The 56095-nt window shown below is 66.8% G+C and carries 52 protein-coding genes and 3 tRNA genes (2 of these 55 cut by a window edge); 39 read left to right on the top strand and 16 right to left on the bottom strand.

Translation table 11 applies throughout. The features are described 5' to 3' along the window. The 3 genes in view from AC07YS_RS01310 to mfd are tightly spaced (each overlapping or abutting the next) and all read right to left on the bottom strand, a layout consistent with a single transcriptional unit that may run on beyond the window. Window positions 1–577 carry the 5' portion of an Ldh family oxidoreductase gene (locus AC07YS_RS01310; protein ID WP_495267257.1) on the bottom strand. 488 nt of this gene lie to the left of the window's left edge, so only the first 577 of its 1065 coding nucleotides appear in the window; it begins with the start codon at window positions 575–577; its stop codon lies off the left edge, out of view. Next, complete coding sequence (serB, locus tag AC07YS_RS01305; protein ID WP_495267256.1) at window positions 574–1287, bottom strand: phosphoserine phosphatase SerB; 714 nt, start codon at window positions 1285–1287, stop codon at window positions 574–576. The genes AC07YS_RS01310 and serB overlap by 4 nt, the downstream gene beginning before the upstream one ends. After that, window positions 1284–4766, bottom strand: a complete 3483-nt coding sequence (gene mfd / locus AC07YS_RS01300) for a transcription-repair coupling factor (protein ID WP_369647194.1) — start codon at window positions 4764–4766, stop codon at window positions 1284–1286. Before mfd ends, serB begins: the two co-directional genes overlap by 4 nt. A 118-nt stretch (window positions 4767–4884) precedes the next feature. Here mfd and ispD point away from each other — a divergent pair, with 118 nt between their 5' ends. Both ispD and ispF read left to right on the top strand, forming a co-directional pair. Then, entirely contained in the window at window positions 4885–5598 is a 714-nt protein-coding gene (gene ispD / locus AC07YS_RS01295; RefSeq protein ID WP_354343578.1) for a 2-C-methyl-D-erythritol 4-phosphate cytidylyltransferase, read from the top strand. Beyond that, window positions 5595–6086: a 2-C-methyl-D-erythritol 2,4-cyclodiphosphate synthase gene (gene ispF, locus AC07YS_RS01290; protein ID WP_095745128.1), complete on the top strand. Its 492-nt coding sequence runs from the start codon at window positions 5595–5597 to the stop codon at window positions 6084–6086. The genes ispD and ispF overlap by 4 nt, the downstream gene beginning before the upstream one ends. 9 nt (window positions 6087–6095) lie before the next feature. Here ispF and AC07YS_RS01285 read toward each other — a convergent pair whose 3' ends face one another. Together AC07YS_RS01285 and ompR are read right to left on the bottom strand one after the other, a co-directional pair. Next, entirely contained in the window at window positions 6096–7517 is a 1422-nt protein-coding gene (locus AC07YS_RS01285) for a sensor histidine kinase family protein (protein ID WP_062480711.1), read from the bottom strand. Window positions 7518–7594: 77 nt separating this feature from the next. Continuing rightward, window positions 7595–8326 (bottom strand): osmolarity response regulator transcription factor OmpR, encoded by a 732-nt coding sequence (gene ompR, locus AC07YS_RS01280; protein WP_007837017.1) that lies wholly within the window; start codon window positions 8324–8326, stop codon window positions 7595–7597. Between the two features lie 95 nt (window positions 8327–8421). Between ompR and AC07YS_RS01275 the strand changes: the two genes are divergently transcribed. After that, window positions 8422–8859 carry a hypothetical protein gene (locus AC07YS_RS01275; RefSeq protein ID WP_223301309.1) on the top strand — a complete coding sequence of 146 codons (438 nt, stop codon included), beginning with the start codon at window positions 8422–8424 and terminating at the stop codon, window positions 8857–8859. Between the two features lie 54 nt (window positions 8860–8913). After that, window positions 8914–9621, top strand: a complete 708-nt coding sequence (locus tag AC07YS_RS01270) for an SIMPL domain-containing protein (RefSeq protein WP_062480709.1) — start codon at window positions 8914–8916, stop codon at window positions 9619–9621. A 64-nt stretch (window positions 9622–9685) separates the two neighbouring features. Here AC07YS_RS01270 and AC07YS_RS01265 read toward each other — a convergent pair whose 3' ends face one another. Beyond that, window positions 9686–10456: a 3-hydroxybutyrate dehydrogenase gene (locus AC07YS_RS01265; RefSeq protein ID WP_095947875.1), complete on the bottom strand. Its 771-nt coding sequence runs from the start codon at window positions 10454–10456 to the stop codon at window positions 9686–9688. A gap of 68 nt (window positions 10457–10524) precedes the next feature. On the opposite strand from AC07YS_RS01265, the gene AC07YS_RS01260 reads away from it, so the two are divergent. The 6 genes from AC07YS_RS01260 (at window position 10525) to rimO (ending at window position 16551) form a co-directional block, all read left to right on the top strand. Continuing rightward, on the top strand, window positions 10525–11478 hold the full coding sequence (locus AC07YS_RS01260; RefSeq protein ID WP_495263712.1) for an alpha/beta fold hydrolase: 954 nt from the start codon (window positions 10525–10527) through the stop codon (window positions 11476–11478). Between the two features lie 58 nt (window positions 11479–11536). Continuing rightward, complete coding sequence (locus AC07YS_RS01255) at window positions 11537–13726, top strand: RelA/SpoT family protein (protein ID WP_062480706.1); 2190 nt, start codon at window positions 11537–11539, stop codon at window positions 13724–13726. 38 nt (window positions 13727–13764) lie between these two features. After that, window positions 13765–13841, top strand: a tRNA-Val gene (locus AC07YS_RS01250). A gap of 267 nt (window positions 13842–14108) precedes the next feature. Continuing rightward, window positions 14109–14432: a hypothetical protein gene (locus AC07YS_RS01245; RefSeq protein ID WP_223301311.1), complete on the top strand. Its 324-nt coding sequence runs from the start codon at window positions 14109–14111 to the stop codon at window positions 14430–14432. Window positions 14433–14501: 69 nt separating this feature from the next. Then, the gene (gene phaR / locus AC07YS_RS01240) at window positions 14502–15062 is read left to right on the top strand and encodes a polyhydroxyalkanoate synthesis repressor PhaR (protein WP_495267255.1); all 561 of its coding nucleotides are present in this window, start codon (window positions 14502–14504) and stop codon (window positions 15060–15062) included. A gap of 82 nt (window positions 15063–15144) precedes the next feature. Then, the gene (gene rimO, locus AC07YS_RS01235; protein WP_139704634.1) at window positions 15145–16551 is read left to right on the top strand and encodes a 30S ribosomal protein S12 methylthiotransferase RimO; all 1407 of its coding nucleotides are present in this window, start codon (window positions 15145–15147) and stop codon (window positions 16549–16551) included. 84 nt (window positions 16552–16635) lie between these two features. On the opposite strand, the gene AC07YS_RS01230 is transcribed toward rimO, so the two are convergent. Both AC07YS_RS01230 and AC07YS_RS01225 read right to left on the bottom strand, forming a co-directional pair. After that, window positions 16636–16720, bottom strand: a tRNA-Leu gene (locus AC07YS_RS01230). A gap of 271 nt (window positions 16721–16991) precedes the next feature. Next, a tRNA-Leu gene (locus AC07YS_RS01225) sits at window positions 16992–17076 on the bottom strand. A gap of 81 nt (window positions 17077–17157) precedes the next feature. Here AC07YS_RS01225 and rnr point away from each other — a divergent pair. Together rnr and AC07YS_RS01215 are read left to right on the top strand one after the other, a co-directional pair. Next, complete coding sequence (gene rnr / locus AC07YS_RS01220; protein WP_495267254.1) at window positions 17158–19425, top strand: ribonuclease R; 2268 nt, start codon at window positions 17158–17160, stop codon at window positions 19423–19425. A 67-nt stretch (window positions 19426–19492) separates the two neighbouring features. Then, a complete protein-coding gene (locus tag AC07YS_RS01215; protein ID WP_062471631.1) occupies window positions 19493–20257 on the top strand; it encodes an SDR family oxidoreductase in 765 nt (254 codons plus the stop codon). Between the two features lie 9 nt (window positions 20258–20266). On the opposite strand, the gene AC07YS_RS01210 is transcribed toward AC07YS_RS01215, so the two are convergent. Further along, window positions 20267–21730, bottom strand: coding sequence for an NAD(P)H-hydrate dehydratase (locus AC07YS_RS01210; RefSeq protein WP_495267253.1), 1464 nt, complete (start codon window positions 21728–21730; stop codon window positions 20267–20269). 43 nt (window positions 21731–21773) lie between these two features. Between AC07YS_RS01210 and AC07YS_RS01205 the strand changes: the two genes are divergently transcribed. Beyond that, entirely contained in the window at window positions 21774–22193 is a 420-nt protein-coding gene (locus AC07YS_RS01205) for a hypothetical protein (protein WP_495267252.1), read from the top strand. Here AC07YS_RS01205 and AC07YS_RS01200 read toward each other — a convergent pair. Then, window positions 22183–23436: a D-amino acid dehydrogenase gene (locus AC07YS_RS01200; RefSeq protein ID WP_159277101.1), complete on the bottom strand. Its 1254-nt coding sequence runs from the start codon at window positions 23434–23436 to the stop codon at window positions 22183–22185. The two genes, AC07YS_RS01205 and AC07YS_RS01200, sit on opposite strands and share 11 nt — an antisense overlap. Window positions 23437–23493: 57 nt before the next feature. Continuing rightward, entirely contained in the window at window positions 23494–24816 is a 1323-nt protein-coding gene (locus AC07YS_RS01195; protein WP_495267251.1) for an amidase, read from the bottom strand. A gap of 205 nt (window positions 24817–25021) precedes the next feature. Between AC07YS_RS01195 and rpsB the strand changes: the two genes are divergently transcribed. From rpsB to AC07YS_RS01090, 21 genes are all read left to right on the top strand, one after another. Next, window positions 25022–25777 (top strand): 30S ribosomal protein S2, encoded by a 756-nt coding sequence (gene rpsB / locus AC07YS_RS01190; RefSeq protein WP_062471618.1) that lies wholly within the window; start codon window positions 25022–25024, stop codon window positions 25775–25777. 81 nt (window positions 25778–25858) lie between these two features. Then, window positions 25859–26782, top strand: a complete 924-nt coding sequence (gene tsf / locus AC07YS_RS01185) for a translation elongation factor Ts (RefSeq protein ID WP_139704625.1) — start codon at window positions 25859–25861, stop codon at window positions 26780–26782. A gap of 98 nt (window positions 26783–26880) precedes the next feature. Further along, window positions 26881–27603 (top strand): UMP kinase, encoded by a 723-nt coding sequence (gene pyrH / locus AC07YS_RS01180; RefSeq protein ID WP_062471612.1) that lies wholly within the window; start codon window positions 26881–26883, stop codon window positions 27601–27603. Window positions 27604–27614: 11 nt separating this feature from the next. Further along, a complete protein-coding gene (frr, locus tag AC07YS_RS01175) occupies window positions 27615–28175 on the top strand; it encodes a ribosome recycling factor (RefSeq protein WP_062471609.1) in 561 nt (186 codons plus the stop codon). Window positions 28176–28183: 8 nt separating this feature from the next. Continuing rightward, window positions 28184–28909 (top strand): polyprenyl diphosphate synthase, encoded by a 726-nt coding sequence (uppS, locus tag AC07YS_RS01170; RefSeq protein ID WP_159271921.1) that lies wholly within the window; start codon window positions 28184–28186, stop codon window positions 28907–28909. A 24-nt stretch (window positions 28910–28933) separates the two neighbouring features. Further along, on the top strand, window positions 28934–29779 hold the full coding sequence (locus AC07YS_RS01165; RefSeq protein ID WP_070060528.1) for a phosphatidate cytidylyltransferase: 846 nt from the start codon (window positions 28934–28936) through the stop codon (window positions 29777–29779). Beyond that, window positions 29776–30963: a 1-deoxy-D-xylulose-5-phosphate reductoisomerase gene (ispC, locus tag AC07YS_RS01160; protein WP_492696032.1), complete on the top strand. Its 1188-nt coding sequence runs from the start codon at window positions 29776–29778 to the stop codon at window positions 30961–30963. Before AC07YS_RS01165 ends, ispC begins: the two co-directional genes overlap by 4 nt. A gap of 21 nt (window positions 30964–30984) precedes the next feature. Next, the gene (rseP, locus tag AC07YS_RS01155; protein WP_495273694.1) at window positions 30985–32361 is read left to right on the top strand and encodes an RIP metalloprotease RseP; all 1377 of its coding nucleotides are present in this window, start codon (window positions 30985–30987) and stop codon (window positions 32359–32361) included. A gap of 38 nt (window positions 32362–32399) precedes the next feature. Beyond that, window positions 32400–34832 (top strand): outer membrane protein assembly factor BamA, encoded by a 2433-nt coding sequence (gene bamA / locus AC07YS_RS01150; RefSeq protein ID WP_062471595.1) that lies wholly within the window; start codon window positions 32400–32402, stop codon window positions 34830–34832. Then, the gene (locus tag AC07YS_RS01145; protein WP_070060531.1) at window positions 34833–35378 is read left to right on the top strand and encodes an OmpH/Skp family outer membrane protein; all 546 of its coding nucleotides are present in this window, start codon (window positions 34833–34835) and stop codon (window positions 35376–35378) included. It begins immediately after the preceding gene. Window positions 35379–35392: 14 nt separating this feature from the next. Next, window positions 35393–36370, top strand: coding sequence for a UDP-3-O-(3-hydroxymyristoyl)glucosamine N-acyltransferase (gene lpxD / locus AC07YS_RS01140; protein WP_495267249.1), 978 nt, complete (start codon window positions 35393–35395; stop codon window positions 36368–36370). A gap of 23 nt (window positions 36371–36393) precedes the next feature. Then, window positions 36394–36849, top strand: a complete 456-nt coding sequence (fabZ, locus tag AC07YS_RS01135; protein WP_056582588.1) for a 3-hydroxyacyl-ACP dehydratase FabZ — start codon at window positions 36394–36396, stop codon at window positions 36847–36849. 25 nt (window positions 36850–36874) lie between these two features. Next, window positions 36875–37663: an acyl-ACP--UDP-N-acetylglucosamine O-acyltransferase gene (gene lpxA, locus AC07YS_RS01130; RefSeq protein WP_095745191.1), complete on the top strand. Its 789-nt coding sequence runs from the start codon at window positions 36875–36877 to the stop codon at window positions 37661–37663. A gap of 10 nt (window positions 37664–37673) precedes the next feature. After that, window positions 37674–38822 (top strand): lipid-A-disaccharide synthase, encoded by a 1149-nt coding sequence (gene lpxB, locus AC07YS_RS01125; RefSeq protein WP_495267248.1) that lies wholly within the window; start codon window positions 37674–37676, stop codon window positions 38820–38822. Beyond that, window positions 38794–39525, top strand: a complete 732-nt coding sequence (gene rnhB / locus AC07YS_RS01120; RefSeq protein WP_495267247.1) for a ribonuclease HII — start codon at window positions 38794–38796, stop codon at window positions 39523–39525. The genes lpxB and rnhB overlap by 29 nt, the downstream gene beginning before the upstream one ends. A 7-nt stretch (window positions 39526–39532) precedes the next feature. Further along, window positions 39533–40318 carry a TrmH family RNA methyltransferase gene (locus tag AC07YS_RS01115; RefSeq protein WP_062471581.1) on the top strand — a complete coding sequence of 262 codons (786 nt, stop codon included), beginning with the start codon at window positions 39533–39535 and terminating at the stop codon, window positions 40316–40318. Window positions 40319–40460: 142 nt separating this feature from the next. After that, window positions 40461–41645 (top strand): glutamine-hydrolyzing carbamoyl-phosphate synthase small subunit, encoded by a 1185-nt coding sequence (gene carA / locus AC07YS_RS01110; protein WP_062471578.1) that lies wholly within the window; start codon window positions 40461–40463, stop codon window positions 41643–41645. Further along, window positions 41638–44886: a carbamoyl-phosphate synthase large subunit gene (gene carB / locus AC07YS_RS01105; protein WP_062471576.1), complete on the top strand. Its 3249-nt coding sequence runs from the start codon at window positions 41638–41640 to the stop codon at window positions 44884–44886. The genes carA and carB overlap by 8 nt, the downstream gene beginning before the upstream one ends. Before the next feature lie 12 nt (window positions 44887–44898). Continuing rightward, window positions 44899–45768 (top strand): Kdo hydroxylase KdoO, encoded by an 870-nt coding sequence (gene kdoO / locus AC07YS_RS01100; protein WP_495267246.1) that lies wholly within the window; start codon window positions 44899–44901, stop codon window positions 45766–45768. A gap of 66 nt (window positions 45769–45834) precedes the next feature. Beyond that, the gene (gene greA, locus AC07YS_RS01095) at window positions 45835–46311 is read left to right on the top strand and encodes a transcription elongation factor GreA (protein WP_056518766.1); all 477 of its coding nucleotides are present in this window, start codon (window positions 45835–45837) and stop codon (window positions 46309–46311) included. A 5-nt stretch (window positions 46312–46316) separates the two neighbouring features. Continuing rightward, on the top strand, window positions 46317–46739 hold the full coding sequence (locus tag AC07YS_RS01090; RefSeq protein WP_139704608.1) for a DUF4149 domain-containing protein: 423 nt from the start codon (window positions 46317–46319) through the stop codon (window positions 46737–46739). A 37-nt stretch (window positions 46740–46776) separates the two neighbouring features. On the opposite strand, the gene AC07YS_RS01085 is transcribed toward AC07YS_RS01090, so the two are convergent. After that, complete coding sequence (locus tag AC07YS_RS01085) at window positions 46777–47535, bottom strand: glycosyltransferase (protein WP_070060536.1); 759 nt, start codon at window positions 47533–47535, stop codon at window positions 46777–46779. A gap of 2 nt (window positions 47536–47537) precedes the next feature. Further along, window positions 47538–48017 (bottom strand): YhbY family RNA-binding protein, encoded by a 480-nt coding sequence (locus AC07YS_RS01080; RefSeq protein ID WP_062471564.1) that lies wholly within the window; start codon window positions 48015–48017, stop codon window positions 47538–47540. 33 nt (window positions 48018–48050) lie between these two features. Between AC07YS_RS01080 and AC07YS_RS01075 the strand changes: the two genes are divergently transcribed. The 5 genes from AC07YS_RS01075 (at window position 48051) to AC07YS_RS01055 (ending at window position 53555) form a co-directional block, all read left to right on the top strand. After that, complete coding sequence (locus AC07YS_RS01075; RefSeq protein WP_495267245.1) at window positions 48051–48719, top strand: RlmE family RNA methyltransferase; 669 nt, start codon at window positions 48051–48053, stop codon at window positions 48717–48719. A gap of 166 nt (window positions 48720–48885) precedes the next feature. Next, a complete protein-coding gene (ftsH, locus tag AC07YS_RS01070; protein ID WP_062471558.1) occupies window positions 48886–50802 on the top strand; it encodes an ATP-dependent zinc metalloprotease FtsH in 1917 nt (638 codons plus the stop codon). 115 nt (window positions 50803–50917) lie between these two features. Next, complete coding sequence (folP, locus tag AC07YS_RS01065) at window positions 50918–51730, top strand: dihydropteroate synthase (protein WP_307693724.1); 813 nt, start codon at window positions 50918–50920, stop codon at window positions 51728–51730. Next, the gene (gene glmM, locus AC07YS_RS01060) at window positions 51727–53064 is read left to right on the top strand and encodes a phosphoglucosamine mutase (RefSeq protein WP_495267244.1); all 1338 of its coding nucleotides are present in this window, start codon (window positions 51727–51729) and stop codon (window positions 53062–53064) included. The genes folP and glmM overlap by 4 nt, the downstream gene beginning before the upstream one ends. Continuing rightward, on the top strand, window positions 53061–53555 hold the full coding sequence (locus tag AC07YS_RS01055; RefSeq protein WP_495267243.1) for a GNAT family N-acetyltransferase: 495 nt from the start codon (window positions 53061–53063) through the stop codon (window positions 53553–53555). Before glmM ends, AC07YS_RS01055 begins: the two co-directional genes overlap by 4 nt. Window positions 53556–53658: 103 nt before the next feature. On the opposite strand, the gene AC07YS_RS01050 is transcribed toward AC07YS_RS01055, so the two are convergent. The 3 genes in view from AC07YS_RS01050 to AC07YS_RS01040 are tightly spaced (at most 34 nt apart) and all read right to left on the bottom strand, a layout consistent with a single transcriptional unit that may run on beyond the window. Continuing rightward, on the bottom strand, window positions 53659–54936 hold the full coding sequence (locus AC07YS_RS01050; RefSeq protein ID WP_062471546.1) for an acyl-CoA dehydrogenase family protein: 1278 nt from the start codon (window positions 54934–54936) through the stop codon (window positions 53659–53661). A gap of 34 nt (window positions 54937–54970) precedes the next feature. Next, the gene (locus tag AC07YS_RS01045; RefSeq protein ID WP_495267242.1) at window positions 54971–56077 is read right to left on the bottom strand and encodes a phosphotransferase; all 1107 of its coding nucleotides are present in this window, start codon (window positions 56075–56077) and stop codon (window positions 54971–54973) included. 12 nt (window positions 56078–56089) lie between these two features. Then, window positions 56090–56095 carry the end of a Crp/Fnr family transcriptional regulator gene (locus AC07YS_RS01040; protein ID WP_062471540.1) on the bottom strand. Its footprint extends 714 nt past the window's final position, so the window shows 6 of its 720 coding nt (coding positions 715–720); its start codon lies off the right edge, out of view; the stop codon is at window positions 56090–56092.

The following is a 56095-nucleotide window of genomic DNA, read 5'->3' as shown; positions in this document are numbered from 1 at the left end:
GGTTGCTCATGCCGTTGGTGGTGATCGAGGCCGAGATGTCGACCATCACGCCGCCCTGCGACAGCGGAAAGCCCATCGCCAGCGGATTTGGCGTGAACACCGCCTGCGTGCCGCCGAAGGGCGCGACGCTGGCCGTGTTGGGGTCGGAGCAGGCCAGCAGCATCAGCATGTCTTCCTGCAGCGCGCGCAGCATGTAGACCGCGAGGCAGGCGATGTGGTGGCTGCGGCGGATCACGAGCGAGGCCGTGCCCAGTTCGCGCGCACGCGGCACCAGCAGGTCCATGCCCTGGTCCATGAGCCAGGGCCCGGGCAGGCGCTTGCCATCCCACAGCACGGCGGCGGGGCGGTCGGACAGCACCTCGGGCGCGCCGTCGCGCGTCATGCCGCCCGATTCGATTTCTTTCACATAGCCGGCCAGCAGCGCGAGGCCGTGCGTGTCGTGGCCCAGCAGGTCGCCTTCGACCAGCGTGCGTGCCACGCTGTCGGCCATCGAGGCCGCGAGCCCCGCCTTCTGCAGCAGGGCGCTGGCGTAGTCGCGCAGCGCGTCGGCGCGGTACAGCGGGGCGGCGTCGGTCATTTCAGGATTTCCAGCACGCGGTCGAGCCCGCCTTCGTTGATCGCCACCATGGCCTGTTCGCGCACCTTCGACTTGGCGTGATAGGCCACCGACAGCCCGGCCTCGCCCATCATCGGCAGGTCGTTGGCGCCGTCGCCCACGGCGATGGTTTCTTGCGGCGAGATGCCCATGAGCGAGGCCACTTCCAGCAGCGTGCGACGCTTTTCGGCGCCGTCGCAGATGTCGCCCCAGCTCTGTGTCACGACCTGGCCGGTGAGCTTGCCGCCGGCTTCGTCGAGCAGGTTGGAGCGCGCGAAGTCGATGCCCAGCCGATCCTTCACGCGGTTCGCGAAGAAGGTGAAGCCGCCCGACACCAGCAGCACCTTGAGGCCCGCCTTCTTGCACGCGGCGACCAGTTCGGTCGCGCCGGGGTTGAGCTTCAGCCGCTCGTCGTACACCTGCTGCAGCGCCTCGACCGGCACACCCTGCAGCAGCGCCACGCGGCGGCGCAGGCTTTCCTTGAAGTCCTTGATCTCGCCGCGCATCGTGGCCTCGGTGATCGCGGCCACCTCGGCCTTCTTGCCGACGGCATCGGCGATCTCGTCGATGCATTCGATGTTGATCAGCGTCGAGTCCATGTCGAACGCGATCAGCTTGAAGTCGGCGAGCTTCAGCGGCGGCTTCACGCCCTGGAGGACGAGGCCGGAAGAGATTTCAGTCGTAGCGCTCATGCGGGGGCGGTTTCCTTGACGAGGGGTTGTCCGAGGCTGCGCAGCACGTCGCGCACCATCTGGGCGCGGTCCTTCGGCTCCTTGAGTTCGCGCTCGATGCGCAGCTTCTCGTTGCCGGCGAGCTTGATGTGCTTGTTCTTCTGGATCAGCTGGATGATGGCCATGCCGTCCACCGGCGCGTCCTTGCGGAAGGTGATGTTGATGATGCCCGGCGCCGCATCGACCTTGACCACGCCGTAGGGCCGCGCGAGCACGCGCAGGCGGTGCGTGTCGATCAGCGTCTGGGCCTGCGGCGGCAGCTTGCCGAAGCGGTCGACGATTTCTTCGAGCAGCGTGTCGATCTGGTCGGGGTTCTTCGCGGTGGCCAGCTTCTTGTAGAACGACAGCCGCAGGTGCACGTCGCCGCAGTAGTCGTCGGGCAGGAGGGCGGGGGCGTGCAGGTTGATCTCGGTCGTGACCGACAGCGGCGAGAGCAGGTCGGGCTCCTGCCCGGCCTTCAGCGAGCGCACGGCTTCGCTGAGCATCTCGTTGTAGAGCTGGAAGCCGATCTCCATCATGTTGCCGCTCTGGTTCTCGCCGAGCACCTCGCCGGTGCCGCGGATCTCCAGATCGTGCATCGCCAGGTAGAAGCCCGAGCCCAGCTCTTCCATCTGCTGGATCGCCTCGAGCCGCTGCGAGGCCTGCTTGGTCAGTCCCTCGGTGTCGGGCACCATCAGGTAGGCATAGGCTTGGTGATGAGACCGGCCGACGCGCCCGCGCAGCTGGTGCAACTGCGCCAGGCCGAACTTGTCGGCGCGGCTCATCACGATGGTGTTGGCGGTGGGCACGTCGATGCCGGTCTCGATGATGGTCGAGCACAGCAGCATGTTGTAGCGCTGGGCCACGAAGTCGCGCATCACGCGCTCCAGTTCGCGCTCGGGCATCTGGCCGTGGGCCACGGCGATGCGGGCCTCGGGCAAGATTTCTTCGAGCTTCTGGCGCCGGTTCTCGATGGTCTCGACCTCGTTGTGCAGGAAGTAGACCTGCCCGCCGCGCTTGAGCTCGCGCAGCACGGCTTCGCGGATCACGCCGGTGCCCTCGTTGCGCACGAAGGTCTTGATGGCCAGCCGGCGCTGCGGCGCGGTGGCGATCACGCTCAGGTCGCGCAGTCCTTCGAGCGCCATGCCCAGCGTGCGCGGAATCGGCGTGGCTGTGAGCGTGAGCACGTCGACCTCGGCGCGCATGGCCTTCATCGCCTCCTTGTGGCGCACGCCGAAGCGGTGCTCCTCGTCGATGATGAGCAGGCCCAGGTTCTTGAACTTGACCGACTGCGAAAGCAGCTTGTGCGTGCCCACCACGATGTCGACCTGGCCCTCGGCCAGGCCCTTGGCGGCGGCCGTGATTTCCTTGGCCGAGCGGAAGCGGCTCATCTCGGCCACCTTCACCGGCCACTTGGCAAAGCGGTCGACCAGCGTCTGGTAGTGCTGCTCGGCCAGCAGCGTGGTCGGCGCCAGGAAGGCCACCTGCTTGCCGCCGGTGACGGCGATGAAGGCGGCGCGCAGCGCGACCTCGGTCTTGCCGAAGCCCACGTCGCCGCACACGAGGCGGTCCATCGGCTGGGGCGAGATCATGTCCTGCACCACGGCGTGGATCGCGGCCTTCTGGTCGGCGGTTTCCTGGAAGCCGAAGTCGTTGGCGAACACCTCGTAGTCGGCCGGCGAGTAGCGGAAGGCATGGCCTTCGCGCGCGGCGCGGCGGGCGTAGATGTTGAGCAGCTCGGCGGCCGAGTCGCGCACCTGCTCGGCGGCCTTGCGCTTGGCCTTTTCCCATTGGCCGGAGCCCAGCTTGTGCAGCGGCGCCTCGTCGGCGCTGACACCGGTGTAGCGGCTGATCTGGTGCAGCTGGCTCACCGGCACGTAGAGCGTGGCCTTGTCGGCGTACTCCAGGTGCAGCATTTCCTGCAGCAGCGGCTTGCCATCGGCGCCCGTGCCCTGGCCCAGGTCCATGTGGATCAGGCCGCGGTAGCGGCCGATGCCGTGCGCGCTGTGCACCACCGGGTCGCCCACGTTGAGCTCGGACAGGTCCTTGATCAGCGCCTCGACGTCGCTGACCTGTTCCTGCTTCTTGTTGCGCCGGCGCGTGGTGGGCGCGGTGGCGAACAGCTCGGTCTCGGTGACGAAGTCGATCGCCTGTTCGCGCCACGCGAAGCCCGAGGCCAGCGCGGCGGTGGCGATGCCGATTTTTTCGTCGCCCGAGGCTTCGAACTCGGCCAGCGAGTCGAAGGCCGGCGGGTTCACGCCGCTGGCGCGCAGGAAGTCGAGCAGGCTCTCGCGGCGGCCGTCGCTTTCGGCGATCAGCAGCACACGGTGCGGCGTGGCGGCGATGTGGGCCTTCAGGCCGACCAGCGGGTCTTCGGCGCCGCGCACGACGGCGAAGGGCGGCAGCTTGTCGAACTCGGCGTAGGGCGCATCGGTGGCGATGTCACCGCGAATGGCGAGCTGCGCATGCGGCTTGGCGCGCTGGTAGAACTGCTCGGCGTTGAGGAACAGCGCGTCGGGCGGGAGCGCGGGGCGCTCGGGGTCGCCCTGCACCAGGCGGTAGCGCTCGTTCGTGTCTTGCCAGAAATGCTGGAACGCGGGTTCGAGGTCGCCGTGCAGCACGACGGTGGCGTCGGGGCCGAGGTAGTCGAACACCGTGGCCGTCTCGTCGAAGAACAGCGGCAGGTAGTACTCGATACCGGCGGTGGCCACGCCGTTGCCCATGTCCTTGTAGATGCGGCTCTTGGTCGGGTCGCCCTCGAGCAGTTCGCGCCAGCGGCTGCGAAAGCGCGCGCGGGCGTCGTCGTCCATCGGGAACTCGCGGCCCGGCAGCAGGCGCACCTCGGGCACGGGGTACAGGCTGCGCTGGGTGTCGGGGTCGAAGGTGCGGATGGAGTCGATCTCGTCGTCGAACAGGTCGACACGGAACGGCACCGGCGAGCCCATCGGGAACAGGTCGATCAGGCCGCCGCGCACCGCGTACTCGCCCGGGCTCACCACCTGCGTCACATGGCTGTAGCCGGCCAGCGTGAGCTGCGCCTTGAGCTTGGACTCCTGCAGCTTCTGCTTGGCCTTGAACTGGAAGGTGTAGCCGGCCAGGAAGGCGGGCGGCGCCAGCCGGTACAGCGCGGTGGTGGCGGGCACCAGCACCACGTCGGCCTCCTTCTGGCTGATGCGCCACAGCGTGGCCAGGCGCTCGCTGATCAGGTCCTGGTGCGGCGAGAAGCTGTCGTAGGGCAGCGTTTCCCAGTCGGGGAAGAGGGCGCAGCGCAGCTCGGGGGCGAAGAAGGCGATTTCGTCGATGAGTCGCTGGGCGTCGTTCGCGTCGGCGGTGAACATCGCGGTGGCGCGACCCGCGGCCTTCTCGCGCATGCCGAGCTGGGCCAGCATCAGCGCGTCGGCGGACAACGGGGGACGCGGCAGCGTGAAACGCTTGCCCGCCGGGAGAAGGGGGAGGTCCATGGAGCGGTTCGAAAAATGCACGACACCCCGCGCCGGACGGCGAGGGGTGTGCGAATGTCAATTCTAGAATGGCGGCCCCTTATCCGCTTGTCGGCCATCGGCCCGTGCCGCACCCTCCATGTCTTCTTCCCGTTTCTACGTGCTGATCCCTTGTGCCGGTTCCGGCCACCGCGCCGGCGGCGCGCAGCCCAAGCAGTACCGGCGCCTGGCGGGCCAGTCGATGGTGGCCCACACGGTGGACGCGTTCCGTGCGCTGGCCGGGCGTTTCGCGGGCGTGGCCGTGGTGGTGTCGCCCGACGACCGCGAGGTGCAGACGGCGCTGCCGCGCTTCCCGACGACCGGCGAGTACCTGCTGCGCGTGGGCGGCCTGACGCGCGCCGCCTCGGTGCGCAACGGCCTGGCGGCGCTGCGCCAGAAGGGCGCCGGGCCGCACGACTGGGTGCTGGTGCACGACGCGGCGCGTTGCCTGGTCACGTCCAGCCAGATCGAGGCGCTGATCGCCGCCTGCGAGCACGACGCCGTCGGCGGCCTGCTGGCACAGCGGCTGGCCGACACGCTGAAGGTCTCGTCGACCGACAGCCGTTCGACCCAGACCCTGCCGCGCGCCGACAAGTGGCTGGCGCAGACGCCGCAGATGTTCCGTATCGGTATGCTGCTCGACGCGCTGGAGCGCGTGGGCGACGTGGTGACGGACGAGGCCAGCGCCATCGAGACCCTCGGCCTGGCGCCGCTGCTGGTGCCTGGCAGTGCGCAGAACTTCAAGGTCACCTTCCCCGAAGATTTCGCACTGGCCGAGGCGGTGCTGCTCGGCCGCAAGAAGGCCATGGCATGACGACGACACCGTTCAACATCCGCGTCGGCGAAGGCTGGGACGTCCACCAGCTGGTGGCGGGGCGCAAGCTCATCCTGGGCGGCATCGAGGTGCCGCACATCACCGGCCTGCTCGGGCATTCGGATGCCGACGTGCTGCTGCACGCCATCACCGACGCGCTGCTCGGCGGCGCTGGGCTGGGCGACATCGGCCGGCATTTTCCCGACACCGACGCCCAGTTCCGTGGTGCCGATTCGGCCGTGCTGCTGGCCGAGGCTGCGCGCCGCGTGCGCGCGGCGGGCTGGGAGATCGGCAACGTCGACAGCACCGTGATCGCGCAGGCGCCCAAGCTGGCGCCGCACATCCCGGCCATGTGCCAGCGCATCGCCGACACGCTGGGCATCGCGCTCGATCAGGTCAATGTGAAAGCCAAGACGGCCGAGAAGCTCGGCCCGGTGGGCGAGGGCCGGGCGATGGAAGCCCGCGCCGCGGTGCTGCTGCACCGCTGACGCGCGTCCTCAGGCGACCTGCTTCTTGCCCGGCACCTCGCCGGGCTTGCTGCTGCCCGCCGGCATCGCGCGCGGCATCCGGATGTGGGCCGCGAGGCCCCGGCCCGGCGTGCTGGTGAGCGCGAAGGTGCCGCCCATGCGCTCGATGTTCTTCGCCACGATCGACAGCCCCAGGCCGGCGCCCGCCGCCGAGGTGCGCGCCGCGTCGCCGCGGAAGAAGGGCTTGGTCAGCTGCACGAGCAGGGCGGGCTCGACGCCCGCGCCGTGGTCGCGCACCTTGATCAGCACCGCGTCGTTGTTGGCCTGCGCCTGGATCGTGACGTCGGCCACGCCCGTCGACGGCGTCTTGCCGTAGCGCCGGGCGTTCTCGACCAGGTTGGAGATCACGCGCGTGAGCTCCACCTCGTCGCCCATCACCTTCAGGTCGGCGGGCACGTCGACGTGGATGTTCATCTCTTCGTAGTCTTGCACGGCGTAGGTGCAGGCGTCGATCACGTCGCGCAGCAGCACGGGGCGCTGGTCGACATGGTCGGGGCGGGCGTAGTCGAGGAACTTGTCGATGATCGCGTCGAGCTGCGCGATGTCGGCCGCCATGTGGTCGCGCGCGTCTTCGTCGGCCACGCTCATCTCGGTTTCGAGCCGCAGCCGGGCCAGCGGCGTGCGCAGGTCGTGCGAGATGCCGGCCAGCATGATGGCGCGGTCCTGCTCGATCTTGGCGAGCTGGTCGGCCATGCGGTTGAAGCCGATGTTCACCGCGCGGATTTCGTTGGTGCGGGCACGCTCGTCGAGCCGGTGCGCCTCGTACTCGCCCTCGCGCACCTGCAAGGTGGCGCGCGACAGCTGCTTGAGCGGCAGGTTGATGAGTCGCGTGATCAGCGCCGCGCCCGCGAGCGACAGCGCCATCGCCGTGCTGAGCCAGACCAGCCAGGTGCGCCCGCCCACGCGGCTGAAGCGCGTGGGATCGAGCAGCAGCCAGTAGGTGTCGCTCTCGATGGTGAAACCGATCCACAGGCCCGGCTCGTCGTTCACGCGGCTGGCCACCGTGGTGCCTTCGCCGAGCTGGGCGATCAGCTCTTCGGTGACGCGCTCGTCGAGCGCGCCGCTGGTGTAGGGCTGGAAGCGGTCGTTGGGCTCGCGCGGCAGGATGCGCACGCCTTCCTGGTCGGCCAGCGTCTTGATGAGCGAGACCCGCGTGATCGCATCCGAGTACACCAGTGCTGCGCGCGTGAGGTTCACGAGCGAGGCGATCTGGTGCCCGGTCTGGATGGCGCGCGGCTCGTATTCGAGCGAGCGGAAGGTCTGCAGCCACGCGACCGTGCAGCCGATCAGCAGCAGTGCGAGCAGGAAGAAGGTGCGCCAGAAAAGGCTGAAACCCAGCTTGAGGCCGGGGCGGCGGTCACGCTGCGCGCTCGCTTCGAGCGGGCTGGGCATCGTGACCTGTGCCCCGTCCTCCTGGGCCGGGTCAGGTCGGGCGGAATGGAGGCCGATGGCCACCTCTCAGCGGATCGTCAGGCCGTGCCGTCCGGCACGAACACGTAGCCCACGCCCCAGACGGTCTGGATGTAGCGCGGCGCCGCGGCGTCGGACTCGACCAGCTTGCGCAGGCGCGAGATCTGCACGTCCAGGCTGCGGTCGAATGGCTCGAATTCGCGCCCGCGTGCCAGCTGGGCCAGCTTTTCACGCGACAGCGGCTGGCGCGGATGGCGCACCAGCGCCTTCAGCATCGCGAACTCGCCGGTGGTCAGCGAGAGTTCTTCGCCGTCCTTCTTCAGGGTGCGCGAGCCGAGGTCGAAGGCGAACGGGCCGAAGGTGACGGTCTCGTTCTCGGTGGAGGGGGCGCCCGGCGCCTCGAGCGGCGGGCGGCGGCGCAGCACGGCGTGCACGCGGGCCAGCAGTTCGCGCGGGTTGAAGGGCTTGCCGAGGTAGTCGTCGGCGCCGACTTCGAGACCGACGATGCGGTCCACGTCCTCACCCTTGGCGGTGAGCATGATGATCGGCGTGCGGTCGTTGGCGGCACGCAGACGGCGGCACACGGAGAGGCCGTCTTCGCCGGGCATCATCAGGTCGAGCACGATCAGGTCGACCGTGTCGCGCAACAGGATGCGGTTGAGCGCCTTGCCGTCCTCGGCCACGATCACTTCGAATCCTTCCTGCGTCAGGTAGCGGCGCAGCAGGTCGCGGATGCGGGCGTCGTCGTCGACGATCACGATCTTGTCGGTGCGAGCGGGAACTTGAGTCATTTCTACAACGTTGAATTTGTAACAGCGCCGATTCTGAAGGCGTTAGGACCCCATTGCTGCCGAATTCCGTAGTGGTTGACACTAAGTTACACAACTTGCGGCCGCTCGCCGTCTGGTCATCCGGGCTTTGCCCGGCGGTGGCACAGTCCGTGCTGCCTTATGACGATTGCGCGATGAGACCTTCTTTTTCTGCCTTGCCTCTGCTTTTTTTCGCATGCGCCTGTGGTGCGACGTCCGTCGCTTCCGAAGGGTTTTTGCGGGTCAGTGAAGGGCGCCGCAGCGAAGTGCGCGATGCCGTGGCCGCGCACCGGGCGGCCCAGCGGGAAGAGCAGCGCCGCGGCGAAGCGCTGGCGGGGCGCCGTCTCACGGCGGGCGAACTCTTCGAGTTGAGGCAGCAGGTCCGGGGGCAGTGGGTGCCTGCGGGAACGGGTGTTCTTCTGAATTCGGCAGAATCACAGCCTGCCGAGCGCATCGTGCCGGTACCGCAGCCCGTCGCCAGTCCGCAAACCGCGCCGCGCAGCCTGCGCCACTGAAGAAGAAGGCGCGGGCGAGGGCTTTTCCTCGCATCCACCAGGGAGAAATCTGTCTTGAAGACTGTTCAATTGATCGCGGCCTGCGCCGCGCTGACCTTTGCCGGCGCCGCCTTGGCCCAGAATGCCGTCATGCCTGCTCCACAAAACGTGCTCCAGCTGTCGGCCTCCGGCACCGTCGAAGTTCAGCAAGACCTGCTGAGCATGACCCTCGTCACCACGCGCGACGCCGCCGAGGCGGGCACCGTGCAGACCCAGCTCAAGACGGCGCTGGACGCCGCGCTGGCCGAGGCCAAGAAGAATGCGCAGCCGGGCCAGCTCGACGTGCGCACCGGCAACTTCAGCCTTTCGCCGCGCTACACCAAGGACGGCAAGATCAACGGCTGGCAGGGTTCGACCGAACTCGTGCTAGAGGGCCGCGACTTCGCGCGCATCACCCAGACGGCGGGGCGCATCAGCACGCTCAGCGTGGGCAACGTCGGCTTCGGCCTGAGTCGCGAACAGCGCGCCAAGACCGAGACCGAGGCGCAGAACATCGCCATCGACAACTTCAAGCAGAAGGCCGGCGAGCTGGCCAAGGGCTTCGGCTTCGGCGGCTACACACTGCGCGAGGTGTCGGTGAACGCGAACGACAGCGGCCCGATCCGTCCGCGCGTGATGGCCATGCAGGCCAAGTCGTTCTCGGCCGCCGATTCGGCCGTGCCGGTGGAAGCGGGCAAGACCAGCGTGGTCGTGAACGTCTCCGGCTCGGTGCAGCTCAAGTAAGAAGACAAAGAGCGCGGCGCCGGCGGTCGAGTGCCGCCGGCGTTTTTTCGTTGTCTCTGTCTATTTACTGAGCCGTCCAGCCGCCATCCATGGCCCAGGCGACGCCCCGCACCTGATCGGCGGCGGGAGAGCTCAGGAAGACGGCCAGCCCGCCCAGTTGCTCGACCGTCGTGAACTGCAGCGAGGGCTGCTTTTCTCCCAGCAATTCGTTCTGCGCCTGGAGGGCCGAAATGCCTTCGCGGGCCGCGCGGTCGTCGATCTGCTTTTGCACCAGCGCCGTGAGCACCCAGCCCGGGCTGATCGCGTTGCAGGTGACGCCGGTGGTGGCGGTTTCGAGCGCCACCGACTTGGTCAGGCCGACGATGCCGTGCTTGGCCGCGACATAGGCCGACTTCTGCGCCGAGGCCACGAGCCCGTGCGCCGACGCCACGTTGATGATGCGGCCCCAGTTGGCCTCGCGCATCGCGGGGATCGCCAGGCGCGTCGTGTGGAAGGCGCTCGTGAGGTTGATCGCGAGGATCGCGTCCCAACGTTCGGTCGGGAAGTCCTCGACCTTGGCCACGTGCTGGATGCCGGCGTTGTTGACGAGGATGTCGACGCGGCCGAACTTCGACGCCGCGAACTTCATCATGTCCTCGATCTGGTCGGGCTTGCTCATGTCGGCCCCGTGGTACTCGGCACGCACGCCGAGTGCCTCGATCTGGGCCTTGGGGGTGTCGGCGTCGCCGAAGCCGTTGAGCACGATGTGTGCGCCCTGTTGAGCCAGCGCCTTGGCGATGGCGAAGCCAATGCCACTGGTGGACCCCGTGACAAGCGCGGTTTTGCCTTTGAGCATGAAGATCAATCTCCGGATGAATTAGGATGCAACGAGACCATTATCCGCACCCGAACCCCTCCGTTTCCATGACAGAACCGACCCTTCACGACGTGGCCTGCAACGACGCCCAGGGCGGTCATCGCATGGCCTATTGGCAATGGGGTGACGCGCAGAGCGCACATGTCGTGGTCTGCGTGCACGGGCTGACCCGGCAGGGGCGCGATTTCGACGTGCTCGCGCAGGCCATCGTGGCGCGCGCGGGCGGCGACGTGCGCGTGGTCTGTCCCGACGTGGTCGGGCGCGGCCGCAGCGACTGGCTGCGCGACCCCGCTTTCTATCAAGTGCCTGTGTATGCGGCCGACATGGTGGCGCTGATCGCGCAGCTGCACGGCGAGCATCCCATCGGCACGCTCGACTACGTCGGCACCAGCATGGGCGGGCTGATCGGCTTCGTGCTGGCCGGCCACAAGGAGCTGCCGTTGCCGCGGCCCATTCGCCGTTTCGTCGCGAACGATGTCGGCCCCACGGTCGAGCCCGCCGCCATCCAGCGCATCGGAGCGTATGTGGGCAAGAGCGGCCAGTTTCCGAGCGTGCAGGCCGCGGCCGACGCGATGTGGGCCCTGTCGACCACGTTCGGGCCGCACACGCCCGAGCAGTGGCGCGCGCTGTCGCAGCACATGGTGGTGCCGGCGTCCGAGCGCAGCGTCGACGGTGCCGCCAAGACCGCCAGTGCCGGCCCGGTGGGCGAGGGCGCCTGGGTGCTGCACTACGACCCGGCCATCGGCGTGCCGTTGCGGGCCATCACGCCCGAGATCGCGGCGCAGGGCGGGGCGGTGATGTGGAGCCTGTACGACGCCATCGACGCGCGCGCGCTGCTCACGCGCGGCGCGGCGTCCGACCTGCTGTCGCCCGAGACGGCGGCCGCGATGACGCAGCGTGGGCCGCGCGCCACGCTCGTCGAGTTCGAGGGCGTGGGGCACGCGCCGACTTTCGTCGATCCCGCACAGGTCGCCGTCGTCACGAATTTCCTGTTCGATTGAGGGCATCGTGAAGCGAGAGTCTGCGAACCTTCAGACGGCACCCCTGTCCGACGGCGTCATGGTCGATTACCCGCTGTCGGCCGCCACGGCCGACCGCTCGCCGGTCATGGAGAACATGCTGGCGCGCGCCCGCGCGTTCGCCGAACCGCTGATTGCCGACGAAAAGCTCGACACCGGCGAGAACACGCTGGCGCACGCCGATGCGGTGGCCGCCATCGTTGCGAAGATGGGCGGCTCCGAGGCGATGCAGGCGGCGAGCTACCTCGTGTATTCGTGCCAGCACCTGAACCGTCCGCAGGAAGTGATCGCCAAGGTCTTCGGCGACAACTTCGCGGCGCTTGCGGTCGAGACCACCAAGCTCGTGCGCGTGCAGGAGCAGGCGCGCACGGCCTCGCAAGGGCACCACGCCGAAGGCGCCGGCGCGCAGACCGAGAACGTGCGCAAGATGCTGCTGGCGTTTTCGCGCGACCTGCGCGTGGTCATGCTGCGGCTGGCCTCGCGCCTGCAGACACTGCGGCACGCGGCGGCCAGCAAGCAGCCCGCGCCCGAGAGCGTGGCGCGCGAGTCGCTGCAGGTGTTTGCGCCGCTCGCGAACCGGCTGGGCATCTGGCAGGTGAAGTGGGAGATCGAAGACCTTTCGTTCCGCTTTCTCGAGCCCGAGACCTACAAGCTGATCGCGCGGCTGCTCGACGAGAAGCGCATCGAGCGCGAAGGCCATGTCGAGCAGTTGCGCTCGCAGCTGGAGCACGAACTGCAGGCCGAGGGCGTCAAGGCCACGGTGCAGGGACGCCCGAAGAACATCTACAGCATCGTCAAGAAGATGCGCGGCAAGTCGCTCGACTTCGAGCAGGTCTTCGACATCCTCGCGCTGCGCGTGGTGGTGCCGGACGTGAAGGACTGCTATGCCGCGCTGGCCTGGGTGCACTCGCACTTCCAGCCCATCGACGAGGAGTTCGACGACTACATCGCGCGGCCCAAGCCCAATGGCTACCAGTCGCTGCACACGGTGGTGCGCGAGATCGTCGACGGCAAGGTGGGCAAGCCGATCGAGATCCAGATCCGCACCGAGGAAATGCACGACCACGCCGAACATGGCGTGGCGGCGCACTGGGCCTACAAGGAAGCGGGCCACAAGGGCTACGCCGGCGTCTGGGCGAGCGGTGAGTACGACGCCAAGATCGCGGTGCTGCGCCAGTTGCTGGCCTGGGAGCGCGACCTGTCCGGCGGGCTGCAGGGGCAGGGGCTGTTCGACGACCGCATCTATGTGCTCACGCCCGATGCGGCCATCGTCGAGTTGCCGCAGGGCGCGACACCGGTCGATTTCGCCTACACGGTGCACACGACGCTGGGGCATCGCTGCCGCGGCGCGCGTGTTGATGGCGCGATGGTGCCGCTCAACACGCCGCTGTCGAACGGGCAGACGGTCGAGATCATGGCGGCCAAGGAAGGCGGGCCGTCGCGTGACTGGCTGAATGCCGAGCTGGGTTATCTGGCGAGCCACCGCGCCCGCGCCAAGGTGCGTGCCTGGTTCAACGCACAGATCACGCACGAGACCGTGGCGCGTGGACGCGAAGCCGTCGAGAAGCTGCTGCAGCGCGAAGGCAAGACGGCCATGCGGCTCGAAGACCTGGCCTCGCAGCTCGGCTTCAAGTCGGCGGACCATCTGTTCGAGGTGGTCGGCAAGGACGAGTTTTCGCTGCGCAACATCGAGACGCTGCTGCGTCCGCCCGAGCCGGCGCTGAATCCCGACGACGGCGTGCAGATCAAGAAGGCGCGCGGCAGCGAGAAGTCGGGCAAGGGCGGCGTGCTCGTGGTGGGCGTGTCGTCGCTGATGACGCAGCTCGCCAAGTGCTGCAAGCCGGCGCCGCCGGATGCGATCCGCGGCTTCGTCACGCGCGGCCATGGCGTCAGCGTGCATCGCGCGGATTGCAGCAACTTCCGCACGATGGCCGCGAAGGACGGCGAACGCGTGATCGATGTCGAATGGGGCCTGCCGAAGAAGGGTGCCGATGCGCCGGTCTATGCAGTCGACGTGGCAGTGGAAGCAGCCGACCGCCAGGGTTTGCTGCGCGATATCTCCGATGTGTTCGCACGCGAGAAGATGAACGTGATCGGCGTGCAGACGCAGTCGATCAAGGGCACTGCGTGGATGACGTTCACCGTGGAAATCGCCGATGCCGCGCGTCTGACGCAGGTGTTGAGTGTGGTGACTGCAGTGACTGGTGTGCGATCTGCACGTCGGCGCTGAAAAGGGCCATTTCTCCTGCTATACTCGATGCTTCTCTTAGGCGCGTAGCTCAGTTGGTTAGAGCACCACCTTGACATGGTGGGGGTCGTTGGTTCGAATCCAATCGCGCCTACCAAATTCAAACACGGGTTGCAGCGATTTCGCTGCAACCCGTTCGTCGTTTGGACGACGTGTTTGTCTCTGGATCAGCCCGATCGTCCCGAGTGATCGGCACAAGCGAAAACCCCTTTCACGGGCGGCCCTTCGCGCGGTGCAGGCAAGGTGCCTGAGCCATGTGGTTGTGCTACCTTGAGCGGTCTGCCAACCTTCTCGAATTTCCTTGATAAGCGATCTGATGAATACGCGATCAACGTCTGTTGATCGGGCGCACGCCGACCACCGCGTGGCCGCATTGCTCAAGCAAGCCCCTCTTGAATTCGCGCGCGCGGTCTACGGCATCAATGACCTTGCCGCCGGCCGTGCCGACACCATGGCCGCACGCGAAGTCGCGCGCGCACAACGACAGGGCATGCCGGTGACCGAAGAGCGTGCCGAGCAGCGCGCGCGCGCCTACCTTCCGACGGCGGGACAGGAGCATTGCCCCCGGTGCTGGGTTGTCTACGGGCAGAAGATCCCGCTGCGATTCAGGTTGTCGACCCCGGAGCGTCCCGAAACTGCAGCGTGTCATGCGTGCGGTGCCGAGTACGCGACGGCGCCGGACGCCTGAAGAAGAATCACGGTCAGGGTAAACCTTGTCGCGATGCAGCAAAACCGCTCCCTAGAATCATCCGATGACATGGGCGTCCATGTGAAGGAGTCTGTAGTGCAGAGCAAGAAGTCCGGGGTGAAGCCGGTCCAGCGTGTGATCAAGAAGTACCCCAACCGACGGCTCTACGACACGGAGACATCCACGTACATCACGCTGACCGAGGTCAAGCAGCTGGTCATCAAGAACGCGCAGTTCGTGGTGCGCGACGCCAAGACCGGCGACGATCTCACGCGCAGCATCCTGCTGCAGATCATTCTGGAAGAAGAGGCCGGTGGCGCACCGATGTTCACCGAGCAGGTGCTGGTCAACATCATCCGTTTCTACGGCCAGGCCATGCAGGGCTACATGGGCCCGTACCTCGAGAAGAACATCCAGGCGATGACCGAGATGCAGGCCCAGCTCGCCGAAAAAGCCGAAGGCCTGACGCCCGAGATGTGGTCGCGTTTCATGACCATGCAGTCGCCGATGATCCAGGGGCTGATGGGCAACTACGTCGAGCAATCGAAGAACGTCTTCCTGCAGATGCAGGAGCAGATGCAGAAAAACACCGAGCAGGTGCTGGGCGCCTTTGGCATCAAGCGCCCCTGAGCGCCGCGCGGCGGCCCGCCCGAATGGGGTGACTGCCCGATGAATGCCCCGCTGTCACCGATAGCTGGGACAATAGAGGCCTATGAGCGAAGTTGCCTCCCCTGAACGTACCGTCACGCCGACCGCCCCCAAGGTCGGCTTCGTCAGCCTTGGTTGCCCCAAGGCCTTGACCGATTCCGAATTGATCCTGACCCAGCTGAGCGCCGAGGGCTATCAAACCGCCAAGACTTTCGAGGGCGCCGACCTCGTCATCGTCAACACCTGCGGCTTCATCGACGATGCCGTGAAGGAAAGCCTGGACACCATCGGCGAAGCGCTCGCCGAGAACGGCCGCGTGATCGTCACCGGCTGCCTGGGCGCCAAGACCGGCGACCAGGGCGGCAACCTCGTGCGCCAGATGCATCCCAGCGTGCTGGCCGTCACCGGCCCGCATGCCACGCAGGAGGTGATGGATGCCGTGCACGCCAACCTGCCGAAGCCGCACGATCCGTTCATCGACCTCGTGCCGAACACCTTCGGCGTGGCCGGCCTCAAGCTGACGCCGCGGCACTACGCTTACCTGAAGATCAGCGAAGGCTGCAACCACCGCTGCACCTTCTGCATCATTCCCTCGATGCGCGGCGACCTGGTCTCGCGTCCGGTGGGCGATGTGCTCAGCGAAGCCAAGGCCCTGTTCGAGGGCGGCGTGAAGGAACTGCTGGTGATCAGCCAGGACACCTCGGCCTACGGCGTCGACGTGAAGTACCGCACCGGCTTCTGGGATGGCAAGCCGGTCAAGACCCGCATGCTCGAACTCGTGCGCACGCTGGGCGAAATTGCCGAGCCGTATGGCGCCTGGGTGCGCCTGCACTACGTGTACCCCTATCCGAGCGTCGACGAAATCATTCCGTTGATGGCGAGCGGCCTGGTGCTGCCGTACCTCGACGTGCCGTTGCAGCACAGCCACCCCGACGTGCTCAAGCGCATGAAGCGGCCGGCCAGCGGCGAGAAGAACCTGGAGCGGATCGCACGCTGGCGCGAGGTCTGCCCTGAACTCGTGATCCGCAGCACCTTCATCGCCGGCTTTCCGGGCGAGACGGAGCAGGAGTTCGAACACCTGCTCGACTTCATCCGCGAAGCCGAGATCGATCGTGCGGGCTGCTTTGCCTACAGCCCGGTCGAGGGCGCCACTGCCAATGACATTCCGGGCATGCTGCCCGAGGCCGAGCGCGAAGCGCGCCGCGCCCGCTTCATGGAGGTGGCCGAGGCCGTGTCGATCGCTAAGCTGCAAAAGCGCATCGGCTCGACGATGCAGGTGTTGGTTGATTCAGCGCCGGCGCTGGGCCGCAAGGGTGGGGTGGGGCGCACGTACGCCGACGCACCGGAGATCGACGGTACTGTTCGCCTCCTGCCGCCCGAGAAGATCAGCAAGACGATGAAGGTCGGCGAGTTCACGCGTGCACGCATCGTGGGCGCTGAAGGCCACGACCTGATCGCGTTGCCCGTTTGATGCACCTGATTCAAACGGCCAAGAAAAAAGCCACCGGAGGCCGGTGGCTTTTTTCAGAAGACCTGGTAAGGGTCTGTTCAATCTTGGTGCCCAGAAGAGGACTCGAACCTCCACGATGTTACTCGCTAGTACCTGAAACTAGTGCGTCTACCAATTCCGCCATCTGGGCTGATTTTGCTTCTCAGCAAAGACTACGATTATATACACAAATTTGGCGCGCTCTTTTGAGCGTGTCGAAATTTCAACTTCTGCGCGACATCGCTCGTGCGGCGGGTGTCCTGCCGAAGGCAGGTGGGTGCGATCGTGCGTGCACGGCCGGCATTAAGGGGCGTGATCTGACGATCGCGTCGCCCGTTTGATGCAGTTTCGAACGGCCATGAAAAAAGCCACCGGAGACCGGTGGCTTCAATCGGATGACCTGGTAAAGGTCTGTTTAAACTTGGTGCCCAGAAGAGGACTCGAACCTCCACGATGTTACTCGCTAGTACCTGAAACTAGTGCGTCTACCAATTCCGCCATCTGGGCCCACATGACTGCAGAAGCAGCCACGTTTTGAATTTCAGGAAAGAAGGAGATCATATCAAAAATAATGTCACTTCCAGCAGCTTGTTGGATGAAATCGAAGGAACTGTTCAAGGACATCGCGACGGGCACGGCTTCGTGCAACGCGACGACGGCGAGGCAGATATCTACCTGCCGCCGAATGAGATGCGCGCGGTGCTGCACAAGGATCGCGTCAAGGCGCGCATCGTGCGACAGGACCGCCGCGGCCGCCCCGAGGGGCGCGTGGTCGAGATCGTCGAGCGACCCGAGCAGCCCATCATCGGCCGCCTGTTGCACGAAGGCGGGATCTGGCTCGTTGCACCGGAAGACAAGCGCTACGGCCAGGACGTCCTGATCCCGAAGGGCGCCACTGGCCCCGCCAAGGTCGGTCAGGTCGTGGTCGTCCAGCTCACCGAGCCGCCGGCCTTGTTCGGCCAGCCCGTGGGCCGCGTGAGAGAAGTGCTGGGCGAGATCGACGACCCCGGCATGGAAATCGAGATCGCCGTGCGCAAGTACGGCGTGCCGCATGAGTTTTCCGCGGAGTGCCTGGCGCAGGCCAAGGCCCTGCCCGAGAAGGTGCGCCCCGCCGACAAGAAGGGGCGCATCGACCTCACCGACGTGCCGCTCGTCACCATCGACGGCGAAGACGCCCGCGACTTCGACGACGCCGTGTACTGCGAGCCCGCGAAGGTGGGCCGGGGTAAAGGCTGGCGCCTGCTGGTGGCCATCGCCGACGTCAGTGCCTATGTGCAGACCGGCTCGGCCGTCGACATCGATGCGTACGACCGCGCCACCAGCGTCTATTTCCCGCGCCGCGTGATCCCGATGCTGCCCGAGAAGCTGTCGAACGGCCTGTGCTCGCTCAACCCCGAGGTCGAGCGCCTGTGCATGGTGTGCGACATGCTGGTTGCCGCCGACGGCGAGATCTACGCCTACCAGTTCTATCCGGCCGTGATGTTCAGCCATGCGCGCTTCACGTACACCGAAGTGGCCGCCATCCTCGGCAACACGCGCGGCCCGGAAGCCGCCAAGCGCAAGGAGCGCGTCAAGGACCTGCTGAACCTCGCCGATGTCTACAGGGCCCTGCTCAAGCAGCGCGGCAAGCGCGGCGCGGTCGACTTCGAAACCACCGAGACGCAGATCATCTGCGACGACGCCGGCCGCATCGAGAAGATCGTGCCGCGCACGCGCAACGAGGCGCACAAGATCATCGAAGAGGCGATGTTGGCCGCCAACGTCTGCAGCGCCGACTTCATCGCCGAAGGCAAGCACCCGGGCCTGTTCCGCGTGCACGAAGGCCCGACGCCCGAGAAGAAGGAAATCCTGCGCGGCTACCTGAAGGCCATGGGCGTGGGCCTGAGCATCACCGACGATCCGCGTCCCGGTGAGTTCCAGGCGATCGCCGAAGCCACCAAGGAGCGTCCCGACTCGCAGCAGATCCACACCATGCTGCTGCGCTCGATGCAGCAGGCGATCTACACGCCGTTCAACAGCGGCCACTTTGGCCTGGCCTACGAGGCATACACGCACTTCACGAGCCCGATCCGGCGCTATCCCGACCTGCTGGTGCACCGCGTGATCAAGGCGATCCTCGGCAAGACGCGCTACCAGTTGCCGATGCTGCCGACGCCCGGCGAAGCGCATGCCAAGCTGGCCAAGCGCCTGGCTTCGCGCGTGAAAGCGCCAACGACCAAGCCGCAGAAAGCCACGATCGCGCCGACCAAGGAAGTGCTGGCATGGGAAGCGGCGGGCCTGCATTGCAGCGCCAACGAGCGCCGCGCCGACGAGGCCAGCCGCGACGTCGAGGCCTGGCTCAAGTGCAAGTACATGCGCGAGCACCTCGGCGAGGAGTATGGCGGCGTGGTCACCGCAGCCACCACCTTCGGCATCTTCGTCACGCTCGATGCGATGTACGTCGAGGGGCTGGTGCACATCACCGAGCTCGGTGGCGAATACTTCAAGTTCGACGAGATGCGCCAGGAGCTGCGTGGCGAGCGCACCGGCATCCGCTACGCCATCGGCACGCGGGTGCGGGTGCAGGTGAGCCGCGTCGACCTCGATGGCCGCAAGATCGACTTTCGCCTCGTGCGCGAAGGCGAAGACCTGACGTCGCGTGCCATGAAGGACAAAGGCAGCGCGCCAGTGAAGGCGTCGGCCAAGCGAAGCTCCCGCCACAAGGCGGAGGCCGGTGGCGAGTCACGGTCGGAGCACGGCGGCGGCGTTGCCGTGGCACCCGCCGGCCCGCAATCGGCCATGCAGGCCTTCAAGTCGGCGGTGAAGAAAGCTGCCAACAAGATGCAGGGCAAGGGGCGCAAGCCCCGTCGCGGATGAGGCGCGCCGTGCACACTACCGGTTTGCTTGCCGAGTGTATGGATCAGTTGAAAAGGAGACTTGAAGCATGAGCGTGGAAAACAACAAGGGCCGCATCGCGATCGTCACGGGCGCGGGGTCGGGCATCGGCCGTGCGGCCGCGCTGGCTCTGCTGGCGGACGGCTGGAGCGTGGCCCTTGCGGGGCGCCGCCTCGAGCCGCTGGAGCAGGTGGCGGAAGAGTCGGGCGCCGGTGCGCGCGCCTTCGCGGTGCCGACCGATGTGGCCAATGCCGACTCGGTGCAGGCGCTGTTCGGCGCCACGGTCGAACGCTTCGGGCGCGTCGACCTGCTGTTCAACAACGCCGGCGTGGGCAACCCGCCGGGACCGTTCGAGGACTGGACGCCCGAGCAGTGGAAGGGCGTGGTGGACATCAACCTCACCGGCATGTTCTTCTGCATCCAGCAGGCCTTCCGCACGATGAAGGCGCAGACGCCGCGGGGCGGCCGCATCATCAACAACGGGTCGATCTCGGCGACCACGCCGCGACCGAATTCCGCGGCCTACACCTCGACCAAGCACGCGGTCGAAGGGCTGACCAAGACCGCTTCGCTCGACGGCCGCAAGTACGACATCGCGGTGGGGCAGGTGGACGTGGGCAATGCCATGACCGAGCTGGCCGCGCGCATGGCCACCGGCGTGCCGCAGGCCAATGGCGAGCTCGCGATCGAGCCGCTGATCGACGTCAAGATCGTCGGCCAGTCGGTGCTCTACATGGCGAACCTGCCGCTGGAAGCCAACGTGCTCTTCCACACCATCATGGCCACGAAGATGCCCTTCGTCGGGCGCGGCTGAGTCCTGCGCTCAGTCGGGCGCGCGGCGGGCCAGCGAGCCTGCCGTGAGCGGGGCCGCATCGGCCGGCCACAGGTCGGCGATGCGGCCGTGCTGCCAGACGGCTTCGCACGCTGCCTCGAACGCGGGGCGGCGCATCGCGAGCGCCGCGCCGATCATGCCGGCGAGCACATCGCCGGTGCCTGCGGTGGCGAGGCGGGCATTGCCGGTCGGGTTGATGACCGGCGGCTCGTCGCTTGCATCGGCAATCACTGTTCCAGAACCCTTGAGCACTGTCACCGCGCCGAAGCGCGATGCCAACGCGCGGGCCGCGGCCAGGCGGTTGGCTTGCACGCCACCCGTCGTGTCGCCGAGCAGGCGCGCGGCTTCCAATGGATGCGGCGTGATCACGGTGGGAGCGCCGGCCTGGCCTCGCGCGATCAGTTGCGCCTGAAGTGACGGATCGGCGGCGATGGCGTTGAGCGCGTCGGCGTCGAGCACCAGCGCGGCGGCCATCGACAGCACGCGCGGCAGCAGTTCGCGCACGGCATCGCCGCCACCGCAGCCGCACACGACCGTCATGCCCGCGAGGTCCAGCGTGTGGGCGTCGCGCAGCATCAGCTCGGGCTGCGAGGTGTCGACCGGCGCTGCGCGGGGATCGAGCAATCCGACGAACACGCGTCCTGCGCCCGCATGGAGCGCGGCCGAGCCGGCCAGCAGCGCGGCGCCGGCCATGCCTGACGCGCCACCGATCACCGCGACATCCCCGTAGCTGCCTTTGTGCGAGGCGTGGGTGCGCCGCTGGATATCGGGCGTGCTTGCGAGGCGGGCCGTCGGTCGCTCCTGGATGAAAGCGCGGCAGCCCAGATCGTCGAACCACACCGTGCCGGCTGCATCGCGGCCTTGCGCCGTGAACAAGCCGGGTTTCAGCGTGAGGAAGGTGAGGGTGGCGCGAACCGATGCCGGTGCTTGATTTGGGTTGGAGGCCCGCATGCCTGTGTCGGCATCGAGGCCTGAGGGCACATCGATGCTGAGCACTGGCGAGGCGCTAGCGTGCATCCGCGCGAGCCATTCGGCCATCGTGCCCGAGGGCGGGCGGGTTGATCCGATGCCGAGTAGCGCATCCATCGCCAGCTCGAAACTTGATGGCGGCTTCGAAGCGAAGGTGACGCCCGCATCGCGCGCACGCTGCAGCGACCCCTTGGCATCCGCTGGCAGCCGGCGTTCATCGCCCACGAAGGTGACGACCGGAAAGAAGCCGCGATGACGCAGTTGCGCCGCGGCTTCGAAGCCATCGCCGCCGTTGTTCCCTGGGCCGCAGGCGATCCAGATCGTTCGCGCGTGCGGCGCGAGCGCCATTGCGAGCCGCGCCGCCGCGAGGCCGGCGCGCTGCATCAGTGTGTGAGGGGGGAGGGCGGAGGCTGCTGCCTGCTCGATGCGACGCGTGGCGGCGATGTCGAACAGGTCGGCGGCGCTGGCGGACGTGATGCGATGCATCGAGCCATTGTGCCGCCGACGCCGCGCCTCCTATCATCGACCGATGACGCTCAAGACCTTCGGCTGGTTGCTGGTTCTGCTGCTGGCGTGCCTGGCCGGGTTCGTTGGCACGGCCGCAGCGATGATCGCCGGCGCGGCCTGGGCGGTCGGCCTGCTGATCGTGGTGTGGGGGCTGTTCCTGCTGGCCGAGCTGTTGCGTCGGGTGCCGCTGCGCGACGTCGCCTGGGCCCTGGGCGTGGGCTATGGCATCGGCGTGATCCGGTGGCTCGACGTGCCGGTCGAGGCAGGGTCCGGCACGCAGTGGCTGATGTTGGGCCTGGACCTGCTGGTGCTGGTGTTCTTCGGGCTGATCGCGCCGGCGATCCTGGGGTTGATCGCCCAACGCTGGGCGCCCCGGCCCGAACTGCCGTTGGAAAAACCGGCCACCCCCGAGCAACTGCGCCGCTGGGGTCCTAAAGACTGAGCCGCTCGATCCCCAGGCCTTCGAGGTCGATGCCGGGGTCTTGCCCGCCGATCAGGTCGCCGAGCACGCGCGCGCTGCCGCACGACAGCGCCCAGCCGCTCGAGCCGTGGCCCAGGTTGAGCCACACGCCGGGAATGCCGCTGGCACCCAGCACCGGTGGGCCGTCGGGCAGCATCGGGCGGGCGCCCTTCCATTGCTGGATGCCCGACTGCAACGTCGCAGCGCCGGGGAACCAGTCGTGCAGCACCTTGTAGAGCGTCTGGATCGCGGCCGGGCTCATGGCGTCGGGTGAGCCGCCGATCTCGGCGCTGCCGGCCACGCGCACGCGCTGGCCCAGGCGGGAAATCGCGACCTTGTAGCGTTCGTCCATCACCGCGCTGCGCGGCGCATTGAGCGGCTCGCGCACCGGGGCGCTGACCGAGTGGCCGTAGACCGGCGCCAGCGGAATGCGCAGTCCCAGCGGACGCAGCAGCGCGGCGGACGACAGGCCGGCGCAGACCACGATGGCGTCGAACTGCAGCGCGTCCGAGCCGCTGGCCAACGTCAGCGAGGTGGGCGCGGCGCGGCTCAAGGGCGCGATGTCGCAGTTGAAGTGGAACTGCGCGCCCAAAGCCTCGGCTTCCCACTTGAGCAGCAACGCGAACTGGCGGCAGTTCGCGACCTCGTCTTCCGGCAGGTGGATGGCGCCTGCCAGCGGGGTGTCGGGGTTGAGCGCGGGCTCGATCAGGCGAGCCTCGTCGGCGTCGATCTCGCGGAACACGCTGCCGGCCGAGCGCAGCACCTCCAGTCCGGGCTGCACCAGCTTTTTCTCGCGCTTGGAGCGCAGCAGCACGAGGTAGCCGTCGCTGCGTTCGTAGCTCAGCTCGCGCGCTTCGGTCACCGCGTGCAGCCGGGTGCGGCTGTAGAAGGCCAGCCGCTGCATGCGGGCGCGGTTGGCCAGGTAGGTCTCGAGCTTGCAGGCCTTCTGCCAGCGCGACATCCAGCCGAGGTCGCGCGAACTCAGCGGCCAGCGCAGCTTGATGGCGCCGTGCGAAGACAGCAGCGAGCGCAGCACCTTGCCGCGCATGCCCGGTGCGGCCCACGGCGTGACATAGCCCGGCGCGACCACGCCGGCGTTGGCGAAGCTGGCCTCTTCGGCGGCGGCGCCGCGGCGCTCGAACACGCTCACTTCATGGCCGTCGGAAACCAGTTCCCAGGCGGTGGTGACGCCGACGATGCCGGCGCCCACGATCGCGATTTTCATTGAAATGTTCTAGATAAAAGAAGCGGCTGACGCCCGTGAGGCGGGCGGTGACAGCGGTTATTTCTGTAGCGTGCGTTCGGCCTGGAGGGCCACCGCGAGCACGGCGTCGTCGTGCATCGCGCCGTGCCACAGCATCAGGCCGACCGGCAGTTCGCTGTCGGCGTGGCAGGGCAGCGAAATGGCGCAGCCGTCGAGCATGTTGATGATCGACGGGTTGCGCAGCAGCAGCGCGTTGACGCGGAAGAATTCGTCGTCGCGCTCGGCACCCGGCGCCACGCTGGCGATGGACGGCGCCGCGATCGGCACGGTCGGCGACACCACGGCGTCGAACGGTGTCAGCGCCTTCTCGACGCGGGCGATCCAGTCGCGGCGGGCGCGGACCAGGTCGATGTACTCGTGTGCCTTCATGCCGGCGCCGCGCAGGATGCGCTGCGCCACGCGCGGGTCGTAGCCGGCGCCGCTGCGCTCCAGCAGCAGCCTGTGCCAGGCGTACGACTCGGCCGCCGAGAAGCCGCCGGTGGCGTTGATGCTCTGCAGGTCGGCCAGCTCGGGCAGCACTATTTCCTGGATATGGGCGCCGGTGGCGCGCAGGGTGGCCAGGGAGCGCTCGAAGGCTGTGGCCACGGTGGGCTCGAGGTCGTCGAGGAAGACGTTCTTCACGACGGCCAGCCGGTAGGCCGACAGCGACGCCGAGCCGGGCGTCACCTGCCGCGCCGAGAGGATTTCGTGCGCGGTGACGGCGTCGCGCACCGAGCGGGTCATGGCGCAGACGGTGTCGAGCGTGGTCGACAGGGGCAGCGCGCCGTCGGCAGGCGTGAGGCGGGCGGTGTTCTTGAAGCCGACGATGCCGTTCAGCGCGGCCGGGATGCGGATCGATCCGCCGGTGTCGGAGCCCAGGCCGATGAAGGCCGCGCCGCTTGCCACCGAAATCGCCGCGCCGGACGACGAGCCGCCCGGAATGCGTGGCGTGGCGGTGTCGCTCGCGTTGGCTGGCGTGCCGTGGTGCGGGTTGACGCCGACGCCGGAAAAGGCGAACTCCGTCATGTTGGTGCGCCCGGTCAGCACGCCGCCGGCGGCGCGCAGTCGGGCCACGGCGATCGAATCGGCCGGGGCGGCCGGTGCGTGCGAGAGCACGGCCGATCCGGCGGGTGTCGGCTGACCGGCGACGTCGAACAGATCCTTGCTGGTGAAGGCAAGCCCGGCCAGCCGGCTTTCGGGCACCGATGCGGCGGCGGCCGCGCGGGCCTCGTCGAACATCGTGCGGGTGAAAACGTGGGCGCAGGCCGGGGATTCGGAGAGGGCGATGGCTCGCTCCATTTCGGTGCGCGCATCGGAACCGCCAGCCAGAAGGGTGAGACGGGTGGCGTGAAGGTCGTTCATGGCGTCGAGGGTACCTTGGAACGGCTCGGTTCGAGGGAGGAGGGGGTGGCCGCCGTGCTATACTCTTTGGGTTTCGCTGGTTATGCGACAGTTTTGTCGCCGCCAGTCAAGCACATCCGCAAACCGGCCCAATCAAGGTGTTGCGACCCCGTCGAAGGGGCGCAAAACGGGCTGGATTTTAGACCCAACCTTTGGAGTAAATTCAATGTCGACCACCATGCGCGAAATGCTGGAAGCCGGTGTCCACTTCGGTCACCAAACCCGCTTCTGGAACCCCAAGATGGCTCCGTTCATCTTCGGTCACCGCAACAAGATTCACATCATCAACCTGGAAAAGTCGCTTCCGATGTTCCAGGATGCGATGAAGTACGCCAAGCAACTCACGGCCAACCGCGGCACGATCCTGATGGTCGGCACGAAGCGTCAAGCCCGTGAAATCGTCGCTGCAGAAGCTCGCCGCGCCGGTGTGCCTTTCGTCGACACCCGCTGGCTCGGCGGCATGCTGACCAACTTCAAGACCGTCAAGACCTCGATCAAGCGTCTGAAGGACATGAAGGCCCAGCAAGAAGCCGGCCTCGACAGCCTGAGCAAGAAAGAGCAGCTCACGTTCTCGCGCGAAATCGCGAAGCTCGAGAAGGACATCGGCGGCATCCAGGACATGGCTGCGCTGCCCGACGCCATCTTCGTGATCGACGTGGGCTTCCACAAGATCGCCGTGGCCGAAGCCAAGAAGCTCGGCATCCCGCTGATCGGCGTGGTCGACTCCAACCACTCGCCCGAAGGCATCGACTACGTGATCCCTGGCAACGACGACTCGTCGAAGGCCGTCACGTTGTACGCCCGTGGCATCGCCGACGCGATCATCGAAGGCCGCAACAGCGCCGGTGGTGACGTGGTCAAGGCCGTTGCCGAAGGCAGCGGCGACGAATTCGTCGAAGTCGAAGAAGGCGCTTCGGCCTGATAGGCGCGTTCGCGAGCCTGAAGAAGGGGCTTTGGTGCCCCTTTTTTTTAACCTGATTTTTGGATTTACGGAGATACACAAATGGCTGCAATCACCGCAAGCATGGTCGGCGAACTGCGCGCGAAGACCGATGCGCCCATGATGGAGTGCAAGAAGGCCCTGACGGAGGCCGACGGCAACATGGAAAAGGCCGAAGAGCTGCTGCGCATCAAGCTCGGCAACAAGGCTGGCAAGGCATCGGGCCGCATCACCGCTGAAGGCGTGGTCACGGCTTTCGTCGACGGCGCTGCCGGCGGCATGATCGAAATCAACTGCGAAACCGACTTCGTCACCAAGAACGACAGCTTCCTGGCCATGGCCAACGCTGCCGCGATGCTGGTCGCCAAGAACAACCCCGCCGACATCGCCGCACTGGGCGCGCTGGCTTACGAGCAGGACGGCTTCGGCCCCACGCTCGAAGACGTGCGCAAGGGCCTGATCGGCAAGATCGGCGAGAACATGAGCTTCCGCCGCTTCAAGCACTTCACGGGCAACGGCAAGCTGGCTTCGTACCTGCACGGCACGCGCATCGGCGTGATGGTCGAATTCGAAGGTGACGACACCTCGGCCAAGGACGTCGCGATGCACATCGCCGCCATGAAGCCGGTCGCCATCCAGGCATCGGATGTGCCTGCCGAGCTGATCGAAAAAGAGCGCGCCGTGGCCGCTGGCAAGGCTGAAGAAGACCGCAAGACGGCCGAAGCCGAAGGCAAGAAGCCGCAGCCGGCCGACATCGTTGCCAAGCGCATCGAAGGCGGCGTGCAGAAGTACCTCAAGGAAGTCTCGCTGCACAACCAACCGTTCGTGAAGAACGACAAGCAGACCGTCGAGCAGATGCTCAAGGCCGCCGACACCACGATCAAGGGCTTCACCCTGTACGTGGTCGGCGAAGGCATCGAGAAGAAGGTCGACGACTTCGCTGCCGAAGTCGCTGCCCAGGTCGCTGCTGCCAAGGCTGCCGCCTGATCCGGCAGGCCTCCAAGCGGCGGTGCGCGACAGCGTGCCGCCGCTTTTTCACCGCCACGTTTTACACTCGCCCCGCCAACCCTCTAAGGAAAATGCCCATGTCTGATGCCCGCCCAGCCCACAAGCGAATCTTGTTGAAGCTGTCGGGTGAGGCATTGATGGGCGATGACGCCTTCGGCATCAACCGCGCCACCATCGTGCGCATGGTCGAAGAAGTGGCCGAGGTCGTGAACATGGGCGTCCAGGTGGCGGTCGTGATCGGCGGCGGCAACATCTTCCGCGGCGTCGCGGGAGGCTCCGTCGGCATGGACCGCGCCACGGCCGACTACATGGGCATGCTGGCCACCGTCATGAACTCGCTGGCCCTGGCCGACGCCATGAACAAGCAGGGCCTCGTGGCCCGCGTGATGTCCGCCATCGCCATCGAACAGGTGGTCGAGCCCTATGTGCGCCCCAAGGCCCTGCAGTACCTCGAAGAGGGCAAGGTCGTGGTGTTCGCTGCCGGTACCGGCAACCCCTTCTTCACGACCGACACGGCCGCCGCGCTGCGCGGTGCCGAAATCGGTGCCGAGCTGGTGCTCAAGGCGACCAAGGTGGACGGCGTCTACACCGCCGATCCCAAGACCCACCCCGAAGCCACGCGCTACGCCACGCTCACCTTCGACGAGGCGATTGCGCAGAATCTCGGCATCATGGACGCCACGGCCTTCGCGCTGTGCCGCGACCAGAAGCTGCCGATCAAGGTGTTCTCGATCTTCAAGAACGGCGCCCTCAAGCGCGTCGTGATGGGCGAGGACGAGGGCACGCTGGTGCATGCCTAGGAGTAAATGAGATGACCATTGCAGACATTCGCAGTGCGACCGACGCGAAGATGAACCAGTCGCTCGCCGCCTTCCAGAACAACCTCACCAAGATTCGCACGGGCCGCGCCAACTCGGCGCTGCTCGACTCGATCCATGTCGAGTACTACGGCTCGCAGGTGCCGCTGAGCCAGGTGGCCAACGTGTCGGTGCTCGACTCGCGCACGATCAGCGTTCAGCCCTGGGAAAAGGGCATGGGCGCCAAGATCGAGAAGGCTATCCGCGAAAGCGACCTGGGCCTGAACCCGGCGTCGATGGGCGACCTGATCCGCGTGCCGCTGCCCGCCATGAGCGAAGAGCGTCGCAAGGAAATGACCAAGCTGGTCCGCAACGAAGGCGAAAGCGCCAAGATCGCGACGCGCAACCTGCGCCGCGATGCGAACGAAGCCGTCAAGAAGCTCGTGAAGGACAAGCTGGCCTCGGAAGACGACCAGAAGCGCGCCGAAGGCGACATCCAGAAGGTCACCGACAAGCACATCGCGGAAATCGACCGTCTGGTCGCCGCGAAAGAAGCGGAGATCATGGCCGTTTGAGGCTCCGCATGGCCTCCTCGCCGCAGACGACGCCCCCTCCGCACCACGTTGCCATCGTCATGGATGGCAACGGCCGGTGGGCCACCAAGCGCTTCCTGCCCCGCGTGGCGGGGCACAAGCAGGGCGTGGAGTCGTTGCGGCGCTGCGTCAAGGCCTGCGCCGACCGTGGCGTGGGCGTGCTCACCGTGTTCGCGTTCTCCTCGGAGAACTGGAACCGTCCCCCTGAAGAAGTCTCCGGCCTGATGCAGCTGATGGTCGGGGCGCTGGCGCGCGAAGTGCCGCGCCTCAACGCCGACGGCGTGCGGCTGCATTTCGTGGGCGAACGCGCCGGCCTGTCCGACAAGATGGTGGCCGGCCTGGTGTCGGCCGAGCAGACCACGGCCCACAACTCGCGTCTGATTCTCAACATCTGCTTCAACTACGGCGGGCGCTGGGACATCGCGCGCGCCGCGGCCAAGCTCGCCGAGCAGGGCTTGCCCATGACCGAGATGAACCTCGATCGCGCCATGGCGCTGGCCCACGTGCCCGACCCCGACCTGTTCATCCGCACGGGTGGCGAGCAGCGGCTGTCGAATTTCCTGCTTTGGCAGAGTGCCTACGCCGAGCTGTTCTTCAGCGACAAGCTGTGGCCCGAGTTCGACGAAGCCGCACTGGACGAGGCCATTGCCGCGTTCCAGGGCCGCGAGCGTCGCTTCGGCCAGACCTCGGCGCAGGTCTCGGCTTCCGCGGCCTGACAACGGCCCGACACCACCTTCCGCATGCTCAAACAACGCATCCTCACGGCGATCGTGCTGCTCGCGATCCTGCTGCCGGCGCTGTTCTACCGAAACCACATTCCCTTCGCCTGCGTGATGCTGGTGCTGATCGGCGCCGCCGCGTGGGAGTGGGGGCGCCTGAACGGCTATGGGCAGGGCATGTCGCTGTTCCTGGGTGCCGAGATGGTGGCGCTGTGCGGGCTGTCGTGGTGGCTGGGGCTGCTGGAGCAGCGCTTGTTCCTCATGTGGTCCCTGGCCAGCGCGGCCTGGGTGCTCGGCGGCGCGGCGCTGCTGCGCGTCGCAGTGCCCGGCTGGCCGCGCATTCCGCGCGGACTGCGGCTGGTGGGCGGCCTGCTGGCGCTGTGGGTCGCATGGCTCGCGGCGGTGCAGGCACGCATGGTCGGCATCAACTTCCTGCTGTCGATCCTGGTGCTGGTCTGGGTGGCGGACGTGTTCGCCTATTTCGCCGGCCGCGCCTTCGGCCTGAAGTTCACGCGCGCCAAGCTGGCGCCGGCCATCAGTCCCGGCAAGAGCTGGGAAGGTGTCTGGGGCGGCATGGCCGGCGTCATCGTGCTGGCGTTCGCCTGGGTCTGGGCCGACAAGAGCCTGGGCGCCACGGTGCCCAGCCTCTACACCCGCCTGCATGAGCGCGGCTGGTGGCTGCTGTTGATCGGGGCGGTGTTCCTGGCGGCGATGAGCGTCGTCGGCGACCTCGTTGAATCGCTGATCAAGCGCAGCGCCGGCGCCAAGGACAGCAGCCGGCTGCTGCCCGGCCACGGCGGCGTGCTCGACCGCGTGGATGCCCTCTTGCCGGCACTTCCCATTGCCATGATGCTGGCTTTCCTGTGAACACTCCCAAACAACGTGTCACGGTGCTTGGCTCGACCGGTTCGGTCGGTGTCAGCACGCTCGACGTCATTGCCCGTCACCCCGAACGCTTCGAGGTGTTTGCGCTCTCGGCGGCCACCAAGGTCGACGAGCTGCTGGCCCAATGCGCGCGCTTCTCGCCGCGCTTCGCCGTCATGGCCAGTGCGCCGCATGCCGCGCTGCTGGCCGAAAAGCTCAAGCAGAACAACCTGCCGACCCGCGTCCTGATGGGCGACGATGCTCTCGAAAAAATAGCGTCGGATGACGAAGTCGACGCCGTGATGGCCGCCATCGTCGGTGCTGCCGGCCTGGCGCCGTGCCTGGCCGCCGCGCGCGCCGGCAAGCGCCTGCTGCTGGCCAACAAGGAAGCGCTGGTCGTCGGTGGCGAGCTGTTCATGCGCACGGTGCAGGAGGGCGGCGCCACGCTGCTGCCCATCGACAGCGAGCATTCGGCCATCTTTCAGTCGCTGCCCGAAGACCCGTCCACCTGGGCGCGGCGCATCGACAAGATCATCCTGACCGCCTCGGGCGGCCCGTTCCGCACCCGGGCACCCGACACGCTGGGCGCCGTGACGCCCGAGCAGGCCTGTGCGCACCCGAACTGGGTCATGGGCCGCAAGATCTCGGTCGACTCGGCCACGATGATGAACAAGGCGCTCGAGGTGATCGAGGCGCGACACCTGTTCGGCGTGTCGCCGGAGCAGATCGAGGTCGTCATCCACCCGCAGAGCGTGGTGCATTCGATGGTGCAGTTCACCGACGCCTCGGTCATCGCCCAACTCGGCACGCCCGACATGCGGGTGCCGATCGCGGTCGGGCTGGCCTGGCCGGAGCGCATCGAAAGCGGGGCGGCACGGCTCGATTTCCGCCAGATGGGCTCGCTGACCTTCGACGCGCCCGATCCTGCGTTGTTCCCCGGCCTGGGCCTGGCGTGGCAGGCCTTGCGCGCTGCTTCCGGCACCACGGCGGTGCTGAACGCGGCCAACGAGGTGGCGGTGGCCGCCTTTCTCGACCGGCGCCTGCGTTTCGATCGCATTCATGCGGTCAACCTGGAAACTTTGGAGGCGGTCATGCCCTCCAAGCCGGCATCGCTGGCCGACCTGCTGGCGCTCGACGCCAGCGCCCGCGAGGCGGCTAATGCCGCCGCGGCACGTTTCGCGGCCTGATTTCCTACAGCGCAGAGGACCCTGATGCTCACCGTCATAGCTTTTGTGGTCGCTCTCGGCGTCCTCATCGCGGTCCACGAATACGGCCACTACCGCGTGGCCGTGGCCTGCGGCGTCAAGGTGGAGCGCTTCTCGGTCGGCTTCGGCAAGGCCCTCCTGCGCTGGCAGCCCAAGCGGCAGCATCCGGGGCAGCAGACCGAGTTCGTGATCGGCGCCTTTCCGTTCGGCGGCTACGTCAAGATGCTCGACGAGCGCGAAGGCCCCGTGGCGCCCGAGGAGCGGCATCGCGCCTTCAACACCCAGCCACTGCGCTCGCGCGCAGCCATCGTGGCCGCCGGCCCGATCGCCAACCTGCTGCTGGCGGTCGTTCTGTACACGGCGGTCAACTGGATCGGCGTCGACGAGCCCGTGGCCAAGCTGGCCCGGCCCGTGGCGGCGTCGCTGGCCGAGGCGGCCGGCCTGCGCGGCGGCGAACACATCACCCAGGCCGGTTTCGATGGCGACCTGTCGCCGGTCCAGTCCTTCGAAGACCTGCGCTGGCGCATGACGCGCGGCGCGCTCGACGGCCGCGATCTCACGCTCGAAGTGGCAGGTGAGGGCGGTCGCCCTGGCCGCCAGCTGGTCCTGCCGCTGAGCCGCATGGAGGCCAAGGACGCCGATCCGCAGATGTTCCGCAAGATCGGCGTGGTCGCACCGCTGACCCGTCCTGAGATCGGCGAGGTCATGGCGGGCAGCGCGGCGGAGCGTTCGGGCCTGCGCAATGGCGACCTCGTTCTTACCGTCGGCGACACCCCCATCCTCGACGGGCAGCAGCTGCGCGAAGTCATCCGTGCCTCGGTCGATGCCTCCGGGCAGGCGCGCACGCAGACCTGGCAGCTCCAGCGCGGCGGCCAGCCGCTCGCGCTCGAAGTCAAGCCGGAAGTGCGCGAAGAGGGTGCGGCCAAGGTCGGGCGCATCGGTGCCTACGTCGGCGCGCCGCCCGAGATGGTCACGGTGCGCCAGGGCGTCATCGACGGCGTCTGGCGTGGCGTGGTGCGCACCTGGGAGGTGTCCGCGCTCACGGTTCGCATGATGGGCAAGATGCTGATCGGCGAGGCCTCGATCAAGAACCTGAGCGGTCCCTTAACAATTGCTGATTACGCCGGCAAGTCCGCCAGCCTCGGCCTGACGCAGTACCTGGTCTTTCTCGCGCTCATCAGCGTGAGCCTCGGGGTGCTCAACCTGATGCCGCTGCCGGTCCTCGATGGGGGGCACCTGATGTATTATCTTTGGGAGGGCCTGACCGGGAAAAGCGTCTCCGACGCCTGGATGGAACGGCTGCAGCGTGGCGGTGTCGCCTTGCTGCTGGTGATGATGTCGGTCGCACTCTTCAACGACGTCACGCGGCTCTTTGGTTAACTTTCTGCCGGCCCTTTCCGTGCCGGCCCAATTCACAGATGAACACAAACTTCAGTCGCTTTCGCCTGCGTAGCGTTGCCGCGGTGGTGGCCAGCACGCTGGCGGCCACGGCCGCTTGGGCCGTCGAGCCTTTCACGGTGCGCGATATCCGCGTCGAAGGCTTGCAACGCGTCGAGGCCGGCACGATCTTCGGGTCGCTGCCCCTGCGTGTGGGCGACACCTACAGCGACGAACGCGGCTCGGCCGCGATCCGCGCGCTGTTCGACCTGGGGTTGTTCAAGGACGTGCGCATCGACGTCAACGGCAACGTGCTGGTGGTGATTGTCGAAGAGCGGCCCACCATCGCCGACGTCGACTTCGTCGGCGCCAAGGAATTCGACAAGGCGGCGCTGCAGAAGGCGCTGCGTGAAATCGGGCTGGCCGACGGCCGCCCGTACGACAAGGCCCTGGCCGACCGCGCCGAGCAGGAGCTCAAGCGCCAGTACGTGAGCCGCAGCCTCTACAACGCGAACGTCGTGACCACCGTCACGCCCATCGAGCGCAACCGCGTGAACCTGACGTTCACCGTGACCGAAGGCGAGTCCGCCCGCATCCGCGAAGTGCACGTGGTCGGCAACAAGGCCTTCAGCGAATCGACGCTGCTGAGCCTGTTCGACCAGGACAGCGGCGGCTTCATGAGCTGGTACACCAAGTCGAACCAGTACTCGCGCGCCAAGCTCAACGCCGACCTCGAGACGCTGAAGAGCTACTACATCACGCGCGGCTACCTCGAGTTCCGCATCGATTCGACCCAGGTCGCCATTTCGCCGGACCGCAAGGACCTGAGCGTCACGGTGAACATCACCGAAGGCGAGAAGTTCGTGGTGGCGGGCATCAAGCTCGACGGCAACTACCTGGGCCGCGACGACGAGTTCAAGTCGCTCATCACGATCAAGCCCGGCGAGCCCTACAACGGCGAGCAGGTCACCGAGACCACCAAGGCCTTCAGCGACTACTTCGGCACCTTCGGCTACGCCTTCGCCCGCGTGCAGGCGCGTCCGGACATCGACCGCGTGAACAACCGCGTCACGCTCACGCTGCAGGCCGAGCCCTCGCGCCGCGTGTACGTGCGCCGCGTGTCGGTCGGCGGCAACAACAAGACGCGCGACGAAGTGATCCGCCGCGAGTTCCGCCAGTTCGAAGCCTCGTGGTACGACGGCGACAAGATCAAGGTCTCGCGCGACCGCGTGGACCGCCTGGGCTTCTTCACCGAAGTGAACGTCGAGACCCAGGAAGTGCCCGGCTCGCCCGACCAGGTCGACCTGACCGTCAACGTGGCCGAAAAGCCCACCGGCACGCTGCAGCTGGGCGCCGGCTACTCGAGCGCGGAAAAGGTCGCGCTGACTTTCGGCATCTCGCAGGAAAACGTGTTCGGCTCGGGCAACTTCCTGGGCGTGCAGGTCAACACCAGCAAGTACAACCGCACGCTGTCGCTGACCACCACCGACCCGTACTTCACGAAGGACGGCATCTCGCGCACGATCAGCGTGTACCACACGACGACGCGTCCGTACTCCACGAACGAAGACGGCGACTACAAGCTGGTGAACCAGGGCGCCTCGATCCGTTTCGGCGTGCCGTTCAGCGAACTCGACACCGTCTTCTTCGGCGTCGGCCTGGAGCGCTACGCGTTCGACCCGAACCGGTCGGCGCTCGCCGGCCTCACCACGCCGCAGTCGTACCTGAACTACTTCCACTGCGGCAAGGACGCGACCGGCTGGTTCGTCACCAGCTGCGACCAGAAGAGCGTCTGGGGCATCCCGCTGACCGTGGGCTGGGGCCGCGACAGCCGCGACAGCGCGCTGGTCCCGACCACCGGCCGCCTGCAGCGCGCCAACCTCGAGTTGGGCGTGGGCGGGGACATGAAGTACCTGAAGACCAGCTACCAGTACCAGCAGTTCTTCGCGATCAACAAGCAGTACACCTTCGCCATCAACGGCGAAGTGGGTTATGCCAAGGCCTTCGGTGGCAAGGTCTACCCGATCTTCAAGAACTTCTACGCCGGTGGCCTGGGTTCGATCCGCGGCTTCGAGCAGAACTCGCTGGGCCCGCGCGACCAGCCGCTGCTCGGCCAGACCGAAGGCGCGGCACTGGGCGGTACCAAGAAGGCCATCTTCAATGCCGAGCTGAGCACGCCGTTCCCCGGCGCCGGCAACGACCGCACGCTGCGCCTGTACGGCTTCTTCGACGTCGGCAACGTGTTCGGCTCCCGTGCACCCAACGTGACGGACGAGCAATGGAAGGCCCAGAAGAAGCTGCGCGCCTCGGTCGGCCTGGGCATCAGCTGGATCTCGCCGCTGGGCCCGCTGCGCCTAGCGTACGCCTTCCCCGTCAAGTCCCAGAAGGAAGTGACGGATCCGAGCACCGGGTTCGTCGTGATCCCGAAGGATAGAATTCAGCGCCTCCAATTCCAGATCGGAACGTCTTTCTAAATGAAGCATTTGATTCGCGCCGCCGCCGGCGCGTTCCTGATTCCCGCTTTTGCCCTCATGGCTGCGCCCGCGCAGGCCCAGGAAAGCTTTCGCATCGGTTTCGTGAACCCCGACCGTGTCCTGCGCGAAGCGCAGCCGGCCAAGACCGCGCAAGCCAAGCTCGAGGCTGAATTCCTCAAGCGCGAAAAGGACCTGACCGTGCAGGGCGATGCGCTGAAGACGGCCTCGGAGAAGTTCGAGCGCGAGGCACCGACCCTGTCGGAAAGCCAGCGCGTCTCGCGCCAGCGTTCGCTGGTCGACCAGGACCGCGACTTCCAGCGCAAGCGCCGCGAGTTCCAGGAAGACCTGAACGCGCGCAAGAACGAAGAGCTCCAGCAGGTCTACGAGCGCGCCAACCGCGTGGTCAAGCAGGTCGCCGAAGCCGAAAAGTACGACGCTATCCTCCAGGAAGCGATCTACATCAACCCGAAGCACGACATCACCGACAAGGTGATCAAGGCGCTCAACGCGTCGGTCGGCTCCTCTGCGCCTGCGGCCGGCAAGTAACGCCGCGAACCGGCGTGTCGCTGCAGCTCGGAGCCATCGTTGACGCCCTCGGGGGCGAGCTTCATGGAGATGCCACGCTGTCCATCGAGCGGCTCGCGCCGCTTCAGAATGCACAGCCCGATGCGCTCAGCTTCCTGAGCCATCCCAAATACCAGCAGGAACTGGCCGCCTCCAAGGCGGCCTGTGTCATCGTGTCGCCCGCCATGCGCGAGGCTGCCGCGGCGCGTGGCGCCTACATCGTCACGCCCGACCCGTACTACTACTTTGCGCGCCTGACGCAGCTGTGGAAAGCGCACCATGCGCGCCCGGAAGCCGATCGCATCCATCCCTCAGCCGTGATCCATCCCGAAGCCCAGGTCGACGCCACCGCGCGCATCGGCGCGCTGTGCGTGGTGGAGCGGGGCGCGCGCATCGGTGCGGGCACCGTGCTGAAGTCGCGCGTCACGGTCAGTGAAGACTGCACCATTGGCGAGCGCTGCCTGCTGCACCCCGGCGTGGTGATCGGGGCCGACGGCTTCGGCCTCGCGCCGCACCAGGGCGCCTGGGTCAAGATCGAGCAGCTGGGCGCGGTGCGCATCGGCAACGACGTCGAGATCGGTGCCAACACCTGCATCGACCGCGGCGCGCTGGACGACACCGTGATCGAAGACGGCGTGAAGCTCGACAACCTGATCCAGATCGGCCACAACGTGCGCGTCGGCAAGCACACCGCCATGGCGGGCTGCGTCGGCGTGGCCGGCAGCGCCACCATCGGCGCCCACTGCACCTTCGGCGGCGGCGCCATCGTGCTGGGCCACCTCACGGTGGCCGACGGCGTGCATGTCTCGGCGGCGACCGTGGTGACACGCTCCATCCGCAAGGCCGGCCAGTACACCGGCATGTTTCCGATCGATGACAATGCGAACTGGGAAAAGAATGCGGCAACGCTCAAGCAGTTGCACAGCCTGCGCGAACGACTGAAGGCGCTGGAAAAAGCCCCCTCGAAACAATGACGACGATGCAGGAACAGAACACCATGACGGACACGACGCTCGATATCCACCAAATTCTCAAGTTGCTGCCGCATCGCTACCCGTTTCTCCTGGTGGACCGGGTGTTGAGCATGGAAAAGGGCAAGCGCATCACGGCCCTCAAGAACGTGACGATGAACGAGCCTTTCTTCAACGGCCACTTCCCGCACCGTCCGGTGATGCCGGGCGTGCTGATGCTCGAAGCCATGGCGCAGGCCGCGGCGCTGCTGTCGTTCCGCTCGCTGGACATCGTGCCCGACGACAACACGGTCTACTACTTTGCGGCCATCGACGGCGCGCGCTTCAAGCGCCCCGTGGAGCCGGGCGACCAGCTCACGCTGGAAGTCGAGATCGAGCGCATGAAGGCCGGCATCTCGAAGTTCAAGGGCCGTGCGCTCGTGGGCAGCGAACTGGCGTGCGAAGCCTCGCTGATGTGCGCCATGCGCCAGATCAACAGCTGATCCGGCTCATCGTCTCTTGCAAGGCATGACCCAGGTTCATTCGACCGCGATCGTCGACCCGAAGGCCCAGCTCGACGCCTCGGTGTCGGTCGGTCCCTACACCGTGATCGGCCCGCACGTGCGGATCGGCGCGGGCACCACCATCGGCGCGCATTGCGTGATCGAAGGGCGCACGACCATCGGGCGCGACAACAGGATCTTCCAGTTCTCGTCGCTCGGTGCGATTCCGCAAGACAAGAAGTACGCGGGCGAGCCGACCGAGCTGACCATCGGCGACCGCAACGTGATCCGCGAGTTCTGCACCTTCAACCTCGGCGTGCCCGGGGCAGGGGGCATCACGCGTGTCGGCAACGACAACTGGATCATGGCGTACACGCACATCGCGCACGACTGCCGGGTCGACAACCACACGACGCTGTCCAACAACACCACGCTGGCCGGGCACGTGCATCTGGCCGACTGGGTCACGATCGGCGGCCTGACGGGCATCCATCAGTTCGTCTCGGTCGGCGCGCACGCCATGGTCGGCTTCGCGAGCGCGATCTCGCAGGACGTGCCACCCTTCATGCTGGTCGACGGCAATCCGCTGGCCGTGCGCGGCTTCAACATCGTGGGCCTGCGCCGGCGCGATTTCTCGGCGCAGCGGCTCGCGGCGGTCAAGCAGATGCACCGCCTGCTGTACCGCCAGGGCAAGACGCTCGAAGAGGCGCGCGCCGCCATCGCCGAGCTCGCGGCGGAAATGCCCGAGGCCGCCGGCGATGTCGCGCTGATGGAGGCCTTCCTCGCTCATTCAACGCGCGGCATCGCGCGCTGACATGGGCGTGATGAGCACGAACGAACAGCGCCGCTTCGCGCTGGTCGCGGGCGAAGCGTCCGGCGACCTGCTCGCGGGCTTGCTGCTCGACGGCCTCGAAGCCCGCTGGCCTGCCTTGCAGACCGTCGGCATCGGCGGCCCACGCATGCTGGCCCACGGCTTCCAGAGCTGGTGGCCGCAGGAAAAGCTGGCCGTACGCGGCTACATCGAGGTGCTTCGGCACTACGCCGAGATCGCCGGCATTCGCCGCCAGCTCAAGGCCCGGCTGCTGCGCGAGCGCCCCGAGCTGTTCATCGGTGTCGATGCGCCCGATTTCAATCTCGACCTCGAAGCCGGCCTGCGCAACGAGGGCATCAAGACCGTCCACTTCGTCTGCCCCTCGATCTGGGCCTGGCGTGCCGATCGCATCGACAAGATCCGCGCCGCCGCCGACCACGTGCTGTGCATCTTCCCGTTCGAGCCCGAATTGCTCGAAAAGCAGGGCGTGGCCGCGAGCTACGTGGGCCATCCGATTGCCAACGTGATCCCGATGACGCCTGACCGCGCTGCCGCCCGCGCCGCACTCGGGGTGGACCCTGAGGCGCAGGTCGTCGCGCTGCTGCCTGGCAGCCGGCGTTCCGAGATCCGTTACCTCGCGGCCCGCTTCTTCGCTGCTGCGGCGTTGATGCAGAAGGCCAAGCCGAAGCTGCAGTTCATCGCGCCGATCCTGCCGGGGTTGCGCGCCGAGGTCGAAAGCCTGCTGCAGGCCGCCGGCATGGCAGGGCGGGTGAAGCTGCTCGACGGCCAGTCGCATGCCGCACTCGCCGCCTGCGACGTCACGCTGATCGCCAGCGGCACGGCCACGCTCGAGGCGGCGCTGTTCAAGCGGCCGATGGTCATCGCCTACAACATGAACGGGCTCTCCTGGCGCCTCATGCAGCGCAAGCAGCTGCAGCCCTGGGTCGGGCTGCCGAACATCCTGTGCCGCGAGTTTGTGGTGCCCGAGCTGCTGCAGGAAGCCGCCTCGCCCGAGGCCCTGGCCAACGCCACGCTCGAGTGGCTCGACGCGCCCGCGAAGACGCAGGCGCTGCAACAAAGATTTTCAGCGCTGCATGTGCAATTGCAGCGCGACACGCCCACACTGTGCGCCGATGCGATCCAGAAAGTTCTTGAAGGCTGAGCAGGCCCCGCTGGTGTGGGACGCGCCCGGCCTGATGGCGGGCGTCGATGAAGCAGGGCGCGGGCCGCTGGCCGGTCCCGTGGTGGCCGCGGCCGTGATCCTCGACGACCTGCGCCCGATCCGTGGCCTGGCCGACTCCAAGACGCTCACGGCCCTACAGCGCGAACGCCTGCACGATCAGATCCTGGCCAAGGCGCTGTGCTGCTCGATCGCCCAGGCCTCGGTCGAGGAGATCGACAGCCTCAACATCCTGCAGGCGACCATGCTCGCGATGCGTCGCGCGGTCGAAGGCCTGCGGCTGAAACCGGTCAAGGTGCTGGTGGACGGCAACCGCCTGCCCCGGCTCGACGTGCTGGCCGACGCCATCGTCAAGGGCGACGCGCGGGTCAAGGCGATCTCGGCCGCCTCCATCCTGGCCAAGGTGCACCGCGACCGGCTCTGCACGCAACTGCACGACGAATTTCCACACTACGGCTTCGCCGGCCACAAGGGCTACGGCACGCGCGAGCACCTCGAGGCGCTCCAGCGCCATGGGGCCTGCGTGCATCACCGTCGGTCGTTCAGCCCGGTGGCGGCGGCGCTGGCGCGCACGGCTGCTGCAACTTCAGCCGTCAACGTCGTGGCCGGCGAGGTTTCGGTCGCCCACGTGATCGGCGCCGCCGAAAACAACAGCGCACGCCTCGATCCGCGCGCCGCCCCCTGAGCCCGCCATGACCACCGACACCGGCCCGAGCCACATCAGCTCGCGCGACAACCCCTTGCTCAAAGACCTGCGCAAGCTCGCGCAAGACCCGGGCGCCTATCGCAAGCTCGGCCGGCTCTGGCTCGAGGGCGACCACCTGTGCCGTGCGGCGCTGGCCCGCGGCGTCCGGCCGGCGGTGGCGGTGTTTTCGGAAGCGTTCTGGCCCTCGGCACCCGCCGAATGGGTACAGAGTGCTATCAAAACGGTAGTGGTCGCCGACGACCTGCTGCGCGCAGTGAGCGGCCTGGAGTCACCCGCGCCGATGGGCTTCGTGCTCGACCTGCCGCCGCGGCCCGAAATCCTGCCCGACGCCCCGAGCGTGGTGCTCGACCGCCTGCAGGATGCCGGCAATGCCGGCTCCATCCTGCGCAGCGCGGCGGCTTTCGGCTTCACCCAGGTGATCGCGCTCAAGGGCACGGCCGCCCTGTGGGCGCCGAAGGTGCTGCGCGCCGGCATGGGGGCCCACTTCGGCCTACGGCTGGTCGAAGGCGTGGACATCGACGCGCTCGATGCGCTGCGGGTGCCGCTGGTGGCCACCAGCTCGCACCGGGGTGAATGGCTGCACAAGGCCGACCTGCCGCACCCCTGCGCCTGGCTGATGGGCCACGAGGGGCAGGGCGTTTCGGCCGCGTTGGAGGCCCGGGCCGCCCACCACATCCGCATTGCGCAACCGGGCGGCGAGGAGTCGCTCAACGTGGCGGCGGCGGCCGCCATCTGCCTGCACGCAAGCGGAGCAGCCCTGCAGGCCAAATAACACACCCAGTCCGAGCTACAATCGGGGGCTTACTCGCAAATCAGCGTCGCCCGGCCGCCTTCAACGCCAAAATCCCCTTAAGCAGCAGTCCGCAGGCAACGCGCCTGGGGCTCCGGGCGACCGTAACCATCCGGAGAACCCAGTGCTTTTGTCTCTCAAGGGAAGTTTCCCGCCCGCCATCCTGGCGCTCGCAGACGGCACGGTCTTTCTCGGCAACTCGATCGGAGCCGCCGGCTCCACGACCGGTGAAGTGGTGTTCAACACCGCGATGACCGGTTACCAGGAAATCCTCACCGACCCCAGCTACTGCCAGCAGATCGTCACCCTGACGTATCCGCACATCGGCAACTATGGTGTCAACGGCGAGGACATCGAAGCCGACAAGATCCATGCCGCGGGCCTGATCATCAAGGACCTGCCCCTCGTCGCGTCCAACTTCCGCAAGACCGCCACGCTGACCGAGTACCTCGTGTCTGGCAACACGGTGGCCATTGCGAACATCGACACCCGCAAGCTCACGCGCCACCTGCGCACCCACGGCGCGCAGAACGGCTGCATCCTGGGCCTGGCCGCGGGCGAGACCGTGACGCAGGCGCTGATCGACAAGGCCATCGCCGCCGCCAAGGCCGCGCCCAGCATGGCCGGCCTCGACCTGGCCAAGGTGGTGTCGGTCAAGCAGACCTACGAATGGACCGAGACCGAGTGGAAGCTCGGCGCGGGCTACGGCGTGCAGATCACGCCGCAGTTCCACGTGGTCGCGTTCGACTACGGCGTCAAGAAGAACATCCTGCGCATGATCGCGCAGCGCGGCGCGCGCATCACTGTGGTGCCAGCGCAGACGCCCGCAGCCGACGTGCTCAAGCTCAAGCCCGATGGCATCTTCCTGGCCAACGGCCCCGGTGACCCGCAGCCCTGCGACTACGCCATCAGCGCCGTCAAGGAGCTCATCGAGACCGGCATCCCCACCTTCGGCATCTGCCTGGGCCACCAGATCATGGCGCTCGCCTCGGGCGCCAAGACCTTCAAGATGAAGTTCGGCCACCATGGCGCGAACCATCCGGTGAAGGACCTGGACAACGGCCGCGTGAGCATCACCAGCCAGAACCACGGCTTCGCGGTCGACGAGAAGTCGCTGCCGGCCAACCTGCGTCCCACCCACATCAGCCTGTTCGACAACACGCTGCAGGGCCTGGCGCGCACCGACAAGCCCGCGTTCTGCTTCCAGGGCCACCCCGAAGCTTCGCCGGGCCCGCACGACATCGGCTACCTGTTCGATCGCTTCACGGCACTCATGGAAAAGCACAAGACGGAGCACAAGAATGCCTAAGCGCACCGACCTCAAATCGATCCTCATCATCGGCGCCGGCCCGATCATCATCGGCCAGGCCTGCGAATTCGACTACTCCGGCGTGCAGGCCTGCAAGGCGCTGCGCGAAGAGGGCTACAAGGTCATCCTGATCAACAGCAACCCCGCGACGATCATGACCGACCCGGCCACGGCCGACGTCACCTACATCGAGCCCATCACCTGGCAGACGGTTGAAAAAATCATCGCCAAGGAACGCCCCGACGCGATCCTGCCGACCATGGGCGGCCAGACCGCGCTGAACTGCGCGCTCGACCTGTGGCGCAACGGCGTGCTCGACAAGTACACCGGCACGGCCACGAACCGCCCGATCGAGCTGATCGGCGCCACGCCCGAAGCCATCGACAAGGCCGAAGACCGCCTGAAGTTCAAGGACGCGATGACCAAGATCGGCCTGGGCTCGGCGCGTTCGGGCATCGCCCACACGCTCGACGAGGCGTGGGCCGTGCAGAAGACGGTCGGCTTCCCGGTCGTCATCCGCCCCAGCTTCACGCTGGGCGGCACCGGCGGCGGCATCGCCTACAACCCGGAAGAGTTCGAGACCATCTGCAAGCGCGGCATCGAAGCCTCGCCCACCAACGAGCTGCTGATCGAAGAGTCGCTGCTCGGCTGGAAAGAGTACGAGATGGAAGTCGTGCGCGACAAGGCCGACAACTGCATCATCGTCTGCTCGATCGAAAACCTCGACCCGATGGGCGTGCACACCGGCGACTCGATCACCGTGGCCCCCGCGCAGACGCTGTCCGACAAGGAATACCAGATCCTGCGCAACGCCTCGCTGGCCGTGCTGCGCGAGATCGGCGTCGACACCGGCGGCTCGAACGTGCAGTTCTCCATCAACCCGAAGGACGGCCGCATGGTCGTCATCGAGATGAACCCGCGCGTGTCGCGTTCCTCGGCGCTGGCCTCCAAGGCCACGGGCTTCCCCATCGCCAAGGTCGCCGCCAAGCTGGCCGTGGGCTACACGCTCGACGAGCTGCGCAACGAAATCACCGGCGGTGCCACGCCCGCGTCGTTCGAACCCTCGATCGACTACGTGGTCACCAAGATCCCGCGTTTCGCCTTCGAGAAATTCCCGCAGGCCGACTCGCGCCTCACGACGCAGATGAAGTCGGTGGGCGAGGTGATGGCCATGGGCCGCACCTTCCAGGAATCGTTCCAGAAGGCCCTGCGCGGCCTCGAAGTGGGCGTGGACGGCCTGAACGAGAAGACGCAAGACCGCGAAGTGCTCGAAAAGGAACTGGGCGAGCCCGGTCCCGAGCGCATCTGGTACGTGGGCGACGCCTTCGCCATGGGCCTGAGCGTTGATGAAGTGTTCGCGCTGACCAAGATCGACCCGTGGTTCCTGGTGCAGATCGAAGAGATCGTGAAGATCGAGCTCGAGCTGGAAACCAAGTCGCTCGACGACATCGACAAGGACACGCTGCTCGCGCTCAAGAAGAAGGGCTTCTCCGACCGGCGCCTGGCCAAGCAACTCAAGACCACCGACACGGCCATCCGTGAGAAGCGCCGCGCCCTGGGCGTGCGTCCGGTCTACAAGCGCGTGGACACCTGCGCGGCCGAGTTCGCGACCAACACCGCCTACATGTACTCGACCTACGAGGACGAGTGCGAAGCCGACCCGACCGACAAGAAGAAGATCATGGTGCTCGGCGGCGGTCCCAACCGCATCGGCCAGGGCATCGAGTTCGACTACTGCTGCGTGCACGCCGCACTCGCCATGCGCGAGGACGGCTACGAGACCATCATGGTCAACTGCAACCCCGAGACCGTGTCGACCGATTACGACACCTCCGACCGCCTGTACTTCGAGCCGCTCACGCTCGAAGACGTGCTCGAGATCGTCGACAAGGAAAAGCCGCTCGGCGTGATCGTGCAGTACGGCGGCCAGACGCCGTTGAAGCTTGCGCTCGACCTCGAAGCCAACGGCGTGCCGATCATCGGCACCTCGCCCGACATGATCGACGCGGCCGAAGACCGTGAGCGCTTCCAGAAGCTGCTGCACGAGCTGGGCCTGCGCCAGCCGCCGAACGCCACCGCGCGCACCGAACCCGAAGCGCTCGAAAAGGCTGCGGCCCTGGGCTACCCGCTGGTGGTGCGCCCGAGCTACGTGCTCGGCGGCCGCGCGATGGAAATCGTGCACGAGCAGCGCGACCTCGAGCGCTACATGCGCGAGGCCGTGAAGGTCAGCAACGACTCGCCGGTGCTGCTCGACCGCTTCCTGAACGACGCCGTCGAATGCGACGTCGACTGCATCCGCGACGCCGAAGGCGGCACGCTGATCGGCGGCGTGATGGAGCACATCGAACAGGCCGGCGTGCACTCGGGCGACTCCGCCTGCTCGCTGCCGCCCTACAGCCTGAACGCCGACACGGTGGCCGAGCTGAAGCGCCAGAGCGCGGCCATGGCTGCCGCGCTGAACGTGGTCGGCCTGATGAACGTGCAGTTCGCCATCCAGCAGAAGGACGGCAAGGACGTCATCTACGTGCTCGAAGTGAACCCGCGTGCGTCGCGCACCGTGCCGTACGTGAGCAAGGCCACGGGCATCCAGCTGGCCAAGGTGGCGGCACGCTGTATGGCCGGCCAGTCGCTCGCGTCGCAGGGCGTGACCAAGGAAGTCACGCCGCCGTACTTCAGCGTGAAGGAAGCCGTGTTCCCGTTCGTCAAGTTCCCGGGCGTGGACACCATCCTCGGCCCCGAGATGAAGTCGACCGGCGAAGTGATGGGCGTGGGCAAGACCTTCGGCGAAGCCTTCGTGAAGTCGCAACTCGGCGCGGGCACGTTGCTGCCCAAGTCGGGCAAGGCCTTCATCTCGGTGAAGAACAACGACAAGGCACGTGCCGTCGAAGTGGCGCGCGGCCTGGCCAAGCTGGGCTTCGAGCTGGTCGCCACCAAGGGCACCGCCGCGGCCATCAGCGCTGCCGGCATCGCCTGCGAGACGGTCAACAAGGTGACCGAAGGCCGCCCGCACATCGTGGACATGATCAAGAACAACGAGATTGCCTTGGTCATCAACACGGTGGAAGAGCGCCGCAACGCGATCACCGACTCGCGCCAGATCCGCACCTCGGCACTGCTGGCACGCGTGACCACCTTCACCACGATCTTCGGCGCCGAAGCCGCGGTCGAAGGCATGGGCTTCATGGACGAGCTGGGCGTGATCTCGGTGCAGGAGATGCACGCGCAGCTGGCCGCGGCCTGACCGGGCACCGCCATGGAAACGCAGCTGGTCGAACTGGACCTCGCGGACTGGAACGCGGCCACGCCCAACGAGGCGTGGATCGCGGAACTGGAAGCCGGCAAGGTGCTGTACTTCCCGCGGCTGGGCTTCGAGCTGCTGCCTGAAGAGCGCAGCCTGCTGACGCCCAGCCTGCTGTCGCCCGACGTGCGCAACATCAGCCTCGACGCCCACGGCAAGCTCAAGGGCGCCGTGGGTGATGAGGTGGTGCAGCGTGCCACGGCGGCGATGGTGAAGCGTTTTCGCACGCAGGCGCAGCAGCTCATTCATGGCTTGCTGCCGCACTACACGCCGGCCTTGCGCCTGGCGCCGACCAGCTACCGGCCGGCCCAGGTCGAGACGCGCGTGCAATCGTGGCGCGCCGACGACCGGCGCCTGCACGTCGATGCATTCCCGTCGCGTCCCAACTACGGCGAGCGCATCCTGCGCGTGTTCACCAACGTCAACCCCGACGGCGCACCGCGCGTGTGGCGCGTGGGCGAGCCTTTCGAGGACATCGCCAAACGCTTTCTGCCGCGGGCCAAGCCCTATGCGCGCTGGCAGGCCAAGCTGTTGCAGGCGCTGCACGTCACCAAGTCGTTCCGCAGCGAGTACGACCACCTGATGCTGCAGCTGCACGACGGCATGAAGTCGGACATGGCGTACCAGGAAAACTCGCCCCAGGAAACGGCGAAATTCCCGCCCGGTTCGGTGTGGGTGTGCTTCTCGGACCAGACCTCGCACGCCGTCATGGCGGGCCAGTACATGCTCGAGCAGACCCTTCATCTGGCCGCATCGAAGCAATACAATCCCGAATCGAGCCCGCTCGCCATTCTGAGCCGGCTGACCGGACGCACACTCGTCTGATCAATTCCCTCAATCGACCGCCGAACGGCAGCGTTCGGCGGTTTCGCTTTATGGAGAACCAACAACATGGCCACCATTCCGATCACCAAGCGCGGCGCTGAAAAACTGCGCGCCGAACTGCATCAACTCAAGACGGTCGACCGTCCCTGGGTCATCAACGCCATTTCCGAGGCACGCGCCCAGGGCGACCTGAGCGAAAACGCCGAATACGAAGTCGCCAAGGACCGCCAGGGCTTCATCGAAGGCCGCATCCAGGAAGTCGAAGGCAAGCTGTCGGCCGCGCAGATCATCGACCCGAGCGAACTCGATGCCGGCGGCAAGGTGGTGTTCGGTTCGACCGTCGAACTCGAAGAAGAAGAGTCGGGCGATGCCGTCAAGTACCAGATCGTGGGCGAAGACGAAGCCGACCTGAAGCTTGGCCTGATCAACATCTCCAGCCCGATCGCACGCGCGCTGATCGGCAAGGAAGAGGGCGACACGGCCGAAGTGCAGGCGCCGGGTGGCCTCAAGCGCTACGAGATCGTGGCGGTCCGCTACCTCTGAATCGGATGAAAGACCGCGTCGCGCTGATGCTGGCGGCCCTCTGGTGGGGCAGCCTCAGCACCATCGGTTTCCTGGTCGTGCCGATGCTGTTCGCCCGGCTCGGCAATCCGGCGGTGGCCGGCAATTTCGCCGCCCAGCTGTTCGAGGCGCAAAGCTGGATCGCCATCGGCTGCGGGCTGATCCTGCTGATCCATTTCCGCCAGAAGGCCGACGACGGCATGACCGGGCCGGTGTTGACGGCCATCTTCCTGGTGCTGGCGGCGCTGCTGCTGGCGCTGTTGCAGCAGTACGCCGTTGCGCCGCGCATCGTGGCGCGCGACAACCTCAAGCTGTGGCACGCCGTGGGCACGGGCATGTACTTCGTTCAGTGGGCCTGCGCCGGCACGTTGCTGTGGCGCATGGGCGGCGCCGCTCGGGCGCCACGCTGAACCGGGGAGGCGACGCGCTCGCCGCCTCCCTCCGGCTTTACTCTTTCCAGTGCTTGGCGACCCAGCTCGCCGGCCGGATGTAGCGGAAGGCGCGGTTGCGCCGTCCCGCCAGCGCATCGGGCGGGTTGCACTCGCCGTGGAACACCATCACGCGGGCGCCTTCGGGCACGAAGGGCTCTTCCCAGTAGTTGGTCGGCCAGGTCGGGATGCCGTGGTACTTGAAGCTCGGGCACCAGGCGGCCGGCCAGTAGGCCAGCTTGCCCTGCTTGTGCAGCACGTCCGACAGGTAGGCCTGCTCGTTGCGGTACTCGGCCTGCACCTTGTCCATGTTGGCGCGAAAGTACGCCAGCACGTCGGCATGGGCGCCCAGCTCGAAGCGGTAGACCGATGAATTGCCCGTGATCCGCTCGCGCCGCCAGGGGCGGGCGTAGTCGTGAATGATCAGGAATTCACCGGGCTGCTCGAAGAAGGCGTCCAGGCTGCCGACGATCACCACGTCGACGTCCAGGAAGAGGGCGGTGCCGCGCAGGCCGTGCAGGTCCTGCTCGAAGGTCGTGAGCTTCTTCCAGGCGCCGTCGCGCTGGCCCGGGGCCAGCTGGAGGTTGAGCGGCGGGATGGGCAGGCACGTCACTTCGGGGCGGATGCCGTTGCCGTCGTCGGTCAGGCAGACGAACTTGAAGTCGCCGCTGAGGTGGCGGCGCACCATGGCGTAGAGCCGGTTGACGTACTCGGGGCCGTACTTGGTGCCCCACTTCATGCAGAGGATATGGCGCTGGGCGCCTTGCGCTGCCACCAAGTTCAGTCCGCCTGGTTGCGTTTCTTGGCCGACAGCGGACGCTTGGCCTTGGCGCGCTTGATGGTGCCGCCAGGGGTCAGGCGCTGGTTGCCGAGCACGCGCAGGGTCTTGATTTCAGGGCGTTGGCCGCCGCGCTTGCTGTACTTGACGATCTTCACGTCGCGCGGGCCGGGCATGCGGTCTTCGTCGATCACACGCTCTTTTTCGGGCTTCGGGCGCCACAGCACGAGCAGCTTGCCGATGTGCTGGATCGGGGCGGCGTCGAGCTCGTCGGCGAGCTCCTGGAGCATGGCGTCGCGGGCGAGGCGGTCGTCGGAGAAGACGCGCACCTTGATCAGGCCATGGGCCTTCAGGGCCGCGTCGGCCTCCTTTTTCACGGCAGGGGTGAGCCCGTCTCCACCGACCATGACGATCGGATCCAGGTGGTGAGCTTCGGCGCGGTGCACCTTGCGCTCGGCAGGGGTAAGTTGAATGGCGGGCATCCCCGTATTATCGACGCGTACACGAACACCCTCATGAGCACCAAAGCCAAAAGCAAAAAAGTCAACAAGGCGTGGCTTCACGACCACATCAACGACCCCTACGTGAAGCTCGCGACCAGAGAGGGCTACCGCGCCCGCGCGGCTTACAAGCTCAAGGAAATCGACGAGTCGCTCGGGCTGGTCAAGCCCGGCCAGCTGGTGGTCGACCTGGGCTCGACCCCGGGCGCCTGGAGCCAGTACCTGCGGCGGCGCATGTCGCCCGGCGGGGCGGCGGTCGGCGACCTCAACGGCACCATCATTTCGCTCGACCTGCTGCCGATGGAGCCGATCGAGGGCGTGACCTTCCTGCAGGGCGATTTCCGCGAAGACGCGCTGCTGGCGCAGCTCCTGGCGGTGCTGGACGGCCGCAAGGCCGACCTGGTGGTGTCCGACATGGCGCCCAACCTGTCGGGCATCCATTCGGCCGACGCCGCCCGGGTGGCGCACCTGATCGAGCTGGCCATCGACTTCGCCCAGAACCACATGAAGCCCGAAGGGGCATTGGTGGCCAAGGTCTTCCACGGCAGCGGGTACGACGAATTGGTCAAGATGTTCAAGGCCAATTTCCGCGTCGTGAAGCCGCTCAAGCCCAAGGCATCGCGCGACAAATCGGCCGAGACCTTCCTCATCGGCAGGGGATTGAAGGCATCCGATACGCATTGATACCTTGCCGTGGGGTGCCCTCCAGGGGCGCAAACCCTTGTCAGCCTATGGCTGCTATAGGGAAATGTCCGCTTTTCGCAGCTTGAAAAGCCTAAAATGGGGCGCAATTGCGTACCCTCAGCGCGTATTTCATATTCCCGTCACGCGCTTTCGACTGGAGCTTCGTTTGAACAATCAGTGGTTTTCCAAAGTTGCCGTATGGCTCGTCATTGCCATGGTGTTGTTCACTGTGTTCAAGCAGTTCGACACCCGCGGTGGCGTCGGCTCGGGAACGGTGAGCTATTCCGAGTTCCTGGACCAGGTCCGCAACAACCAGATCAAGAGCGCCATCATTCCTGAAGGCGCCGGCGGCGGCGAGATCGTCGCGGTCACCAACGACGATCGCAAGATCCGCACGACCGCCACGGTCCTCGACCGCGGCCTCGTGGGCGACCTGATCGACCACAACGTCAAGTTCGACGTCAAGCCGCGCGAAGAGGGCTCGCTCCTCATGACCCTGCTGGTCAGCTGGGGCCCGATGCTGCTGCTGATCGGCGTGTGGATCTACTTCATGCGCCAGATGCAGGGCGGCGGCAAGGGCGGGGCGTTCAGCTTCGGCAAGAGCAAGGCCCGCATGATGGACGAGAACAACAACACGGTGACCTTCGCCGACGTCGCAGGCTGCGACGAGGCCAAGGAAGAAGTCCGTGAAGTCGTCGACTTCCTGAAAGACCCGCAACGCTTCCAGAAGCTCGGCGGCCGCATTCCGCGCGGCCTGCTGCTGGTCGGTCCTCCGGGCACCGGCAAGACGCTGCTGGCCAAGTCGATCGCCGGCGAAGCCAAGGTGCCGTTCTTCTCGATCTCCGGTTCCGACTTCGTCGAAATGTTCGTCGGCGTGGGCGCGGCCCGCGTGCGCGACATGTTCGAGAACGCCAAGAAGAACGCGCCTTGCATCATCTTCATCGACGAAATCGATGCGGTGGGTCGCCAGCGCGGTGCCGGCCTCGGCGGCGGCAACGACGAGCGCGAGCAGACCCTCAACCAGATGCTGGTCGAGATGGACGGCTTCGAAACCAACCTCGGCGTGATCGTGGTGGCTGCCACCAACCGCCCCGACATCCTCGACGCCGCACTGCTGCGCCCGGGCCGTTTCGACCGTCAGGTGTACGTCACGCTGCCCGACATCCGCGGCCGCGAGCAGATCCTGGCCGTCCACATGCGCAAGGTCCCGCTGGGCCAGGACGTGAACCCGAGCGTGATCGCCCGCGGCACGCCCGGCATGTCGGGCGCCGACCTGGCCAACCTGTGCAACGAAGCCGCCCTGATGGCCGCCCGCCGCAATGCGCGCGTGGTCGAGATGCAGGACTTCGAGAAGGCCAAGGACAAGATCTTCATGGGCCCCGAGCGCAAGAGCATGGTCATGCCCGAGGAAGAGCGCCGCAACACGGCCTACCACGAGTCCGGCCACGCCCTCATCGGCAAGCTGCTGCCCAAGTGCGACCCGGTCCACAAGGTCACGATCATTCCGCGTGGCCGCGCCCTCGGCGTGACCATGAGCCTGCCGTCGCAGGACCGCTACAGCTACGACCGCGAGTACATGCTGAACCAGATCAGCATGCTGTTCGGTGGCCGCATCGCCGAAGAAGTGTTCATGCACCAGATGACCACCGGCGCCAGCAACGACTTCGAGCGCGCGACTTCCATCGCCCGCGACATGGTCACGCGCTACGGCATGACCGATGCGCTGGGCCCGATGGTCTACGCCGAGAACGAAGGCGAAGTGTTCCTGGGCCGCTCGGTCACCAAGACCACGAACATGAGTGAGCAGACCATGGAAAAGGTCGACGGCGAGGTGCGCCGCATCATCGACGAGCAATACGCCCTGGCGCGCCGCCTCATCGAAGAGAACAGCGACAAGATGCACGCCATGGCCAAGGCGCTGCTCGAATGGGAAACCATCGACAGCGAACAGCTCGACGACATCATGGCCGGCCGCGCACCGCGCCCGCCCAAGGACTGGACGCCGCGCATCCCGCCTTCGGGCAGCGGCGGCAGTGGTGGCACGCCGGCCGTCAATCCTGACCCGGCGCCGACCGCCGCTTGAGGTGAGCTTGAAATCAAGCAACAACGGGGCCCCTGGCCCCGTTTTCCATGGTGAGCCAGATGGTGCGGTTTGGCAGACCTCGCGTTTCAGGATTGACCTCGCGCAGCCGCGCGTGATGGGCATCGTCAACGTCACGCCCGATTCCTTCTCCGACGGCGGCGCGCACGCGTCGACCGAGACTGCGCTGAAGCACTGCGAGCAACTGCTGAAGGAGGGCGCCGACATCCTCGACATCGGCGGCGAATCGACCCGCCCCGGCAGTCCCGCCGTGCCGCTGGACGCCGAGCTGGCGCGCGTGCTGCCCGTGGTGCGCGAGGCCGTGAAGCTGAACGTGCCGCTGTCGATCGACACCTACAAGCCCGAGGTGATGCGCGCCGTGCTCGACCTGGGCGCGGACATCGTCAACGACATCTGGGCCCTGCGCCAACCCGGCGCGCGCGATGCCGTGGCGGCGCACCCGACCTGCGGCATCTGCCTGATGCACATGCACCGCGACCCGCAGACCATGCAGACGCTGCCGATGCAGGGCGACGTGATTCCCGAGGTGCTGGCTTTCTGGGACGCGCAACTGGCGCCCCTGACAGCGCTGGGCATCGACCCCGCGCGCATCACGCTCGATCCGGGCGTCGGTTTCGGCAAGAGCGTGGCGCAGAACTTCGCGCTCCTCGGTCGGCAGCGGGAATTGTTGGCAACCGGTTACCCCTTGTTGCTAGGTTGGTCCCGCAAGTCCTCCATCGGGGCCGTCACCGGCATCGACAATGCATCCGGGCGTACCGTGCCCAGCGTGGCAGCCGCCGTGCTGGCCGTGGACCGGGGTGCGGCGGTCGTGCGGGTGCACGACGTTCGCGACACCGTCGCCGCCCTCGCCGTATGGCGTGCCATGCGCGCGGAAGCACCGCAAGAACACCTTCAAAGAGCAACAACATGACCCGTAAGTATTTCGGCACCGACGGCATCCGCGGCACGGTCGGCCAATCGCCCATCACCCCCGATTTCGTGCTGCGCCTCGCGCACGCCGTGGGCCGCGTCCTCAAGAAAACCCAGGCCCGTCCCACGGTGCTGATCGGCAAGGACACCCGCATCTCGGGCTACATGCTCGAGTCGGCGCTCGAGTCGGGCTTCAACTCCGCCGGCGTCGACGTGGTGCTGCTCGGCCCGCTGCCCACGCCGGGCGTGGCCTACCTCACGCGCGCCCAGCGCGCCAGCCTGGGTGTGGTGATCAGCGCCAGCCACAACGCCTTTCCCGACAACGGCATCAAGTTCTTCAGTGCGCAGGGCACCAAGCTCGACGACGCCTGGGAGCTGGCTGTCGAGGCCGCGCTCGAAGAGGAACCCGTCTGGGTGGATTCGGCCAACCTGGGCAAGGCGCGCCGCCTCAACGATGCGGACGGCCGCTACATCGAGTTCTGCAAGAGCACCTTCGCCAACGACCTGTCGCTGCGCGGCATGAAGCTGGTGGTCGATGCCGCCCACGGCGCGGCCTACCAGGTGGCGCCGAACGTGTTCCACGAACTGGGCGCGGACGTCACCAGCATCGGCTGTGCGCCCGACGGGCTCAACATCAACAAGGGTTTCGGCGCCACGCACCCCGAGGCGCTGGTCGCCACCGTGACGGCGCAGAAGGCCGACTACGGCATCGCGTTGGACGGCGACGCCGACCGGCTGCAGCTGGTCGATGCCAGCGGCCGCCTGTTCAACGGCGACGAGCTGCTGTACCTGATGGTGGCCGAACGCGTCGCGCGCGGCGAGAAGCCGGCGGGCGTGGTCGGCACGCTCATGACCAACAAGGCCGTCGAGATGGCCCTGCGCGCGCAGGACATCGAGTTCGTGCGCGCCAAGGTCGGCGACCGCTACGTGCTCGAAGAGCTCGACAAGCGTGGCTGGCTGCTCGGCGGCGAAGGCTCCGGCCACCTGCTGGCGCTCGACCGCCACACCACGGGCGACGGCATCGTGAGCGCGCTGCAGGTGCTGCAGGCCTGCGTGCGCAGCGGCAAGACGGTGGCACAGCTGCTCGAAGGCGTCACGCTGTTCCCGCAGACGCTCATCAACGTGCGCCTCGCGCCCGACCAGGACTGGAAGAGCAACGTAGCGCTCGCCAGCGAAACGAAGCGCATCGAAGCCGAGCTGGGCGATGCGGGCCGCGTGCTGATCCGTGCGAGTGGCACCGAGCCGCTGGTGCGCGTGATGGTCGAGGCGCGCGATCCAAAGCAGTCGCAGTCTTGCGCTGAGCGCCTCGCAGCCACGCTCAAGCCCGCCGCATGACGACGGCGAACCGCATCGAAACCCGCCTGGCCGACTACCGCGATCCGCTGCAGGCGCTGGCGGTGGTCGAGTTGCTCGACAGCTACGCGCGCGACCCCGCCGGCGGTGGCACGCCGTTGCCCGCGTCGGTGCGCGAAGGCCTGCCCGCCGCGCTGGCGGCGCGTCCGCAGGCGTTCAGCGTGCTGGCCTTCGACGGCGACACGCCCGTGGGCCTGATCAACTGCATCGAAGGCTTTTCGACCTTCGCCTGCCAGCCGTTGGTCAACGTGCACGACGTGGTCGTGCGCGCCAGCCACCGTGGCCAGCGCGTGGCGCAGCAGATGTTCGCGCAGGTCGAGCAGGAAGCCCGCCGACGCGGCGCCTGCAAGCTCACGCTCGAAGTGCTGTCGGGCAATGCGCCTGCGCTGCGCAGCTACGAGCGCGAGGGTTTCGTCAGCTACCAGCTCGATCCGGAATTCGGCCACGCCGTCTTCCTGCAGAAGAAGCTCTGACCGAACCAGGCCAATGAAAATGCCGCCGACGCGCAAGGCGTGGGCGGCATGGCCGGACTAGAAAGAGAAGGGCGCGGCGATCGCGCCCTTTCTTATTTCTGGATCAGAAGCGCGTGACAGGCGCGTCGGCGGTGGCGCCCGACTTGTCGGCGGCGTACTTGCCCAGCTCCCACTTGGCGATCGCGTTGCGGTGCACTTCGTCCGGACCGTCGGCAAAGCGCAGCGTGCGCGCCTGCGCATAGGCCGAGGCCAGCGGGAAGTCGTCGCACATGCCGCCGCCGCCGTGGACCTGCATGGCCCAGTCGATGACCTGGCAGGCCATGGTGGGCGCCACCACCTTGATCATGGCGATCTCGGTGCGCGCGACCTTGTTGCCGGCCACGTCCATCAGCCAGGCGGCCTTCAGCGTGAGCAGGCGGGCCATGTCGATCTTGCAGCGCGCTTCGGCGATGCGTTCCTGCGTGACGGTCTGCGAGGCGACGGTCTTGCCGAAGGCCACGCGCGACGAGGCGCGCTTGCACATCAGCTCGAGCGCACGCTCGGCCAGGCCGATCAGGCGCATGCAGTGGTGGATGCGTCCGGGCCCAAGGCGGCCCTGGGCGATCTCGAAGCCGCGGCCTTCGCCCAGCAGGATGTTGCCCACGGGCACGCGCACGTTCTCGAAGTACATCTCGACGTGGCCGTGCGGCGCGTCGTCGTAGCCCATCACGTTCAGCGGACGCACGATGCGGATGCCCTTGGCATCGGCCGGCACGATGACCATGCTCTGCTGCGAGTGCTTGGGCGCTTCGGGATCGGTCTTGCCCATGGTGACGAACACGGCGCAGCGCGGATCGGCCGCACCGGAGATCCACCACTTGTGGCCGTTGATGACGTACTCGTCGCCCTGGCGCTCGATGCGCGTGGCGATGTTGGTGGCATCGCTGGAAGCGACGTCGGGTTCGGTCATGGCGAAGGCCGAGCGGATCTGGCCTTCGAGCAGCGGCTTGAGCCAGCGCGCCTTGATCTCTTCCGAGCCGTAGCGGGCGATGGTTTCCATGTTGCCGGTGTCAGGCGCCGAGCAGTTGAAGGCTTCGGAGGCCCATGGCACCCGGCCCATGATCTCGGCCAGCGGGGCGTATTCCTGATTGGTCAGGCCCGCACCCTCATAGCCCGAGGCCGAGGCGCTGTCGACTGGCAAGAACAGGTTCCACAGGCCTTGTGCCTTGGCCTTGGCCTTGAGCTTCTCGACGGTCTGCAGGGCGCTCCAGCGCTTGCCGGCGACCGTGTTGGCGGCCAGTTCGGCGCTGTACTCGGCTTCGGCCGGGTAGATGTGGTCTTCCATGAAGGCGAGAACGCGCTTCTGAAGCTCCTTGGTTTTGGCCGAATATTCGAAATCCATGCTGTCTCCTGGTGGGGTTAAGGGGGAGGGCTGGCTATGCCTTTTGGGCAAATTGCCAGGCCATCTCGGCCATCGGCCGTGCGCCACGGGCGGACGCCACGGCTTGCTCGCTCGATGCGGTACCGGCTTCGACCCGTTTCGCAATGCCCTGCAGGATGGCGGCCATGCGAAACAGGTTGTAGGCCTGGTAGAAATTCCAGTCGGGCGCCAGCGCCTCGGGCGTGCTGATGCGCGTGCGCTCGCAATAGCGGGCGATGTATTCGCTCTCGGTGGGAATGCCCAGCGCCGCCACGTCCACGCCGCCGATGCCGCGGCCGGTGGTGGGGGGCATGTGCCACGACATGCAGTGGTAGCTGAAGTCGGCCAGCGGATGGCCCAGCGTGGAGAGTTCCCAGTCGAGCACCGCGATGATGCGCGGCTCGGTGGCGTGGAACATCACGTTGTCCAGGCGGTAGTCGCCATGCACGATCGAGACCTTGCTTTCGTCGCGTGCGCTCGCCGGCATGTGGGCGGGCAGCCATTCGATCAGGCGCTCCATGGCCTCGATGGGCTGCGACAGTTCGCCGGCGCCGTCGGCCGAGGCCTTGTACTGCTTGCTCCAGCGACCGATCTGGCGCTCGAAGTAGTTGCCGGGCTTGCCGTAGTCGCCCAGGCCGCGGGCGGCGAAGTCGACCGTGTGCAGCGCCGCGATGACGCGGTTCATTTCGTCGTAGTAGGCCGCGCGCTCGGCGTTGCTGAAGCCGGGCAGCGACTGGTCCCACAGCACGCGGCCCTGCATGAACTCCATGATGTAGAAGGCGCGCCCGATGATGGATTCGTCTTCGCACAGGCAGTACATGCGCGGCACGGGCACGTCGGTGCCCTGCAGGCCGCGCATCACCTTGTATTCGCGCTCGACCGCATGGGCCGAGGGCAGCAGCTTGGCGACCGGGCCGGGCTTGGCGCGCATCACGTAGCTCTGCGTGGGCGTGACGAGCTTGTAGGTCGGGTTGGACTGACCGCCCTTGAACATCTCGACCGTCAGCGGACCCTGGAAGCCCTCGAGGTTCTTTTCGAGCCAGGCCGCGAGCGCGTCCACGTCGAAGGTGTGCTGTTGGGACACCGCGCGGGTGCCGATGAAACTGGAGAAGTCCTGGCTCATGTCGAATCTTTTTTAGTT

The sequence above is a fragment of the Variovorax sp. GW458-11-26-14-LB1 genome, assembly GCF_059423965.1.
Note: the sequence above shows the minus strand (reverse complement) of the source record. Positions and strands in the feature narration are given on the sequence as shown.

Excerpts from the sequence above, each read along its gene's own strand:
- frr (WP_062471609.1), top strand. The coding sequence starts at position 27,615 with ATGACCATTGCAGACATTCGCAGTGCGACCGACGCGAAGATGAACCAG.
- AC07YS_RS01090 (WP_139704608.1), top strand. The coding sequence starts at position 46,317 with ATGAAAGACCGCGTCGCGCTGATGCTGGCGGCCCTCTGGTGGGGCAGC.
- lpxB (WP_495267248.1), top strand. The coding sequence starts at position 37,674 with ATGAGCACGAACGAACAGCGCCGCTTCGCGCTGGTCGCGGGCGAAGCG.
- glmM (WP_495267244.1), top strand. The coding sequence starts at position 51,727 with ATGACCCGTAAGTATTTCGGCACCGACGGCATCCGCGGCACGGTCGGC.
- ispF (WP_095745128.1), top strand. The coding sequence starts at position 5,595 with ATGACGACGACACCGTTCAACATCCGCGTCGGCGAAGGCTGGGACGTC.
- fabZ (WP_056582588.1), top strand. The coding sequence starts at position 36,394 with ATGACGGACACGACGCTCGATATCCACCAAATTCTCAAGTTGCTGCCG.
- kdoO (WP_495267246.1), top strand. The coding sequence starts at position 44,899 with ATGGAAACGCAGCTGGTCGAACTGGACCTCGCGGACTGGAACGCGGCC.
- AC07YS_RS01195 (WP_495267251.1), bottom strand. The coding sequence starts at position 24,816 with ATGAACGACCTTCACGCCACCCGTCTCACCCTTCTGGCTGGCGGTTCC.
- folP (WP_307693724.1), top strand. The coding sequence starts at position 50,918 with ATGGGCATCGTCAACGTCACGCCCGATTCCTTCTCCGACGGCGGCGCG.
- AC07YS_RS01210 (WP_495267253.1), bottom strand. The coding sequence starts at position 21,730 with ATGCATCGCATCACGTCCGCCAGCGCCGCCGACCTGTTCGACATCGCC.
- AC07YS_RS01045 (WP_495267242.1), bottom strand. The coding sequence starts at position 56,077 with ATGAGCCAGGACTTCTCCAGTTTCATCGGCACCCGCGCGGTGTCCCAA.
- AC07YS_RS01080 (WP_062471564.1), bottom strand. The coding sequence starts at position 48,017 with ATGCCCGCCATTCAACTTACCCCTGCCGAGCGCAAGGTGCACCGCGCC.
- carB (WP_062471576.1), top strand. The coding sequence starts at position 41,638 with ATGCCTAAGCGCACCGACCTCAAATCGATCCTCATCATCGGCGCCGGC.
- AC07YS_RS01200 (WP_159277101.1), bottom strand. The coding sequence starts at position 23,436 with ATGAAAATCGCGATCGTGGGCGCCGGCATCGTCGGCGTCACCACCGCC.
- AC07YS_RS01215 (WP_062471631.1), top strand. The coding sequence starts at position 19,493 with ATGAGCGTGGAAAACAACAAGGGCCGCATCGCGATCGTCACGGGCGCG.
- tsf (WP_139704625.1), top strand. The coding sequence starts at position 25,859 with ATGGCTGCAATCACCGCAAGCATGGTCGGCGAACTGCGCGCGAAGACC.
- AC07YS_RS01055 (WP_495267243.1), top strand. The coding sequence starts at position 53,061 with ATGACGACGGCGAACCGCATCGAAACCCGCCTGGCCGACTACCGCGAT.
- AC07YS_RS01115 (WP_062471581.1), top strand. The coding sequence starts at position 39,533 with ATGACCACCGACACCGGCCCGAGCCACATCAGCTCGCGCGACAACCCC.
- pyrH (WP_062471612.1), top strand. The coding sequence starts at position 26,881 with ATGTCTGATGCCCGCCCAGCCCACAAGCGAATCTTGTTGAAGCTGTCG.
- AC07YS_RS01050 (WP_062471546.1), bottom strand. The coding sequence starts at position 54,936 with ATGGATTTCGAATATTCGGCCAAAACCAAGGAGCTTCAGAAGCGCGTT.
- AC07YS_RS01145 (WP_070060531.1), top strand. The coding sequence starts at position 34,833 with ATGAAGCATTTGATTCGCGCCGCCGCCGGCGCGTTCCTGATTCCCGCT.
- AC07YS_RS01255 (WP_062480706.1), top strand. The coding sequence starts at position 11,537 with ATGGTCGATTACCCGCTGTCGGCCGCCACGGCCGACCGCTCGCCGGTC.
- greA (WP_056518766.1), top strand. The coding sequence starts at position 45,835 with ATGGCCACCATTCCGATCACCAAGCGCGGCGCTGAAAAACTGCGCGCC.
- rnhB (WP_495267247.1), top strand. The coding sequence starts at position 38,794 with ATGCGATCCAGAAAGTTCTTGAAGGCTGAGCAGGCCCCGCTGGTGTGG.
- ispD (WP_354343578.1), top strand. The coding sequence starts at position 4,885 with ATGTCTTCTTCCCGTTTCTACGTGCTGATCCCTTGTGCCGGTTCCGGC.
- lpxA (WP_095745191.1), top strand. The coding sequence starts at position 36,875 with ATGACCCAGGTTCATTCGACCGCGATCGTCGACCCGAAGGCCCAGCTC.
- AC07YS_RS01075 (WP_495267245.1), top strand. The coding sequence starts at position 48,051 with ATGAGCACCAAAGCCAAAAGCAAAAAAGTCAACAAGGCGTGGCTTCAC.
- serB (WP_495267256.1), bottom strand. The coding sequence starts at position 1,287 with ATGAGCGCTACGACTGAAATCTCTTCCGGCCTCGTCCTCCAGGGCGTG.
- AC07YS_RS01265 (WP_095947875.1), bottom strand. The coding sequence starts at position 10,456 with ATGCTCAAAGGCAAAACCGCGCTTGTCACGGGGTCCACCAGTGGCATT.
- phaR (WP_495267255.1), top strand. The coding sequence starts at position 14,502 with ATGGGCGTCCATGTGAAGGAGTCTGTAGTGCAGAGCAAGAAGTCCGGG.
- AC07YS_RS01285 (WP_062480711.1), bottom strand. The coding sequence starts at position 7,517 with ATGCCCAGCCCGCTCGAAGCGAGCGCGCAGCGTGACCGCCGCCCCGGC.
- AC07YS_RS01260 (WP_495263712.1), top strand. The coding sequence starts at position 10,525 with ATGACAGAACCGACCCTTCACGACGTGGCCTGCAACGACGCCCAGGGC.
- rpsB (WP_062471618.1), top strand. The coding sequence starts at position 25,022 with ATGTCGACCACCATGCGCGAAATGCTGGAAGCCGGTGTCCACTTCGGT.
- mfd (WP_369647194.1), bottom strand. The coding sequence starts at position 4,766 with ATGGACCTCCCCCTTCTCCCGGCGGGCAAGCGTTTCACGCTGCCGCGT.
- AC07YS_RS01165 (WP_070060528.1), top strand. The coding sequence starts at position 28,934 with ATGCTCAAACAACGCATCCTCACGGCGATCGTGCTGCTCGCGATCCTG.
- ompR (WP_007837017.1), bottom strand. The coding sequence starts at position 8,326 with ATGACTCAAGTTCCCGCTCGCACCGACAAGATCGTGATCGTCGACGAC.
- bamA (WP_062471595.1), top strand. The coding sequence starts at position 32,400 with ATGAACACAAACTTCAGTCGCTTTCGCCTGCGTAGCGTTGCCGCGGTG.
- uppS (WP_159271921.1), top strand. The coding sequence starts at position 28,184 with ATGGCCTCCTCGCCGCAGACGACGCCCCCTCCGCACCACGTTGCCATC.
- AC07YS_RS01205 (WP_495267252.1), top strand. The coding sequence starts at position 21,774 with ATGACGCTCAAGACCTTCGGCTGGTTGCTGGTTCTGCTGCTGGCGTGC.
- rimO (WP_139704634.1), top strand. The coding sequence starts at position 15,145 with ATGAGCGAAGTTGCCTCCCCTGAACGTACCGTCACGCCGACCGCCCCC.